Genomic DNA, 57,671 nt, shown 5'->3' with positions numbered 1-57,671 from the left:
TCAAACACTAGAACAGCAGGTATCTGAAAAAACTGCGTCGCTAAAAGCGCAGGCGAACGATTTAAAACAAGCGCTTGAACGTGCCGAAGAAGCCACGAAGTTGAAGTCTGAATTTCTTGCCAATATGAGCCACGAAATTAGGACGCCGATGAATGGTGTTATAGGTATGCTTGGCCTGTTGAAAAAAAGTGACCTGACAGCAGAACAAAGCCAGCGCGTGAGTATTGCTAAAACGAGTGCTAACTCGTTGCTTGTGCTTATCAATGACATTCTAGACTTTTCAAAGATAGAGGCAGGCAAGCTTGAGCTAGAGTCGGTGGATTTTGACTTAAGGGAGTTAGTGGAAAGTGTTGCACTATCAGTAGCGCACTCAGCACAAGAAAAAGACCTAGAACTAATCGTTGATCTCTCTGAAATCAGCGAAACAAAGATATATTCAGATCCAAACCGAATTCAACAAATTCTGACTAACCTCTTAAGCAATGCCGTTAAATTCACTGAACAGGGTGAAATTTACATTGCAGCAAGGTTACTTCCAAGTGATGTTGAAAATGAAGGTATGCTGCACTTAACTGTAAAAGATACGGGGATAGGCATCCCGGAATCCAAACTTCCTCATTTGTTCGACGCCTTCACCCAAGTAGACGCGTCTACAACGAGGCGCTTTGGCGGCACTGGACTTGGTTTAAGTATAACTAAGAATTTGTGTCATTTATTGGGTGGTGACATAAGCGTTACTTCAGAGCTTGGCAAAGGAAGCTGCTTCAACGTTGTATGCAAAGTTACGGGCTCGAAGGAAAGCACGACACTGCAACCTGAACTTGTTAAAGAAAACACGCGTTGCTTAATAGTGGATGACAATGCCTCAACAAGACAATCTATGCAAAACCAGCTTGGGCTTTGGGGTGTGAATGCATTAACTGCATCTTCATTAGAAGAGGCTGCAGCGCTTTACTTAGCTGATGAGATTAGTGAACAAAATCCTTTAAGTATTGACATTTTGTTTTTGGAAAAAGTGGTTGATGAAAACGAGCAAAACAATCACTTACTGAACCTTAAGGGTATGGCTAACTTGAAACACTGTCGTACTATTCTTATGACCAAATTAAGCGATGTCGATAGCTACAGCGAGTTTAGAGGGGTGCCCATTGATGAGTGTCTGCCTAAGCCGATAACGACCTCAGATTTACTAAGAATACTTGAAACCACGGTAGGTAAACCCGGTACACAAAACGATGTGCATTCACAGCAGTTGGGTATGGATACTGCAGATTTTGTAGAGCAACATCCAGATGAAGACCTAGCAGAGCAGGAACCTAAGAGACGCTTACTTGATATCGAAGCAACACGGATTTTGTTAGTTGAAGACAATGCGATAAATCAACTGGTTGCTACTAATGCACTCGAAAGCGAAGGGTATCAGGTGGATGTAGCTAATAATGGACTAGAAGCGTTAGATATGTTGAAGAACAGCAAGCCTGAAGCACAATACAGCGTAATAATTATGGATTGCCAAATGCCCGAAATGGATGGGTTCGAAGCGACTAAATGTATTCGTGAAGGCGCGGCGGGAGATATCTATAAAAGTACGCCTATTATAGCGATGACGGCCAATGCCATGCAGAGCGATAAAGATATGTGTATGGCAGCAGGTATGGATGACTTTCTAACAAAGCCTATCGATCATCAAAAAGTAACGTCGACCTTACAGAAGTGGCTTAGCAAAATTAACTAGCCTCTCGCCAACGAAGAAGTAAACGCGTTAATATGCAACAAGTTTTTAACAAGTTGTGAGAGCGTTAATGCTAAATCGTGCATCAAAACCCTTTGTAAAACTCGTCGAAAGATATCTTCCCGACCCTTATATTTTCGTTTTATTGTTAACGCTCATAACGCTTTTCTTTGCGGTGGTCATTCAAGACCAATCACCACTTACCACAGTTCAACAGTGGGGCGACGGATTCTGGGGACTGTTAACCTTTTCAATGCAAATGCTCTTGGTTTTAGTAAGCGGGTTTATGCTGGCATGCACGCCGCTAGTCAAAACGCTGCTGGAAAGTCTCGCCCGTCTAGCTAAAAGCCCAGGAAGCGCTATTGTACTGGTTACTTTAGTGTCGCTTACAGCCAGTTGGATAAACTGGGGCTTCGGGCTAGTGGTAGGTGCGTTATTTGCCAAAGCACTTGCAAGAAAAGTGTCGGTAGATTATCGGCTATTGGTGGCCAGCGCATACTCAGGTTTTGTCGTATGGCATGGCGGCTTGGCGGGCTCTGTACCGTTAACTATTGCAACACCGGGCCATTTTTCAGAGGCACAAATAGGTGTAATTGGTACCAGCGAGACGATTTTTAGCAGCTTCAACTTACTGTTGTTGGCAATTATGTTTGTAGTTATCCCCCTTGTGAATCGCTTAATGCTCCCTCCTAAATCTGAAAGCGTGATTGTGGATAGCACGAAGCTACAAGACGATGCTTTACCTTCAGCAGAAAACGAAAGACCCGCCGATAAACTTGAAAACAGCAAAGCGCTTGGTTTACTTGTCGGGTTCGCTGGGCTTGCTTATCTTACAAATTATTTCATTTCTGGCGGCGGGCTAAACCTAAACATCGTTAATACGCTATTTCTTTTCCTTGCTATTGTCCTTCACGGTACGCCACGTAATGTTTTACATAGTTTGCAGCAAGCCGTTCAAGGCGGCAGCGGAATTGTAATACAGTTTCCGTTTTATGCTGGCATCATGGCGGTTATGGTGCAATCTGGATTGGCGCAGACAATGTCAGAATGGCTAATTAGTTTTGCATCTGCAGAGTCGTTGCCCGTATGGAGTTTTATTAGTGCAGGTATTGTTAATATTTTCGTACCTTCGGGTGGCGGGCAGTGGGCGGTGCAAGCACCTGTAATCCTCCCCGCGGCCGCTGAGCTGGGTGCGGAAGTTAATAGGGTAGCAATGGCAGTGGCGTGGGGCGACGCTTGGACGAACTTAATTCAGCCGTTTTGGGCGCTCCCCGTACTTGCCATAGCCGGCCTGAAAGCCAAAGACATTATGGGCTTTTGCTTGGTTCAGCTTATTGTAACCGGTGTCATTATTTCCTTGGTATTGCGGTTTGTGTGAGGATTTCGAGAGCAATTTAACGCCGTAAAACAAAGCGAAAAGAGCCGAATGTGAAGCCATAACTTAAATACAAGCGGTGTGAATGATGCCTTTAGACGAAGAAAAGGTAGGGTTGTTGGTCGTAGATATTCAGGGCACTTTAGCTCGAAGAGTCAGCGATAGCGAAGCAATGATATGCAAAACCGCAAAGCTAATACAGTGTTGTAAATTGCTCAATATTCCCGTAGTCGTGCTTGAGCAAAATCCTGATGGCTTAGGTGGAACGGTCCCTGAAATTGAAACTCATGTTGCAAGTGACCCTCACTTTAAGAAGTTTACTTTTAACGCTGTAGCGGGTACTGACCAGTGCTCGTCCGAAATACTGGCGTACATTGGTAATATGGAATTAAATCGATGGCTGGTTGTGGGAATTGAAGCCCACGTATGCGTCTATCAAACGGTAACGGGTTTATTGGAAAATAATCACACTGTGGAAGTAATACAGGACTGCATTTCTTCCAGAGAATCTTCTAACGCTTTGCTAGCCATTGACAATATGCGTGAGCGAGGCGCGCAAATCAGCAGTTTTGAGATGACAGTTTTTGAACTTTTAAAATCATGCCAACATCCAAAATTCCGAGAAGTGTTAGCGCTCATCAAGTAGTCGAACAACGTGATGAGCGAAACAAGTCGGAGCTAAGCGAATGCGGTTTCTATCGATACAATGTCAATACCGCGCACTTGCATAGAATCCAGCGCCAATAGGTGACCAATGGCGTCACGTGTGCAGGTGCACGGTTCAATTACTTTAGGGGAATACTTGGCAGCAGCTGGTGACAATGCTGTGTGAGTTACGCAATTGTGCGTCATCATTCCTGCCAGAAGAATTTCATCCACGCCCAATGACTGTAAGGTTTCTTCTAAATTGGTTTTTTCAAAACAATCGGCGTGTTGCTTCGTGATAACGGGTGCATTCGGTGCTGCGGCAATCACCTCTTTGTGAATGTCAGCACCATGAGTGCCTTCATAGAAAAATAACCCTTCTCCGGCGGCAACAGGTACGAGATGCTGTATATGAATAATCGGAATGCTCTTTTCCTTTGCAATAGCCATCGCTTTAAGTGTTTCTTGCATCGCAAGCTCTGGTTTGTGTAAAGGATACTTCCCTTCAGGAAAGTAGTCGTTTTGAATATCAATAACAATAAGTGCTTGTTTAACCACGGTCTTACCCCTTTTTCCAAGAAACAATCTCTAGCACGGTTTAAGTTGTGCTTACTCGATATTGACTATTCTGCAGATTTTCACGTGTAATAGAGAGTGACGATAATGACAAAAAGCACGCCAAATGCGACAGCGTTCACAAAGCGACAATGAAATGATGAAAGAAATAAAAATAGCAGTAATAAACTATCCAACCGCAAGCCAATCTGCGCTTTACGGCATAGTTGAAATGTTAGAGTTAGCGAATACGATGTGTGAGCAAGTCAACGCTGACGTGGCGTTTAGCGCGAGTATTTGCAAAGCGGAACAGTTAAATTCAAATGCGCTGGTTGATGTCGTCATCTTGCCGCCAAGCATGAGTGAGACATTTTTTGAGCATGACTTCACATCACTCATCAACTATATGGAAGTCATGCAGTCCCAAGGTGCATTGCTCGCATCTGCTTGCGTAGGTGCATTTATTCTTGGCAAAGGGGGCTTTTTAGATAACAAAGTGTGTACTACACACTGGCGAATTGCCGATCACTTCATGGCAGCCTTTCCCACAGCAAAACTAGACGCCAAGTCTATCGTGGTAAACGGGGAGGGCGTAATAACAGCTGGCGGGAGAATGGCGTGGATTGATCTTGTGTTTGAAATCATATCGACCTTAAGCTCACCGACCATTGCATTGAATCTTTCTAAAGAGATGGTGGTGGATACAGGTTACAGGGAGCAAGGCTTTTATCACCAGTTTTCACCTAAAAAAGATCATGGCGATGCTCTCGTTGTTAAAGCGCAAAATTACTTGGCAAATCATTACAGTCAGCCAATTTCTCTTAGCGATTTAGCCAGCCACGCTTTCGTCAGCCAGCGAACCTTACAGCGAAGATTTACGCAAGCGTTAGGTATGTCAGTCATCGACTATCTGCAAAAGCTGAGACTTCATCATGCTTGTCAGCAAATTGAAGTATCAACGCGCAGCATTGCTGATATCGCATTCAACGTGGGCTATCAAAACGTCAATGCGTTTAGGAAGATATTCCGTAAAGAGTACGGGCTTAGTCCGGTGGAATACCGCAAGCGTTTTGCAATAAATTAATCATATCGTTATTTTCATTTTAAGTGTTATGTTATAACATTTATTAAGTTCGAGATTTAAAATGAAACTTAGAGAGTCGTTATGTCTATTCAAACTCAGCTTCCCGTTACCGTACTATCGGGCTTTCTAGGCGCCGGTAAGACCACGGTTCTAAACCATATTCTGAATAATCGTGATGGATTGAAAGTGGCGGTTATAGTCAACGATATGAGTGAAATCAACATTGATGCCGCTACCGTGAAAAACGAGGTTAGTTTTAATCGAGCTGAAGAAAAGCTGGTTGAAATGAGCAACGGTTGCATTTGTTGTACGTTGCGAGAAGATTTACTTGAAGAGATAGAGCGTTTAGCGCACGAAGGGAAGTACGATTATTTGGTCATTGAGTCTACGGGCATATCGGAGCCGCTACCAGTGGCCGAGACTTTTACTTTTGCCGATGAAGACGGCAAAAGCTTATCGGAAATCTCTCGTCTCGATACCATGGTCACGGTTGTTGATGCATTGAATTTTCTTAAAGACTATGACGAAGCTAAGTTTCTCAACGAAGTGGGTGAGAGCTTGGGTGAGGAAGACGAGCGAAGCGTGGCAGATTTATTGGTAGAGCAAGTGGAATTTGCTGACATTTTGCTAATAAGCAAAACTGACTTGGTTTCTGAAGAAGATTTGGCCCGCCTTAAAAGTATCCTTCAAACTTTAAATACCGAGGCTATTCAAGTTCCTATTGAGCATGGGAAAGTACCGTTAGATAAGGTATTAAACACAGGTCGGTTTAGCTTTGAGCGCGCTCAGCAATCGCCGGGTTGGTTGAAAGAAATGCGTGGCGAACATGTGCCAGAAACCGAAGAGTTTGGTATCAGCAGCTTTTCGTACGAAGCGCGACGTCCGTTTGATCCGCAGAAGTTTTATGATTTTATTCATAGTAAAGACATTGCAGGTAAGTTAATTCGTTCAAAAGGCTTCTTCTGGCTGGCAACACGCCCACAGCTTGCAGGCAGTTGGAGCCAGGCTGGCGGTATGGCGAGATACGGAGCCGCTGGATTGTTTTGGAAAGCCGTACCCAAAGAGCAGTTGCCTGAAGACCCTGACTATCTTAAAGCGATTGAAGAGCAATGGATGGAGCCTTTCGGTGATATGCGTCAAGAGCTAGTATTTATTGGGCAAGGGCTTAATAAAGAGGACATAATCAGGCGCTTAGACAGTTGCTTGTTAACAGACGAACAGCTTATTCAAGGTCATCATGTTTGGGCTGAAATGCCTGACCCATTTCCTGCGTGGGAGCACTAGTATGCAGGCGTTACAAGACCACAATACTGTCTTCGAACATAGCATCTCTTGGCGTTCAAGCGCCGACGCTATGGTTCTGGGCGATATTTTTGAAGAAGGGGTTAGCGTTACGGTATGGAACAGACCCGAGGCGCCGCTCATCTCCCAATATTATGACGAGGTTTTTAAATCATTAGGAATGGGTATTCGTGGTGTGTTTTCTGTTGCTTCTCTAAGGAAGGAAATTGCCACGCTTCTACCAGGCGAAGAAACCAGCATTGGAAAACAAGCCGCCATTGATGATATTTATCTGCTTTCTGACATGCTTACCACACTATTTGATTGTGACAGTGTAGGGGTAAGACTCGTGCCCTTATCTTCGGCAATGTGCCCCAGCTTTCACGTAGACAATATTCCTGTTCGATTGGTAAATACTTATTTAGGCGAAGGTACTGAGTGGTTACCTAAAGAAAGTGTGGTAACTAGCCCGATGATTGGCCTTAACGACGCGAATACGCAAGGGCTTACGAAGAATAGGCTAGGGCAGCGCTACCAAGAAAGCAGCATTAAACAAATGAGTGCTTTTGATGTGGGGTTACTCAAAGGAAAGTCTTGGCAAGGTCATGAAGAGTTTGCCGCCGTACATCGGTCTTGCAAAGTGCAACCAAATACTCAACGTGTGCTGCTTACTCTAGACCCAATGTAGTTTCAAAAAGAGCACTGCATTAAATATGAGCCAGATGCAGATTTTAGGCGCTTATAATGCCTTTCTACCATTTCTTTGGCGCTATCACTCTTTTTCATGAGTTTTTCCTTGTGATAGCGCCTTTTTCTTCTCAGATTTTAGTTTGCTACATTGTAGTCTTTCATATTCAGGGTGTTGCGAATGCTGGGAATGCATTCCTCTGGGTTGTGATTAACATACAGCAGCGTGCTGGTGCCCGCCTTTGCCAATATATCAATAAGCTTAAGTGCTTTTTGGCGGTTGAAGTCGTCTAAACCGTTACAGGGTTCATCTAATATAAGCAGTGCAGGGTGTTTTACCATAGACCTCGCTATAAGCACTAATCGCTGATCGCCAAACGATAGTGACTGAAACGGTGTATTCTTCTTCTGTTGTAAGCCCAGTACAGCAAGCCATTGTTCTGCTACGTTTCGCTCAGCCAACGTTGGGCGGCTGTATAGACCAATGCTGTCGTGAAAGCCAGAAATGATTACATGTTCAACACTTGCGTTTACTTTGTATTGCATGTGCAGCGCATTCGACATAATTCCAATGTGCTTCTTAATATCCCATATGCTCTCGCCAGTCCCTCGTTTTATTCCAAACATTGTTAAGTCGTTGGTATAACAATGGGAATTATCACCAGTAAACATTTGAAGCAAACAAGTTTTACCTGACCCGTTCGGGCCAGTTATCTGCCAATGCTCATTTTTATTAAGCGTAAAGTTAAGCTTTTCAAATACAGTACGTTCATCGAAACGCATAAAGCCGTCATTTAGCTGGATCAAGGTATGGGGTAGTGAATCAAGTTCACTGGTTGACTCCTTGCGATTTGGGTCGCTGCGGTTTGGATCATTAGCGTTTAGCGCTGCGGGTACATCGATATCATCAGACTCCAGCGCAAACCAAGTACTCAACTCTGAGCGCAAGTCATCATAGTTAAGTGTGCCGTCAGATTTCCACGTAATAGCTAGATCATCCATAACAATGAGTTGTGCATGAAGGCCCTCAGGAATGTCTGCAAGCTTGTTGGCGGTCAACGCCAGTGCTGCTTGTTGTTGAGAAACAAGAAAGCGACTAAATGCATTAATCGCTTCAACATCTAAGCCTTCGAAAGGTTCATCAAGCAAAATAATTGCAGCGTCGCTCAACCACGCCAGCATGATAATTACCTTGCGGGTTTCTCCCGTAGACAGCGAAAGAAACGCACTATCCAGCAAATGCTCAACTCTAAGCGCAGAAGTAAGTTCGCTGTAATAAGGGTGATGTTGATAATCCTCATTGGTGCGTAAGAATAACTCGCGTACCTGTGTTGGCTCAGCGATTACATCTGAAATATCCGCACTGTCTTTTTGCTTTTCTTGTTCAATTAATGCCTGTTGTTTAAATACTGATACTTCCGCTACAAGAGAACTACTCTCGCGAATACCGCTTTCTACTTTACCGTTACCCGCTAGTGATGAAATTAAGAGCGACTTCCCGCTACTATTTCTACCTGCAATAATGTAGTGCGAGGGTGGTTTTTCATTATTCAGTGTTAACGAAAATGCAGGGGTAATATATTGATTAGAAAGCTTTGTTTGAAATTCGGAAAGATACAACATTATGATTGCGAGTGGATAAGAAGTAGAACTATTGTGAAGTTTTCTGTTTACCTGTCAATGGTGTTATTCCTCAGTAGAGCTAATTAGCCTGCTGTGCCTTTCGAAAATGGTGCTCTATGTTTAATCACGATTATCGTGGGAACCTTGATGTAATTTACACCTCTTAGTATTTGTATTAAAAACCAACAGCTTCAACTTTAATACTTAGTGCCCAAATAGATTAGCTAAGAGAACAAGGAATGATTACGTTTAAAAAAGGATTTACACTAATCTGTGTAGCACTCATTTATTTTATTATTTCGGTTTTAATACACGAGGTAGGGCACGGAATAGCAGGGAAAATATTAGGGATGGGGCAGTTAGTCATTGCTGTTTGGCCTGGCTTCGAAATTTTTCCGGAAATGGGGGCGCTGAGTCATATAAAGCATTGGCCCGGCAGTGCGGTAGCAGTTGTTAGTTTCATTCCAGAGGTAAAATCTTTAAGTGTTGATATTCACCGCGAATTTAACTCTTATATTATCAAGCCTATCCTAAACATACAGCATAGCAGCGTTGTATACGACCAAAACCGTGTAGCTGTCGTTCTTTTGATGGGAAGTGGGACAACTTACTTAATCTCTTTGCTATGTACTATTTTCCTTTGGCTATGCAGCCCTGTGGGTATCTTGAGAAAAGTGTGTGTATTCGGCGCTTTTATGTTTTATGACCTGCTATGCTACTCAATTTTCCCAGTCTTTTTTGACCTTCGCCACTTAATATTTATCGGTGGGAAGCTACCTGAGCCTGTTATCGCTCTTGAACAATTGGGAATGCCCTTAGAAATTTCAGTAACGTTAATTGTGATTGTGTGTTGTACTCAAGCTTATTTTATAAAGCGATTGCTGAGTAAAGAGTAACCAAATTTTTTAGATAGGGATATCAAGTGGAAGAAGTAGTCCTTGTTACAGGAGCAAGCCGTGGTATTGGTGCCGCAACCGCTAAACTGCTAGGAAGTAAAGATTATAAGGTTTGCGTTAATTACCTATCAGATAAAAATGCTGCGGATAGGGTGTGCGCGTCGATAGCTGAAAGTGGTGGCGTTGCATTTACCCATAAAGCCGATGTTTCAGATGAAGCACAAGTGCTGAACATGTTTGAGACTGTGAACAGCCAATGGGGTGAAATAACGCATTTGGTAAACAATGTGGGCATTTTATTTACCAAAACTGAGCTTATCAACGTTAGTGCTGAGCGTTTTACCAAAACACTTAATACCAATGTGCTTAGTGCATTTTTGTGCTCAAAAGCTTTTGTCAGACAAAACGTTACGGGTGGCGCAATAGTCAACGTTTCATCCATAGCCTCTCGTACAGGTGCGCCCTTTGAATACGTAGATTATGCCGCATCGAAAGGAGCTATGGATTCATTCACCAAAGGGCTTTCCTTAGAACTTGCCGCAAAAAAATATTCGTGTGAACAGCGTTAGGCCTGGGTTTATCAAAACCGACATTCACGCGGATGGCGGTGAACCTGGCAGAGTAGAGCGGTTGCGCTCACAAATACCTATGCAGCGGGGCGGTACAGCTGACGAAGTCGCCCAAGCTATAGCTTGGCTTCTATCATCTCAGTCTTCGTATGTTACTGGGTCGTTTATTGATTTAGCAGGTGGGAAGTAAAGCGCATGGTAACACTCAGAGATTTTAAAATGAGCGATGTAGGTAGGCTGGTAGATATTTTAAATCAACGGTCGGTCACTCAATATTTTTCGACAAAAATTCCCAGCCCTTATACAAGAGAAGATGCTATGTGGTGGGTTCAAGAGGGTAGTACCCAAGGCTTTATAAGAGCTGTTGAGTATGAGGGCGAGTTAGTAGGGTGTATTGGTGTTAACCGCGGTCATTTTGAATATGAAAGGTCTGGAGAGGTTGGTTACTGGCTTTGTTCATCACACTGGCGAAAAGGCATTATGCGCGATGCACTGCGCCAAATTATTGCCCTTACTTTTTCAGACACAAATATAGAACGCATTTTCGCCTGCGTATTTTCATCCAATTTTGCTTCGCAAAAGTTGCTGCTAAATGCAGGGTTCAAGCTGGAAGCGATATTGCAACGCGCCATTTTCAAAGATGGACAGTTTTACGATAGCCATATTTTTACCACCTTGAGATAGCTAGAAGGTAATTCCCCGAATAAAGTGTTTATCTGAGTCTGAGAAAACAACCTTCGAAAGGTGCGACCTATAAAAAGGAACTTTTGTGAAAAAAACGATCATATCAATTTTACTAATTTTTCTGGTATTCATTTGCGCGGGGCTAGTAATTCCAGAAAAACTTGTAATTCCAGTAGAGGGGGCATCCTCTAACGACTGGAATCACAACACGTTTTGGTATGAGCCATGGGGCAGCTCTGGTGTGCACAAAGGTGTAGACATCTTTGGTGCAAAAGGTACGCCTGTTCAATCCACTACCTCTGGCTACGTTATCTACACAGGCGAATTGGGAAAAGGAGGGAACGTTGTCGCGGTTCTTGGCCCCAAGTGGCGTGTGCATTATTACGCTCACATGCAAGAAGTTACAGTTGAGAAGGGGACTTGGTTATCGCAAAAAGATAAAGTGGGAACCCTTGGCGATACTGGCAATGCCAAAGGTAAGCAGCCACACCTTCACTACTCGATTGTTTCTCTTATTCCTTTGCCATGGAAAGCAACGTCTGAAACTCAAGGTTGGAAAAAAATGTTTTTTCTTAATCCTCACGAGAAGTTGATTTAGGCGCAAATGCAAGAATAAGATCTTTTTTAGGTAAATACATACAGCTAAATCTCGCCGTTTTTTACAAAACGCCCGATGAAGTGATAAACCGCGCGTCTTATAAAATATAGACGTTAACTTCTTTTAGAAATCACTCATAAGAAATTGCCAGTAATAGCGTATGAATTGGTCAGTGGGTATGTCAGAGCATGCATTTGCTTTATCTTGACAACTACGGCCCTTGATTCTTGTACCTGTGGTGTTTTTTGTGATGGAGATTGGTGCGCTCTGATAGTATTCAATACCAGTATCAATGAGCTCGCCAAGTTTTGGTGTTTTAACGGTAACGACTTCAATCTCGTCCCCGTTTGGCGCTAATGCTCCTGCTTTGTGGGCAAGTGGGGCTTGTTCATCAGAATTCTTCGCGGATAGTGCTTCTAGTGTTGATAGCGTTTGTGGGAAGTTTTGTTCATTAAGCCTTTGCTCCGACTTCAATCTAGCTACTGTGTTAGGCACCAGCTCATGGCGCTGCTCAGCCGCTTTAGCCAACCAAAAGTCAGCTTGCTCTAAATTTTGTACGCTTTAGCTTGGGTTCGACAAAATCTCAGCCATAAAATAAACCGCGTTTTTGTGACCACTCTTGGCTGAATCTCTAAGAAAGCGTAAGCCTGTCTCTTTATCAGCAAGGTTATCGTCAGAGATAATTAATAGTCCTGCTTTATAATTTCCCTCAGTAGAACCCCAGCTCCCCGCTTTTTTAAAAGCTTTTAATGCTTTGCTTTTATTTTTATCGGTTCCATAACCATTAAGGTACATATCCCCCAATATAATATTTGCGTTTATGTGCTTGCGAGCGCTTACTTTAATATCTTTGAAGCGTTGAACACATTCCCGTTCTGCGCAAGGGAAATAAGAAATTGATGCAGCGTTAGCCTGTGAAATTGCAATAACCGAAAGTAAGAAAAGATAGTATTTGAGCATTGTTGATATCCTTATTCTGCTTGATTTGTAAACACCGTCACCATCCTAGACGTATTGTTATATTTGTTCAATAATACTTTTACTGTTGTAAAAACGATGCTAGTTCAACTAGTTAAATAGTTTAGTTAAGTGTTTAGCCTTTTAGTTGCTTACCTAACTAAATCTTCTTGGCTACTACCAGATATGTCTTCGCCAAACATCGAGTGTTCCACTGAAGCGTTTAGCGCTATTGCGGCTCTATTTATATTTCTAAACCTATCTAGTTTGTAAAATTTACGGCGATTTTCTAACCTTTTCCCGTAAAATTCTTACTGAAAAGCTGAATTACCTACACATAATAATTCTGTTATCTAAATCCTTTCACTTCCTGCTTATGCAAATAAATTATATTTTTCAGTAGGTTGTGTCTTTTGTTATTCCCTGGCACTTGTTTTGCGACCTTGACTATGTGTGTATTTTCAAGGAAAGGAACAATGGAAACCGAACATCGAGCCGTTAAGCATACTGTTCAATTGCGCAATAGTAATCAACTGGGAACGAATTCTTCTGTTCGCTATTCAGCGCCCAAAAAGCGAACTTTTAGGGTAGCGAAAAAGCTCATTATCGCTGCTGCTTCTTTCTGGTTACCCTTGGTAGGTGTTGCCTCGACCGTTTCTACTTCCACTCCGAAAGCATTAGAACAGACTAATAATGACTCTGTTTTGCAGACACAGTTAAAGCAAATGAAAAGTGCCTATGCTTTTTATTCTTCTATAGCTCAGCAAGGTGGCTGGGAATCTTTAAACAAAGACTTGCTTCTTAAACATGGCGCATTGAGAAAGGCTTCAGCAGATGCAACACCTATCTACAGTGAAGAGGAAGTTCAAGCAGTGACTGCATTAGTCTCTCGTTTAGGTAGAGAATACACCTCGATTAATACAAATTGTACTCACGCATTTACAGCGGCTCACTCCGAGCCATGCGTTTTCGATAAAGATGTCGAAAATGCAGTAAAAGATTTTCAACGCCGTCACGGCCTTGTAGTAGATGGAGTAGTGGGCAGAAAGACGCTTGCTGCACTAAATGTGTCGGCTGATAAAAAAGCCCAGCAGTTAGCACTGAATATCACGCGCTTGGAAATGTTCGAAGAAAAAGACAGCGATGCTTATGTGTTAGTTAACATTCCAGAATTCCGCCTTCGTTATATTAGTAAAGGTAGAGTAAAAGCCACTAAAGACGTGGTAGTAGGCAAGCCAAGTTGGGCTACACCTTCTTTTAGCGATCATATCGAAAAATTTGTAGTTAACCCAGAATGGCGTATACCACTTTCGATCGCGACTAAAGAGATCGCCCCAAAAGTAGCAGACAACCCTAATTATTCAGAAGAAAACAACATCGTTATTCGTAAAAATAGTTTTGTTGATGATGAGTTGGTTGACCCCAATACAATCGATTGGGAAAACATAAAGCCCTATCAGTTTAATCATTTTCTAGTAAAGCTTCCCAACGAAAAAAATCCGTTAGGCAAGGTTAAATATCTATTCCCAAATCGACACGCTGTGTACGTGCACGATACGCCTTATCAACAGTGGTTCAGTGAGACAAACCGCGCAGCGTCTCACGGCTGTATTAGATTGGAAGACCCTTTTTCACTAGCAAAGTTAATTGCAGAAGAGCAGGGCGTAGAGAGTCTAATGGACAATGTCATAACAGCTCGTGAATTAAGCCAGTCAAAAACGTTTCACCTTGAAGAGCCTCTGCCTATTCATTTGGTGTATTGGACCGCATGGGCTGACCAAGACGGTACCGTGAACTTTAGAAATGATATTTATCAGCGCGATAGACGCGATGCTAAGGCGCTTACTCAGGTAGCGTCTCTGTAAAAGAATATATACGAATAATATTGGTAACAAGGCAAATGAAGATGATAGTGAACAACCTAATTGTTTCGGTAGTGGCATTCGCATTACTTTTGAACGCACATTATGCACATGCTCTTGCGCAGGGCGCAGATGCAAAAAGTGCCGAGGTGGTTCAGAAAAAAGTTTCTCAGAGAAGCACTCAAAGAGCGCCGCATGAGCCAGTTGTCGTTGAGAATAAAGCTCACTTAGAAGACGCGGAGTTTAGTTTAAAGATCAACAATATAGTAATGCCTTATAACGTTTTTTCTTTATTCGTGTTGCCTGAAGAGATTACAGAGCTAGAAATTATTTATCCGCAGCCGGACAAAACCTACCAATTGTTTGAAAACGGCGTGATGGTTGAAAAATCCGAGTCTATGACATGGCACTGGAAGGCGAAAAATACCCCTGGTGAGCAGCGTCTAGAAATAAGAAGTGAAGACGGACAGGTCAATATGTCGTTAAATGTATTTGTTATGGTTCCTGCCGAAAAAGTCCAGGGCGGACGCCTAAAATATTATCATATAGGGCCTTATCCAGATGAAAGCGAAGTCAAAAATAAAGACGTTTACGTTGAACCTGAAGGCTTTATTGAAGTTACTAAAAATAACCAAGACTTATTGTTGTCTCCCCATTTCAAGTTAAAAGAATTCACCAGTAAACAGCGCTCTGGCTACCCGAAGTTCGTATACCTTCGTCCGTCTCTACTTTTAAAGCTCGAAATGCTTAGAAGAGAAATGAATATGAACAATATTCATGTTTCAAACATGGTGATCATGAGCGGCTATAGAACACCTCAGTACAACAAGTCAATCGGTAACGTGAAATTTAGTCGACATGTATATGGCGATGCTGCCGACATTTTTGTAGATAATGACGGTAACTATCGAATGGACGATTTGAACAGCGACGGTGTAGTAAATATTAAAGATGCTGACGTTATGGCCAACATGATTGCAGAGCTGAATAAGCGCAGTGAATATAAAGGTTTAATTGGTGGTTTGGGAGTTTACGGACCTAAACCTCACCGAGGTCCATTTATTCATATTGACACCCGTGGAATTAAAGCGCGTTGGCGAAAGCCCTAACTTCGGTAAACTTTAAACACTATGCAACCGTTTAAATACTAACCGTAAGAACGTAGCTGCTTTGCATGAGCGTCAGGCATACGTTATTTTGGGCGTATTAATTGTTATTAATCCTAAACGTAAGAGAGATTATGAGTATTACTAGCTTGCTTGGCGATAAGCAAAGGTTCGATGTAAAACCTGACGATACGACTATGAAGGCTGTGGTGACCATGGCGAACGGTGGTTATGAGCAGTTAAATTACACCGATGTTCCCATGCCAAAACCGCTTGCTGGCGAGGTGCTAGTTCAGGTTTTAGCAGCGGGAGTTAATAATACGGAAATTAATACTCGATTAGGTTGGTATTCTTCTAAAGTCACGCAAGGCACTGACGCGCTGGATGAGAATGACGATGAGAAATCAAGCGCAGCAGAAGAGTTAGACGGTGGATGGAATGAACAAACCCCTTTTCCGTTTATTCAAGGGACTGACTGTTGTGGTCGAATCGTAGCCGTTGGAGAAGGCGTAGACCCTACACGTATCGGAGAGCGAATTTTGATACGTTCTTGCATCCGAAAAGACTCTTGGGACTCATTAGAGAATATTTGGATGGCGTCAGACTTCGATGGCGCTTTCGCCCAGTACGTAAAGATAACCGCGAGTGAAGCCTTCGCTGTCGAGTGTGATTGGTCGGATTCCGAACTCGGAACCATACCATGCGCTTATGGCACTGCTGAAAATATGGTCCATCGAGCTGGTGTTTCTAAAGGCGAGCATGTTTTGGTGACAGGGGCTTCAGGTGGTGTAGGTTCTGCAGTTGTTCAGTTAGCTAAACGCCGTGGTGCGACAGTTACCGCCGTTGTTGGTAAAAATAAAATGGACGTGCTTAAGGAAATAGGTGCAGACCGCGTTATCGAACGCAACAGCGATTTAGTTGAAGTGTTAGGAGAAAAGTCGGTAGATGTAGTTGTCGATAACGTTGCAGGTGACGGATTCACACAAATGTCCGTGGTTATGAAACGCGGTGGTCGCTACGCTTCTTCCGGCGCCATCGCGGGGCCAATAGTCACCCTTGATATGCGCAACTTTTACTTAAAAGATCTTACCTTTATTGGTTGTACTGCGTGGGACGAGCCGGTTTTTCCAAATCTTGTTTCATATATTGAGCGAGGTGAAATAAAACCTATGCTAGCTAAAACCTACCCGCTGGAAGATATCGTAACAGCACAAAAAGATTTCTCTGAGAAAAAGCACGTGGGCAAAATCGTGTTGCTGCCACCCGAGCAGACGACACCGCAACAGGATTATATCGATAGTTTGAAACAATGAGTGCTATGTTTCGACTACGGTTAAATTGATTTAGATGACAATGAAAAGCCCGCTCAATGCGGGCATTTTACTTTTTACTCGATGCTAAGCCTTTTATTGCCCCTGTACCTGCAAGGTTCATCAAGCGACGAAATCTTGGGCATTCTAAGTGGCTTGGTGCTGTGCAGGCTGCCGCATGTTTCAGACCATCACGCATGGCTGTGAGCTTCTTTATTGTTCCGTCTAATTCATTAGCTTTTCTCAGTAGTAGCTCACGATCAATTTCAGGCTTTGCCTCGTTCCCCAAAATGCCCGAAATCTCTTCTAAAGAAAAACCTGCAGCGCGACCTAATGCTATTAACTCAAGACGCTCTAGTACATTCGGGCTAAACACGCGACGTATACCTTGCCTACCAATAGAACTGATAAGACCTTTCTCTTCATAAAACCGAAGTGTTGATGCTGACACTCCTGACTTTTTGGCTACTTGAGATATTTCCATACATTTTTCCAAAGGATTGCTTGACTTAAAGTTAACTTGAAGTTGTAGGCTATCATCTCTAATTAAATGTAACTAGCTGTTGAGTGTGAATATGCAGAATATTGTTTTTATCTTACTGATTGGCATTGGAGCTACTCTAGTGATGGATTTATGGGCGCTGCTAAGGCAACAATTATTTGGTATTGCTCCAACAAATTGGGCCATGGTGGGGCGCTGGATAGGGCACATGAGAAAAGGACAGTTTCGTCATACTTCTATTGCAAACGCCGATGCTGTGAGTGGTGAGAAGGTAATTGGGTGGACAGCGCACTACGTGATCGGTATTGGCTATGCGGTATTACTTTATCTTTTATTTGGAGAGGCTTGGTTGCTAGAACCATCGGCAGGGCCAGCTTTAGCACTAGGTATAGCCACAGTCGTTGCACCATTTTTCGTATTGCAGCCTGGAATGGGCGCAGGAATTGCTGCGTCGAAAATGCCTAATCCTAACGCTGTTCGCCTACACAGCGTTTTAAACCATGCAGTATTTGGCTTAGGGTTGTACCTTTCGGCGTTGGTTCTTAGGCCCGTCCTTTAGACTTGGCTATAATCGCTTGTTGATTAATTGAATAAAGTTCGGCTTATAATGCGTATCGAAATAAAACGAGCGTAAAAGAAAACAGGATGAAAATTTCACTGGAAGAAATAAACAAATCTAACTATGAGCAGGTTTGTGACTTGGACGTGGCGGAAGATCAACAAGCGTTTGTTGCGTGCAATATGTGGTCGCTGGTTGAGTCTTTTTATAATGATAACCATACCTGTAAAGCCATTTATTGCAACGACCAGCCCGTAGGGTTCTTTATGTGGGTTCAGGAAACGCCAACTAAGGTGTCCATTTGGCGCTTTATGATTGATGAGAGCCATCAAAATAAAGGAATTGGCAGAGTTGCTTTGTCTCAAGCTATCGCGCTTATAAAGCAAACTTCTGAGCTTAAATTTATTGAGATATGCTATAACCCTAAGAATCCTGTCGCCAAAACCTTCTATTCAAGTTTCGGTTTCGAAGAGGTGGGATTAGATGAAGATGGCGAAGACATGCTTGCTGTTATTGCCATTTAGCCACGATTTAAATTTAAAGCAGCGAAATGCGAGAAATCTCAAGATATGGACGTCATAGATATTAAGACTTTTATTCCAAGCAAAAACTACGACATTTCTAAAGCATTTTATTCTGAGATTGGATTTAATGCAGAATATGTAAATGAAGACCTAACACTGTTTGAAAATGGTGATTGTCTCTTCTTTCTTCAGCGCTTCTATAATCCTGAATTGGCGAATAACTTTATGCTTCAAATATGTGTAGCAGACATTCAGGACGCTTTTGATTTGTGCTCGCGCTCGTTACATAAAACGAAAATATCTTCAATTGAGAAGCAAAGTTGGGGAAGTGTTTTCTATCTATGGGGCCCGTCGGGCGAACTACTTCATATTACCGAATTAGGTAGCTAGCTTTTGCGAGAACGGCGGGCGGAATGACGAATGATGCATACGAATTACACCGTTGAAGAAAGTCCTCCGTCAGCTGAAGACTTTGCCAGTTTAAGAAAATTGATTGGATGGAATAACCCGTGTTTATCGGTTGTTCAAAAGAGTATTGATGCCCCGTTGTTTTGGGCAACAATTTACCTCGACAACAACCTTGTAGGCTCTGGTCGGGTGATTGGCGATGGCGCAATGTATTTTTACATTCAAGACGTCATTATTCATCCAGGACATCAGAATAAAGGTTTGGGATCGGAAATAATGAACACCTTGATTGCACATTTAGAGTCTTGCTGCGCACCTGGCGCAACGATTGGCTTATTGGCTGCGCATGGTAAGGAAAGTTTTTATCTTAAGTTCGGTTTTGAACCTCGTGATGGTGAAAGTTTAGGTCTGGGCATGTGCAGGTTTATTTAGCTACCTGGTCATTAACGTGGCATGAGAGTCCCGGGAGTTCTTAAGTTTTTTAATCACATGGCATTGTGATCATTGCCTATTTAATATCGGCAGCTTTCTGTCCTAAGGCGGCAAGTCATCTCCGCTTTTTAAGAACGCTCTGGCTATAAACATCAAACTCTTTTAGCGCTGAAGAAGGTACATCTACTGAAACTAGGCGCTTTATATCACTTGGTTATCAGCAATTTTTTTCAATGTATCCCTCAATGTATCGTTCAATGCTACTAGCAGCCTCTCTTTGGTGTGAATTTTGCAAAAGCCTGCTTAAAGACACTGAAAATGTCGGTTTGCGAAGTAGCTGATCACCGTTTTTTGATGAGTTTTCGCTTCTTTCCGATAATAATTTGACGTTTTTCACTGGACACGTGTAATGAAAAGTATCACAAAACCTGTCTCTCACGCTTTGCTGACAGAAAATGGTCGCTTAGTCGCGAAAGCCTTGGCATATACCGCGCTTATCTTGGGCTTACTCTCTGGTTGCTCTTCATCTGACGAGCCTAAGAGTCAATTTGCGCAAACCGATGCCAGCGACGTATCGGCATTGGGGAATGTGGAATACCATACCTATATGTTGGCGAACGAACTTTTTGCTGATGTGGGTCCAGCACGTCAGTCTCGCTATGCGGTAGTTGGCTTTGTACCTGCCGATACTATGAAATACAGTGCTGATCATCAACATCCGCTAATGTTGTTGGGCCATCAACTTGAACAGGGAATGATTACTGAGGCCACGAAAAGAGGCTTTTCTACTCAAGAATTTAAGCTTTCGAACGATATAATTGTTAGTAACGAAAGCGACAGAGTGTTAACGCGCAATATCGACCAGCTTTCCAACATTGAGCGCGTCGATTTTTATATTACCGGCACTATGTTGTATCAAGAGTCTGGTGCGGTGGTTAACGCTCGAATTATCAACGCAAGAAATAAAAACATTGTCGCTGCAGCAACACGCTTTTTCCCTGCCGAACTGTTTTGGCGCGAAGAACAAGTAACCACCAGAAACGGCAAGTTATACAGAACTGAAGGTACGAGGTAACCCCATGAAAAGACGAAATCAATACGCAGCGCTTTCGCTTTGTGCTTCACTGCTGAGCGTTAGCGGGTGCTCTATGATGATGGGGGAAGAAGAGGTAGCAGAACAAGCGCCTCAGCGCCCAGCCATGAACGTGATTGATATTACTGCCGCCGACCGCGCTCCTACGAAGCCAGTTGAAAATACCAGTGATACCCAGTCTCAGGCTATGGACGCGTATGGCGCTATCGGTCAACCTCCTTTGTATTCGAGCGTACAGGGCGCGTATAAAGGTCGACCTCTAACCAAGCATATTGGCGACTATGTGAAGAACATGGCGCAAGACTTAATTGCCAATATGGAATACGTGAATAACAAGACACCTATTGGTGTAACCCATTTCGCACTGCTAGATACTGACTTGCAGAAAACAGATTTGCTTGGCCGTCAGATGGCGGAATCTTTTGTTCACGAACTGCATAAATTCCGCGTGCCGGTTATCGACTTCAAAGCCACCGAGTATATTCGCATTACTGACGATGGCGATTTTGTATTAAGCCGAGACTATTTGGAATTGAGCAGCAGCCTGCCTATTGAATACGTGTTAACCGGAACCATGACCAAGCACCAAGGTGGCGTGTTAGTTAACGCCCGTATTTTAGGCATGGAGTCGCGTGCAGTGGTGGCAACTGCGCAAATGCTAGTGCCGTTCTACGTTGTAGATGCACTTATTCCAAGTGACGGTAGCCAGCAAAACGGTATGCGCGATGGCGTTAAGCTAAGTCGCGGCTAGGAGTTTCAGTATGGTGTTTACTAAGAAGCTTGTTCAAAATAGCTGGGTAGCGGTTGGCCTTATGCTAAGTGTATGTATGACAGGGTGCACTAGCACAGAGTCTATTGGCTCATTTTGGTTAGGTGAAGACGGTGAAATTACGCATCACGCTGAGCCAGTTCCTGTACCAAGCCGCTCAGGGTTAGAGTACACACCAGATTCTCGCGATAGACAATATCAACAGCACGTGGAAGTAGAGCCCGGCTACAAGGACCCGCTACACCATGGCTATTCACCTTCACAAACGCACAAACGTTTAAACGATTACGCTTCGCAGCTTGCGATGGAGTTGATGGACAATGCAACCCGTCTTACGCAGCAAGATATGGTGGGTGTGGCGAGTTTTGTAAGGCTTAATCAGACGTTGAGCGACAGCACCGTGTTAGGCAATCAGCTTTCAGAGTATCTAATTGCTGAGCTGCAAGACTTTGGGTTAGCGGTTGTCGACTTTAAACTTGCAGGTGGCATTACTGTAACGCCAGTGGGCGATTTCGTACTCACGCGAGATGGTACTGCACTCGCTAAACAGGTTGAAATGGACCATGTTGTAACCGGCACCATTATTGAAGATGACAGAGGCGTACGCGTAAACGCCCGTATTGTGTCGCTGGAAAATAAACAAGTGGTGGCAAGCGCCAACGTATACATTCCTGCGTTTATCGTGATGGATTTAAATAAAATGGCTAGCGTAAACTAGCCATTTAGTTCCATTGCGCTCTGTTTTTTCAAAGCGAACTCATTTCATGTTCGCTTTAAAACCTCTAAATATCCGATCTATTGTGTTTAAGGACAGGAGAATTTTCGCAAAAACCTCTCGGTTTATTATCCCTGACTTCTAATCGCTTCTCGCGTCATAAAGCGGCTGGTGTTAACGGCATTAAGCAGATCATTGCTTAAAGGTAGCGGCTCCCTACATAGACTGCTTACCAAAACCTCTGCCATTAATGGCGCTGTGGTTAACCCTCGTGACCCTAAGCAAGTAAGGGTGGACACTACACTTTCAGGCAACACAGGCGCGCTGGTTAACGGCTTGCCCACGCCTAGCATATCGTAGTGTTTTTTCAACGCATTAAAATCATGCAGTACACCGACTACAGGCTGGTGGTCGGGCGAACCTAAGCGCGTTGCCGCTCTTGCTTGGCCGTCGTGTTGTAATGCCTGCACGATGTCGGTATTTGCCAGCGCCTGTTCATGTGTGGCAAGGTTCGTTTCAGTTTCGTCGCTTCGCACATCGGTACTTAAGTCGTTTTTCACGTAGGTTGAGCCAAGTGCGTGTCTGTCGTCGAGCGCAGGCGTCATATAGCCTTTATGACACAATACCGTTTTGAGCTGTTCAATTGGCATTTGGGTGGGGATGGCTTCAACCTGGCCGCGAACAGGGCGAAGGGACAGGCTGTCAAAATCGCTAGCGTTTACCGCACCTGCGCCAAGGGCAAGAATAAGATGATCGGCAATAACGTTTTCTTGCGATAAGTCGCTATCGAAAGTGTTGCTATCAAGATCACCCTTAGCACATTTCTCAGGCTCACCAAGGTTAAAACAAATTTGCACTTTATGTGTTGCTGACCCGTTTACGCTGCCATCTTTAGTTATAACCACATCACCCGTATCAAGAGCGCCGGTTGAAGCACCGCCGTCAACATTACGTAGCGTTCCCTCAATCGCTTTATGGGATACATAGGTATGATTGGGTTTCAGCGTGAGCTTGCCACTTTGAAGAGCTTCTTCAATCATGGCACTAACTAGCTGTGGAGGAGAAAGCCATCCGCCCAAGCCAATGTATAAGCCAGAGTAGGGAAGAGCTAGGTTAGCGATATCGCTCACTTCTTTGTTGTCCACGGGTTTAATTAAAGCTTCAGGCCATACGTCGGCTGCTGCCAGTTTATTTTGGCGTTCCGCTACCTTGTCGTTAAAGCTTAATTGAATAACGCCACAAAAATCATGGGCAACGTCGGCTAGGCCACAGGCTTTTGCATGTTCAATAGTGTGATCGTAGGCTTGTCTAGCATACAAAAAACTGTGCGCCTGAATGCGGCTGGCAATACTTGCTTCGCTATGAAGCTGCGGGTAAAAGCCGCCTTGCGGGTTTCCGGACGCGCCGCTTGCAAGAGTGTCCCCATCGAAATACAAGGTGGTGTTAATACCGCGCTTCACTAACGCAAGGCACGCAGTGGCTGCAGCAAGGCCGGATCCTACTACTGCTACTTTACTTGTTTTATCTAAACTGCCGTTAGCGTACCTGTAATAGGGGCCAGCAGGCAGGCGAAGTTTATGCTGCACATTTTCGTTGTCTTGGTTAAAAACGCCGGTCAGCATGTCACGCTTACGGCCAAAGCCGTTGCGTTTTTTAATGCTAAAACCCACACCAGCTAGCCCACGCTTTACTATGCCTGCGGCGGTAAATGTGCCAAAGGTTGTACCGGTTTTTGATAAGCGAGCCATTTGGCTAAACAGAGCGTCGGTCCACATGTCGGGGTTTTTGCTTGGTGCGAAACCATCTAAAAACCAGGCATCGATTAGTCCATTTGCAGGGGAATGCCATTGAGGTAAAAGCTCGTGAACATCACCAATCCACAGGTCGAGCGTGGTTGAGTGCTTATTGAAATGTAAGCGATGACAACCTTCAAGTCCCATAGGGTAAAGTGCAGCGAGTGCTTGCGCTTCGTCTTTAAGGGCAGGGAAAGCTTCTAGTGCACGCTGCATATCCTGTTGAGGCAGTGGAAACTTTTCCGTGGTAATAAAGTACAGGTGCTTAAGTGGATGATTCGGGTTCGCTGCTTTAAATTCGTTAAAAGCACGCATAGCAACTAAGAAATTAAGCCCAGTCCCGAAACCTGTTTCGGCAATGACAAAAGTTGGGTTGCGCCACTGTTGCCAGCGTTCAGCAAGGTCGTTGCCAGCAACAAAAACGTGTTGGGTTTCATCAATTCCGCTGTCGTTAGAAAAATAAACGTCGTCAAAATGGTCGGCGACAGGTGTACCGCTCTCATTAAAATGAACCTGTGCATGCTTAGATTTCACTGTTTATTTTTCTCCGCTTATATTGTTTTGGTGCTGGCACTCTAGTTTGGGGGCTGTTTTTACTCGTTCATCAGCTTGCCCATCCGATGATTGGCTTGAAACGTTAAAGCTAGTTTGTCGCGTTGGTGAACAAGACGCCTCTGCGAGTGCTGAAAAATGCGTGGTGACTTTACTGGTCACGCGCTGCGCGCCAAGCATACCGCCAATAGTGACCCAAGAACCGTTAACGTTAATTAATCCGCGATGATCCATGGTGGGCGCTTCAGCTTCTGTTTTCGATATACCCCACGTTTCTTTTGCAATATCAAAGGCCCAAATGGCGTCATCTGCAGTTGAAGGCTCGCCGTTATAGCCAATGCCATCGTAGTTGTACGGGTTAGCCGAGCCGCCTAAAAAATAGATTTTATTGGTGGCCTCATCGCCCGCTGCGGCCATGCGATAGCGCGCAGTACCTGTTGGATGGTCAAGTTTACGCCAATCAACCTTTAAAGGGTTTTTCTTATCAATTACGCCTTTGAAACAGGCGGTTTCTGCAGCAAAGCTACGGCGTTTATCACTGTGCGGTGTTACTGATACGCCGTCACAAATTACCATGGTGTTATTAACGATGCCTCCAGCTTGACCAAATACCGGTTGGCCAAGAAAAGGGCTTGCCTGTTGCCATTGCTCGGTTTGCGTATCGTAGATTTGTACAAGATTTACGTTGCCATCGTTGTGCCAGCCTGAAACTAAGTAAACGTAGCGGTCTTGGTAAACCAGTGCAGTTGCATCATCAACAGGTACAGGCATAGGCGCCAATAGCGTATATTCCTCTGTCGTGGGCGAGTATTTATAAACATCTGGCGTACTAATTTCATTATGATCTTCATCCACCGTGTAGCCACCAAAAATGTAAACGGCATCGTTAACACCTACCGCCACGGAAGCCAAGCGACCTTTTAGTGCAAGGCTGGATGGAACTGGGGGAAGAGCTTGCCACTGCAAAGGTTTATCTTTGTTGTTAATAACGAGCTGCCAAGCTCGGTTGTGCACGTCTTTATGGGTTTTGCCTTTGCCGAGCCCCATAAAACTAAATACATATTGTGTGTTGTTTATGGTGACAGAAGCTACGGCATTGTTTGACACAGGCTCTGGTAGCGCGGGGAGCCTAATAGTCGAAGCTGCTGCTGAGACAGTCGCTGCAGAAGCAATGATAAAGGCTGCCACCACGAAAGAAAGTCGGGGTATCGCACTTTGAAAAATGTGTAGAGCAATGGTTCTTGGCTTTTTTAATAACACAGCAATCTTCAGTTTTATCTAAATTTTGAACGTTTGGCCGCGTATTCTACCTGTCACCTTTTTGTTTTTCCGCAAAAGTTTGTACCTGCTTAAAACTCTTCTTTTTTTATTGCTTCTGCAAATAACAATCTATCAGTAAAAACAATACGTTTATTTAATTGCCATTGTAAATAATTTGTTAAATTTAGCTGTACATCTATTGAAGATAGTTCAGGGAGAAGATATGGCGGGCGTGTTTCACCAATGTGGCAAGAGCATTTGCAAACGCACAAGAGACGAAATGGATGAGCGTGCACGTATCATCGCGTATGCACTTGCTGAGCAAGATGTAAAAGAAAACGATGTGGTAGCTATTTTTATGCGAAACCACGTCGATATATTCGAAATAGTAGAGGCATGCCGATATGTGGGTTCGCGTTATGTTTTGCTTAATTGGCACAGCCCAGTTGCAGAACTTTTGCCTATTTTAGACGACTGCAGCGCTAAAGTGCTGTTCGCTCATCGCGATTTATTAAAGTGGGAGAATGACCGCCAAACCTTATTACAAGTTCCTACCTTGTCAGTGATATACACGATTAAAACGCCAAAAAGCATTTTAGAGCGCTATCATCTTACAGGTGAGTCTGAATTGGCTAAAGAACCGAAAGCTGGGGGGCAGTATCAGTGCCTTGATACGCTATTAGCTGCCCCAAACGCAAAGCGCCACAATGAACCGCCGAAACGCTTCAAGGGCATGTTTCCGTACACGTCAGGCAGTACAGGAAAACCCAAGGGCATTATGCGCGATGAAGACCTAACGCGGCCGGACCCTTATTTGATATTCAAAGGCCTCTCTGAAGCGTTAATGCAATTGTCGGAAGGTGACCGCTTTTTTGTCTCTGCACCACTTTATCATAGCGCACCTCATGCGCTTACGCTCTGCTGTTTAGCAGCGGGTAATGTTGATGTATACATTGAGCCTCAATTCGACCCGGAACGATTTTTACAAGACATAGAGCGGTTTAAACTGACTCATGCTTACATTGTTCCCACCATGATGGTGAGGCTACTTAAACTGCCCGAGTCGATAAGAAGCAAATACGACACTTCAAGTTTGCGATTTGCCTTATCAACAGGGTCGGCACTGCCAAGCGATGTGAAAGAAGCAATGATTAACTGGTTTGGGCCAATATTTTATGAGTCTTATGGCGCTAGCGAATTGGGCTTCATGACCTTAATTTCATCTAAAGAGGCATTAGCTAAGCCTAATTCTGTGGGCAAGCCCATTCCCGGTGCAGCAATTAAAATACTGAGCGACAATAAAGAGGCGTGTGAAGTAGGGGACGTTGGCGTTATATACGCGCATCTCTCTATGTTCGCGCCATTCAAGTATACCAATACTACGGGCGCGCCGAGTGACTTGCATGTTGGTGAATTCACAACATTAGGCGATATGGGTTATGTGGACGAAGATGGTTACTTATACATTTGCGATAGAAAAAAAGACATGATCATCTCAGGTGGCGCCAATATATTTCCTGCTGAAATAGAAAGCGTCATCATAGAAATGCCTGAGGTTGCAGACTGCGCGGTATTCGGTGTGCCTGATGCTGAGTATGGCGAGAAAGTCGTGGTGGCTATTCAATGCCTACCCGGCAATACGCTTTCGATTGATGCGCTACACGGGTATTTAGATGGCAAACTAGCGCGGTTCAAGTGGCCTAAAACGTTGCAAATACTCGAAGCTCTGCCCAGAGAAGATACGGGTAAAATATTTAAGAACAAACTTAGAGCCCAATTTAGTGAATAAAAGAAACCGCAAAAGTTTATGTTCAAGCTATTTTGAAGGTTTTGTGAAGGTATAAATTAACGCTAGTCATGACCCTGTGCATTCGTGCTACATTGGACTTATTAAAATAAAAAACTACGTAGCCGCAGACGGTAACAACGAAAGAGAAGGGAAGTGGTCAAGTAACCTGTTTGTACCAATATGCACAGCATTGAAACAGGTACTGTAACGCTTAAGTATAGCTAGTTCGAGTATGGCAATTGGCAGAGCAGACCACTTTACCATTCAAAATCGTTACCATAAGCCGCAACAACGCAAAGGGTAAACTATGAGAAGAGCAGTTATCACCGGTCTTGGTATCGTATCAAGCATCGGCGTAAATAAAGAAGACGTACTTGCTTCACTAAAAGCGGGTAAGTCTGGAATTACATTTTCAGAACAGTTCGCCGAAATGGGCCTTCGCAGCCAAGTTTGGGGCGACATCGACATCGATTTGAAAGAGCACATCGACCGCAAAGCTATGCGCTTTATGGGCGATGCGGCAGGCTACGCGTACGTAGCGATGCAACAAGCCATTGCAGACTCTGGTTTAGAAGAAAGCGACATTTCAAACGAGCGCACAGGTATTATCGCAGGCTCAGGTGGCGCGTCTTCTGAAAACCAAGTGCTTTCTGCCGATATTCTTCGCGAAAAGGGCGTTAAGCGTGTTGGGCCCTACATGGTTCCTCGCTGTATGGCATCTACGGTATCAGCTTGCTTAGCGACACCGTTTAAAATTCGCGGCGTGAACTATTCAATTGCCTCTGCCTGTGCAACCAGTGCCCACTGTATAGGTAACGCGCTAGAGCTTATTCAGCTTGGTAAGCAAGACGTAGTATTCGCCGGTGGCGGTGAAGAGCTACATTGGTCACTATCAAGCCAGTTCGACGCTATGGGCGCACTAAGTTCTAAATATAACGACAATCCTGCTGTGGCATCACGAACTTATGATGCAGCACGCGACGGCTTTGTAAGTTCTGGTGGCGGCGGTATGGTTGTTGTTGAAGAACTTGAACACGCACTAGCACGCGGCGCAAAAATCTACGGTGAAGTAGTAGGTTACGGTGCTACATCAGATGGCTTCGACATGGTTGCACCATCGGGTGAAGGCGCAATTCGCTGTATGAAGATGGCGATGCAAAATATCGATGCGCCTATCGATTACTTGAACACCCACGGCACGTCTACGCCTGTAGGCGATGTGAAAGAACTTGCGGCGATTCAAGAAGTGTTTGGCCAAGCGGGCGTACCTATTAGTGCAACAAAGTCACTGACAGGTCACGCATTAGGTGCAGCGGGTGTAAACGAAGCTATCTATAGCTTGTTGATGATGGAAAATAACTTTATCGCGCCATCAATTAACATCGACACGCTAGACGACGCAGCACAAGGCTTAGATATTGTTACCGAAGCACGTGAAGCAACGCTAAACACAGTGATGTCAAATAGCTTTGGCTTTGGCGGCACTAACGCAACGCTGGTTATGCAGCGTTATAATGGCTAGTCAAAGCAGCTAGGAACAGAAAATTTTTAGCTTCATTTTAAGAAGCTTGAAAATAAAAAGGGCGTAAACCTGAACACCTTGAGTGTTTGTGTTTACGCCCTTTTTTATTGTAGACACTTATCGCTTTCTAAAATAAAGATTGCGCACACGGCCGTTAGATATTTTGAAGCCATTCACCTCACCGTGAACATCGCGTTCAAATAGGATATCGCCAACTTGTGAGCTAAAAAAGTCACCTTTGACTGGCGCAATATAATGGTCGCTCAAACGGTGATGAGAAATTTTCAGCTGTTTATTTTCTGGTGAAAAGTGATAAGTGGAAGAAAGTTCAGGGCTGAAGTAACTGCCGGCGAATTGCGATAACCAGGTTTTGGTTATTTTGACTGGTGTATAGGCAACCGACACATACGTATCGACATTGTCTACTTGCACGGTCATTAATCTTTTCTCATCGCTTTCAGTAAAGCTAACATAAACCTCTCCCTCTACATTCAGCATTTTGAAGGTGTTTTCGCTGATAGGAGCGAGTTCGCTTACGTTGTCTTCCCCTCTTGAATACATTAGTTTCCCATTTCCTAAATATATTTCTCTTGAGTACGTTTCTGGTTCATACCAATAGTGACCCACATAGGCTTTGAGTGTGTCTTCATCTAACACAAGAAAATGAGATTTTTCTTTAGGTGAGATTGACTCTAGAAATGCGTCAGCAATCGCGTTCTGAGGGGGAGGAGTATTTGTCTCTAGAAGCCTGTCAGCAATTTGTAGAGCCAATTCCCATGGCCTTGCATCTGCGCCATTGTTCAATATTGCTATTGCTAAATTTTGTTTAGGGAATCGAGCTAAATACGAACGAAATCCTGCGTCTCCGCCGCTATGCTGAATATATTTCGTACCTTTGTAGTTGCTAATAAATTGCCCATAGGCACCACCAAATGTTTCTCCATTGTTTAAGGACGCAAGGGTATTCATTTGCTCGATTATAGCAGGGCTACCCACCGTCGGTTCGGTGAAATTAGCTGACCATTTCAGCAGATCTTCTGCGGTCGTAAATAAACTGGTTGCACCTACATTTGAAAAGTTCAACACGCTTTTTTTGTAACCATTGCCGTTACGCTCGTATGAGTAGGCCCTATTGCTAACGATCTTTTGATGGTCGTCGTAAAACAAGCTGTTACTCATATTCAATGGCGTGAACAGCCTTTCTTGCGTGAATTGAGCAAAAGATTTACCGCTAACACGTGCAACAACCTCTGCTAATAGTGTGAACCCGGTATTTGAGTACAGAAACTCTTCTCCCGGTTTGAAGTTTAGCTCTTTTTGTCGCGCTACTATTTTCAGTACGTGTTCGGTAGTGATTACGTCATCTAATCGCCAACCAGCCATACGCAACAAATTCCATTGATCTCGCATGCCGCTTGTATGTGATGCTAAGTGTCGTAAAGTTATTGCGTGACCAAAATCCGGCACTTCTGGAATGTATTGTCGTATGTCGTCATCGAAATTTAACTTACCTTCTTCAGCAAGTAGAAGAATGGCGAATACGGTAAATTGCTTAGATACGGATGCAACGTGAAACATAGTTTCTGGCGTAACAGGTATATCGTACTCTAAGTTCGCACTGCCATAACCTTTTGAAAATATAATCTCTCCATCCTGCAGAACTGCAACTGAGGCTCCTGGTTTATTAATATCATCGAATTGGGTAAATAGTCGGTCAAACTCGATAGTTTGTTGTGACGGGCTATTAAGAGGCTTTTCTAGTTTTGGGGGAGGTTGGCAGGCGAATAAACCAATCAATAGTAGAAAACTAATGACTAGACGGGCTGCGAATTTAGACATTTTAACGATTCCTTGTTATCACTTATTTCCAATTTTTTCCGACGAAGGGCAAACGTCAATACACTGCACAAAAACGCAAAAGCTAGTCACAGAAAAAGGTTAGAGTAAAGTTGTTTTAATTTGCAGGCAAACATATTTTCTATTAACTACACACTGACGAAAATGCTATTACACTTGTTCTTTTCACTTTGACTTGGTTGCTATTTCCTATCATTTGCTAAATATACTAAGTTTATTACGGAGTAATTTAGTATCAGTTGGCCTAAAAAGTAGTTTCCTTTTTTAGAGTTTGATTAGTTTAATATTTGAGCCCTAATTATTTGGTAGAACCTTCATTCTTCGAAAGGACTTTAAATGGATTTTGTTCTTTTTTTAATTACAGCATTGGCACTAATAATTAGCCTTATAAGAGAAATTAGGAAACGAGGCAGCGACAGCATAGGCGTTGTAGTCTGGAAATATTTTAGCTATTACACAACACTTTCGAACCTTCTTGTCCTGATTTGGTTCGCTGCTTTGACTTTCTGGCCTGAGCAATCAGTTGCTCAGTTTGCTAAAAGCCCGAATGTAGCCACTGCAGTTACTTTTTATATAGTTACAGTTGGTATTGCTAACTACCTTATCTATGGATGGCTTAAACTTTCATTGTTTGAACGTATTTCAGATTTATTAGTCCATGCCGTTACACCCGTAATCACACTTGTGTACTGGATTTTCTTTGTAGAAAAAACGCTGCTTCAATACGCTGACTTAGGCTATTGGCTCATTTTTCCGCTGACTTATGCCGCGTATACAATGTCTCATGGGAAATGGACAGAATTTTACCCTTACGAATTTACAAATGTTCAAGCGTTAGGCCTTAATAGAGTTTTATTAAATGGATTAGTATTATCTATTAGCCTCCTTGTTGGCGGCGCTCTATTTATATTTTTGGGAAAACTCTTGGCAAGTTATAATAGTGCACTTTAGCCGCTTGTTCTGAGCGTTGGGGATCTTATACATGGGCTACGATACTTCGTTTCTAATTTTAGCTCACGCGTTATCGACCATTTGTTTGGGGGGGAAGGTTTGCTGCTTGACTTAAAAGGCTTGTGAGGCCCCTGTGTACGTGAAGCAACCCTCCAACTAAAAGCAGGTGAAATTCCTGCAATTCGCTTTAAGCAGTCTACAAGACGACCAACCCTACAGGCGAAATACTCAGATTAGATCTGAGCTTATACAAATTAAGGTGTTCTTTTCAGCCCAACCCGTTTTCCAATAAATTAGCCTCTTATGTCGTCTGCTGAATCAAAGCTGCAGCATGTTTAATGGCTTTTCGAATCCTATGATAGGTACCACAGCGACAGATATTGTCGCTCATAGCTTCATCAATGTCATCATCGTTGGGATTGGGATTAGACTCCAAGAGTTTGACGGCGGTTAAAATTTGTCCTGCCTGACAAAAACCACACTGAGCGACATCTTCGTTTATCCATGCTTCTTGCACCGGATGCAGAATGTCATCGACCGCAAGCCCTTCAATAGTGGTTAGCGATGCACCTTCCACGTCTTCCATCGGAACAATGCATGGGCGGACTAGCTCACCGTCTTTAAAGATAGTGCAAGCGCCACACACGCCAACACCGCAACCATATTTTGGGCCAGTAATACCAAGTCGATCACGCAGGAGATACAGGAGCTCATCGTCGTTTTCAGCATCAATAGAAACCGGGTTATTGTTAACATTAAATGTAATTTGTGGCATGAATTATCCCTCTGGATAGAAGTCACGAAGTGGAAAACGACGTGGTGCAATGCCCGTCGCCCTGGCAAATGCGTTGGCTATCGCCGCTGCCGCTGCAGGAACTACCAACTCGCCTGCACCTCCCGGTGTTTCTCCGTTAGGCGGCATAAAATGCACTTCAATATCCGGTGGCGTGTTGCGCATTCGAGCAATTTCAAAATCGCCGTAACTGCTTTCGCGTATGGCGCCATTGTCGAGGTGTAAACTGGTGCGGATCATGTAGGTAATGGCATCGGTTGCCGCACCGATAACTTGCGCCTCAAGGCCGGTTGGATTCAATACTCGGTTCACATCCAGCGCGACAACAATCTTGGTGACTTTACATTCTTTCTCCGGATCTTTGAACGTTTGTAATTCAACAAGCACTGCGGCTCGAGACTTATACTCTTTATGCAACCCGAGGCCCTGGGCACGTCCTTTTTTCATACTCCTTCCCCAATTGCCCTCTTGAGAAACTTTTCGCAGAACAGCTTTAGAGCGTTCATCATCCAGCATTTGTAACCTGAACTGGTATTCATCCTTGTTCATTGCGCGAGCCAACTCGTCAACAACTATCTCGTTTGCGACGGCAGCAGTGCCAGAGTAGATGCCGCGCCAAGAGGAGGTTGGCACAACGAATTTTTTTTCGTTTAGCAGCAAGGAAGTTACACCAAACTTATATTGCACCAGTTGCGTTGAGTGCCAGATTGTCTGGCTGAAAGCAGCGGGCGCTAATTCTCCTCCCAATGCAGTAATACCGTCGCCAAAGCCATGTTCGAGATCCAATTCAGCGGTCGCAGCGCGATGGTCAAACGACAACACTTTTTTGCCAATTAAAAAACCTCTAGTGTAAGTCGCTTTTACGTTATGCAAGCTGAGCGGTCTTGCGCGTCCAAACTTTGTGTCGTCCTGTCGAGTAAACATAAGTTTGATGGGTCGGTTTACAATTCGTGAAATACGCGCGCCTTCAACTGCTGCATCAAAAAATAAGCGACGGCCAAATGAGCCGCCGCTCTGAATTACATTCACCTCGACTTCAGTGGGTAAAACTCCAAGCTCGCGCGCAATTTTGGCTTGTGCTGCAAGTGGCGTCTTGGCGCCAGTCCAAACCCTTACCTTTGAGCCGGTTGCATCGGCAAGTGCTGTCATGGTTTCCATGGGGGCATGTGCCAAATAAGGAAAGATGAACTCGCCGCCAACCGAATCGGTAGCCAGAGGAATATTAGGTAAGGTTGGCAGGTTTATCGCACGTAACTGCTCAATGACCTCGGCGTCAGATAGATTTTCGGCAGCACCCACACTCCATGAAATATTAAGAGCATCACGCGCACGAAATGCTTCGCCAAAGGAACGCGCAACAACTGCCACGCCAGAGGAATTTGCATCAACATCCAGCGGAACTTCTCTGATGGCAAGGACACCGGGCAGGCCTATTGCCTCAGAATCGTCAAACGTGATCACGCGACCACCTAAGCTGGGTGGCCTAGCGACCACAGTGGGCATCGCATCTGGTACTACGTCGAGATCCATCGCGAAATCTAGTTTGCCGGTAACGATATCGCGCGCGTCAACCCGCTTTTGCTGCGTACCGATAATTTTGTATTGTGACGGATCTTTAGGCTGTGCCAATCGAGCGGCATCGTTGCGTCCTTCAACACCTGCGGTAAGCGCAGAATAAGCAATACGGCTGCCATCGTTACCAATCGCATAGCCATTTTCTGTACTAATGTCGTTCACAGAAAGCCCGAAATGCACTGCGGCTGATAATTTTATCTTATGTAACAGGGCTGCTGCGACTTTGCGCAGCGGATCCCAAAGAGAGGTTATGGCGTGAGAGCCCCCTGTAATTTGACCAGTCGCTCGTCTGATTTCTGCCGGAGATAAAGTCGCATCAATGGAGGACATTTCAACGTCCAGCTCTTCGGCAAGAATCATCATTGCAGCGGTTAATATACCTTGCCCCACTTCCATTCGTGGAAGCTCAAAACGGACGCGGTTATCACTCGTTATCTTAATTAAATAATCGTAGTAGAAAGGGTCACCGGAGATGAGCAGCAGGTCTGTTAAATCCAGTTCATCTGCAAGCTCCGGTATTCCTAACAACTGGGCGTTGGCACCCTGAGGACGAAGAGCACCGCCGGTTATATGTAACGCAACGGCAAAACTTGAGCCCTTGAGCATGTAACCAATAAACTTTCTTCGTCCGACGTTTTCTGCCTCGACAATGTGTTCTTCATCACTATCGGATTGATCATGTATCTGTGAGGAGGTAATCGTGTCTACTTGTTCTGCATGGTTGCTTTTTGTCATAAATTCTCCGTTACAGTTCAAGACCTTCGATAGCTAACTTAACCTTAAGAAAAGTCGTTTATTTAATTCAGGTAATTGCAGCTTGCTAAACACCTGTTAACGAGATGTTATCATAAAGTATAATTTATTAAACATTAATAATAAGTAATACTAAGTAGGGGTTTTCCTTTATATACGGAGCATGTTTTCTGTGAGTTGGATAGTTGAAGAGAATTCGTTTGAGGTATTTCATCTATCTGATCTTCATGGGCGGAGTCTACCAACACCAAAGCGGCTATAAATTTCGGTCAAATAAACTGGTAACGACTAAACAAAGTATCTGGCTCGGGAATAGTGATCTTTCCATAATGCCGTTTCAGCAAACCTTCACTTTCAAGCTCGCCTAAAAGCTGATTAACCGTTTGCCTACTACTATTTATCATTTGCGCCAAAGACTCCTGCGATAGGGTAAGTGTAATCGCGTTGTTTTTAGGTAAATGCTGACCATAGCTGGTGGTAAGCATCAATAGCCTTTTTACCAGCTGATGCTTAAGGCTAAGCCCCGCACTTGAGTCGATAAACTGAAACGCACTGCGCACACGCGTGCATAGAAGGCGAGTAAAATGAGGATACAATTCTGGATACTGTTCAAGTAACGCCTTAAACGCGTTTTTTTGAATTATAGCAACGACGGAGTTTGTCTCACAGAAGTTGTCGTGAGTACGGGGGAGGTCGTCAAACATGGATATTTCACCAAACCAGGTGCCGGGCCCAAGTAACGCAAATAGCATTTCGCGGCCGTCTACACCTACCGTAACAACTCTTAAACGGCCTTCGCACACACCATAAAAACCTACACCGTCTTCACCTTTGGCATGCAGTTGTTGCCCTGCTTTTAAATGCTTAAGGCGCATCTTTTCGAACATGGCTTCCTGTAAATAGGGCGGCATCTCGCTAAACCACGTAGAGCTAGTCAGAACAGGTTTAAATTTTTCCATTTAACAAATTTCTTACAATGTCGTATATCCGACAGTGTATAGCAATTACTGCGCGTAATGTAGGCGGTAAGAGAAAGTAAATGGAAGTTTCATTGAATCGCTTAAGGTGAGGAGTCTTCAGAAAAGGGCTGACAAGCCTAAATCGACAAATCTCAATGGAATCATTTTAGATATAAAAAGAGTAAAGCTATGACAGATTCAGTAAAGTCGAAAGTTAGCAGTGAAGAATGGCAAACCCGTGTTGACCTTGCCGCGTGTTACCGCGCAGTTGCTATGTATGGTTGGGACGACCTTATTTTCACTCACATTTCTGCCCGTGTTCCTGGGCCTGAACATCATTTTTTAATTAACCCATACGGTTTAATGTTTGATGAAGTTACGGCATCCAGCCTAGTAAAAGTTGACCTTAACGGCAATAAGGTGATGGAAAGCGAGTACGATATTAACCCTGCGGGTTTTACTATTCACAGCGCTGTTCATGAAGCACGTGATGATGCCAAATGCGTGTTGCATTTGCATACAGCAGAAGGCGTGGCGGTATCTATTTTAGAAGAAGGGTTGCAGCCTTACTCGCAGCAGTCCCTTTTTCCACTAGCGTCCCTTTCTTATCATGCCTATGAAGGGGTGGCGTTAAATCCAGAAGAAAAAGCGCGGCTGGTTCGCGACCTAGGCGATACCCAATTTATGATTTTGCGCAATCACGGGCTCTTAACCTGTGCAGACAATATTCCCGATGCATTTTTGTTTATGTTTATCATGCAGCGCGCCTGTGAAATTCAGCTTAAAGCGCAGGCCACAGGTAAGCCGTTGATTCCAATTCACTCGGCAATTCTAGAGGGAATTCGTGCTCAAGCCGAGCAAGTTACTAGGCAAGCGGGTGGTTCACTTGCATGGCCAGGTATTAAACGTCGCGTTGAGCGTCGCTTCCCTGGATACGATAAGTAACTATTAAAAGTTAACGTTATCCAATACCACGATCGCAAAGGGTGAGATGGACAAAAAGCGCGAGCTAAAGCGCTTTGCTTTAAGAGTTTCCGTTTTAAAAGGTTGTATAAACTTCGGCCGTCTCTTTGATATGGCGGCCAAATGTGCATCAAAATGACGTAAATTAAGCCAACCACCGACAAGATAAATAAGGGCGCTAGGTTACTAAAAGCCTAACTTAGGGTACACTTAGCGCCATGAAAATACTTCTTGAAGATACCATTCCGTTTGGCACCGATTACCTTAATAGCGTAGGTCAAGTTGAAACCTATGCATGGCAATCTCTTGTGCCTGAAATGTTGCGCGATGTAGATATTCTTGCGCTGCGTTCTACCACTAAGGTTACTCCTGAACTGCTTACCAGCGCTAATAAGCTTAAGTTTGTGACTACCGCAACGGCAGGAACCAATCATCTAGATAAAATACATTTGGACAAGGTCGGTATTGCGCATAGCAGCGCTGCAGGCTGTAATGCCGTTGCGGTTGCCGAGTACGTATTGAGTGTTTTATTGCATGCACAAAAAGCCCAAAAGCTCGACTTGTACAATGCGAAAGTAGGTATAGTAGGGGCCGGTAACGTGGGAAGCGCGCTATCACGTATTCTAACGGCAATTGGTGTTAAACACTGTCTGTACGACCCACCGCTACAGCAAGCGTTAGCGCGAGCTGACAAAACGCAGCATAACGGGCAGTCGTTTGTAGATTTAGCACAAATTGCAACGTGCGACGTTATCTCGCTTCATGTGCCTTTCATTAAAGGCGGCGACTATCCCACTTATCAGATGATCGATAAAACTTTTCTGGAAGCGTTAACACCTGATCAGCTGCTTATCAATGCATGCCGGGGCGAGGTTATAGATGAAGAAGCGTTACTAAACCTGCTTCAACAAGAACAGACGCCAACAGTAGTGCTTGATGTATTTGATAATGAGCCTGCCATAAACACAGCACTATTTGACCACGTTTGGTTCGTAACACCACATATTGCGGGTCATTCTGTAGAAGGCAAAGTGCGCGGTACACAAATGATTTACGAGCAAATTTGTGATGTAGTGGGCACAGCCCCAGACAAAGCGCTTAGCGACTTTTTAGAGAAAACTAACCCGATCAAAGCTGCGTTAAATTCGCCAGAGGCGTCGCGGTTGTCGGTTGAAGATCTTACTGCAGTATTTCACAAGGTGTACGATGTCGCTATTGATGACGAAATAACGCGAAACGCTTTTTCATCAACATCAAAAAATAACGAAAAGACGAAATCTGAAGAGGCGAGTACGTTTTCTACACTGCGCAAGCAATACAGAGTACGTCGCGAGTGCAGCGCCTATGCGTTACAATTGCCAAAGAACACCAGTAAACAAATTCAAAACACTTTCACCAAACTAGGCTTTTCCGTTAGTCTGGTTTAGATATTTTCTTATTAGGAGCATAAAGCATTATGTCGCAAGCGTTTGACGTAGCGGTACTTGGCGCCACTGGTTTAGTGGGCCAAACTATGATTGAACTATTAGAAGAGCGAGACTTTCCGGTAAACCGTTTGTATCCTCTTGCCAGTAAACGTTCAGCTGGTAGTACTGTATCGTTTAAAGGCGAAGACATTGAAGTATTAGATGCTGATGACTTCGACTGGTCATTAGTGCAATTAGGTTTTTTCTCAGCCGGTGGAAGCATTTCAGCAAAATTTGCTCCGCTAGCCGCAGAAGAAGGCTGTATTGTAATCGACAATACTTCAGAGTTTCGTTACGAGCCTGATATCCCTCTTGTAGTGCCTGAAGTTAACGCCCATGCACTGGCAGAGTTTCGCAATAGAAACATAATTGCGAACCCAAACTGCTCAACCATTCAAATGTTAGTAGCACTTCAACCAATACAAGAAGCTGTTGGCATTGACCGTATTAACGTGTGTACCTACCAATCAGTGTCTGGTGCAGGTAAAGAAGCCATGGAAGAGCTGGCTAAACAAACTGCGGGTTTGCTAAATGCGCGTGAAGTGAAGTCAGAGTCGTTTAGTCGACAAATTGCCTTTAACGTTATCCCTCAAATCGACGTTTTCCAAGATAACGACTACACCAAAGAAGAAATGAAAATGCTGTGGGAAACCCAAAAAATCATGGGCGACCAAAGTATTTTGGTAAACGCTACTGCGGTGCGTGTGCCTGTATTTTACGGTCATGCGGAAGCCATTCACTTAGAAACACGTTCTCCGATAGATGCACAGCATGTTAAAGAGCTTCTAGCCAATGCACCAGGTATTACCGTGTACGACGGAAATGAGCAGTTCCCAACTCAGGTGAGCAGTGCTAGCGGTAACGACATTGTGCACGTGGGCAGAATTAGAAACGACATTACACACCCTTGTGGCTTAAATTTGTGGGTGGTTTCTGACAATATCCGTAAAGGTGCAGCAACAAACAGCATTCAAATTGCTGAAACGCTAATTCGCGATTACCTGTAAATACTTCAGCAGAGGTTCTGCCTTTGATTAATCGGGTAAGCACAGGAAAAGGTAAACATTTTTCTGTGCTTGCCGATACGCAAAATAAGCAGGATGTTTAGTGCGATGTAAAAAATGCGTCTGTTGCACTGTAAAAGAGATAACGTGTGTAGCGAATTTAGTGTTCTCGACGCGATGGTAAGATAAATCTCGGGACATTAAACAAGCAGCATTTAGCAAAACTTTAAGCATTAGATTAGACCAATACTACTGTCTAACTAGATCACCCTTAATAACTGGTTTATAGTTTGTAGGGTTAGGAACAGAACAACGTTAAAAACAATAGTCAGTCAGACACTTAGGCGAAGAGTAAGAACTCTAAAAAGCGCAAACAAATCTTACTGCCAGGGTCATATTAGACTGAAAAACGCTAGCTTGACGATTAATGGTTTCAAGGTGGCTTCAGAATAAAAATAAAAGCCAATATATTTTTCTGTAGTGATTGGCTAAAAAATCCGCCCATACTACCGGGTGGTAAAGACGCTTGAGGGCATATAGGACTGCTATGAAATTGCATTTGACGGGCTTACTTTTACTCACATTATGTTTGTCTGGCCCTATAATCACTGTTGATGCACAAGAACGCGCTACCTTCTTAAAAGGTCCTAAAGACGCAACTGATCAATATTCGGGTCTAGAGTACGGACCTATTGATGCTAACGATACCCTTTGGCGTATTGCCGAGCGCTATCGCCAAAATAATAACCTGAGTGTTTATCAGGTTATGACCGCTATTTATGAACTCAACCCCAACGCATTTGAAAATGGCAACTTAAACTTGTTAGTAGATGGCGCGATTTTGAAGCTGCCGTCTGAGCGTTATATTGCCAGAATCGACAAACAAAAAGCACAAATGCGAGCTGAGCAAGACGATAGGGCATTCGCTGAAACGCTTAACAAGCCTGGTAGCAGCGTAAGGAATATTAAGCCAGCATCCCCGTTAGTCAACCAACAAGACCTCACTCAAACGCAAACTGACATTGAGCAAAAGATCACCCGTTTAGATCAGGAACAAACCCGTCAGTTTGACGAACTGCGTATGCAGTTTGCCGCCTCACTAGAAAATGTTGAAGCAATTCTCAACGAAAACAGACGCTTGTACGAGCGTGTTGAGGCCGTTAATGGCGAACTAGAAACCTTACGTGGTCAAGTGGAAGGCGATGTTAAGAGCCAACTAGATATGCAAGTGGCGCTTCAGCAAGAATTGCTCGACATGATTAAAGCCGAGCAAGCGCAGCGTGAAGCCGAGAAACAGTCTTCGTTTTTAAGCGCGCTTACCAGCCCATTAAGCTTGATCATCGGTTCTGCAATTCTGTCACTCTTGTTAGTAGGTGGCCTAATCATGTGGCTGCTGAAACGCAACAGCAAGCCGGAAGAGGCGCCTGCACCTGGCCCTACTATTACGGCAGATAACGACGAAGTACCCGTACCTGATGCTGACATTGATGACCTTTCAAGTGCGTTAGCACCTGACTTCGATGACAAAGCGGAGTTGTCAGATGATGATTTGTTCAATGATGACGACCTACTTGATGACGTTCTGACTTCAGATTTAGAAGAAAGCCTTGATGACGAGCTAGAAACCTTTGCTGACCTTGAAGATGATATGTTGGTGCCAGACGATGGTGGAGACGATCTGTTCGAGGCTGGTGATGATGAGCTTGACCAGAGCGAGTTAGACAGCTTGTTTGATGATGATGACCTGTCAGACAAGGTGTTAAATGACAAAGACGCAGATGACCTAGAAGGCTTTGACCTTTCAGGTGATGACGACATCTTTGATGAAGATACCCCAGATGATAGCGAGTCTGAAGCATCGGCTACTGAAGAAGCTGTATCAGTAGATGACGACGATTTTGATATTGATGACTTGCTTGACGATGTACAAAGTCAAGGCACCGAAGAACCTGAAAGTGATGAACTCAATGAGTCAGGTGATATTGACCCTGATGATATCCTTGCTGAGGTTAACGGAACAGCCGATTCTGAAAACGTCGACGAAGACGATATAGACGCCTTGCTTGCAAGTTCTGTTGAGTCGGTATCAGAGGCTGAAGAGGGCGAAGAAAGTAATGCATCTTTACCGAATGTAGAAGATGAAGACGATAAGCCAGAGATAAGCATTGATGATTTGCTTGAAGAGCATGGCGTTGATGCAGGCCTTACCGATGAGCTAGATAGTAACGATGACCTTATCAATGAGGACATGCTGAGTAAGCTCGACGATGAGATAAATCAGCAAAACAACGAAATAGATAAGATCACCGACGATTTGCTTAACGAAATAGAGCAAATTGAAATGATGGGTGGTTTAGGCGAAGAAGATGACGAAGACGATATTGAAGATGAAATAATTACATCGGCACCGTCACCTCAATCTATCCAAAGCCTAGATGCTATCACTGATGATTTAGATGAAATAGTCACCGACGAAATAGAAACAGACGCTGATTTCAGTGATCCACTATCCGACGACCTTATCGCGGAACTTCAGGCAGAAGACGAACTTGCGGAAGAGCCTTCAGCGGATGGAATGCCTGAAGATGTAAACAATTCAGCATTAGATGAACTTGATGAGCGTGATGAAAACACTTCAAGTGAGTTACCTTCTCAAGCCGAGGATGATGGGGATTTTGAGGACCCGTTTACTGACGAGTTGCTCGCTGAACTTGAGGCCGAGCTGGAAGGTGAACCAGAAGTTAGCCCAGATGCTAATCCGGACGCTCACGATGAAGATACCGATTTAACTCTTTCTGAAAGTGAAGAAAACGAAGATGACTTTAGCGACCCTTTAACCGATGAGCTTCTCGCTGAACTAGAAGCTGAGGAATCTAAAACCAGCGAAGACGTAGATCAGCTAACTGACGAACTGCTTTCCGAACTTGAATCTGAAATAGAGTCTGAAAATGACACTGATGCAGATTTTAATGTTGAAGACGAAACCGTTACACAACCTGAAGAAATAGAACCAGCGCTAGAAGAGCAACCTGAATTAGGCACTGAACTAGAGCCCGAGCAAGATGCCGATATAGAGTCAGAACAAGAGCCTGAATTAGAAGCAGAACTTGAATCTCAGCCCGAGCCCGAAGCAGAACTCGAATTCGATACTGAATCAGAAGAGGGCGAGTTAGCACCAGAAGATAAGGTAGAGGCCGAGGCGCAGCAAGAGCTGGGCGCTGAAGCAGAGCCTGACCAAGATGCCGATATAGAGTCAGAACCAGAGCCTGACCAAGATGCCGATATAGAGTCAGAACCAGAGCCTGAATTAGAAGCAGAGCTAGAGTCTCAGCCTGATCCAGAAGTAGAACTAGAGTTTGATACTGAATCAGAAGAAGGTGAATTAGCACCTGAAGAGAAGGTTGAGGCGGAAGCTGACGCTGATAGCGAGCTTAATGATAATGTAGAGCCACAGCCAGAGCTAGAGCCAGAAGCGCTGCAAGAGTTAGGCACTGAACTAGAGCCCGAACAAAATGCCGATATTGAGTCAGAATTAGAGCCGGAGCTAGAATCAGAGCTAGAGTCTCAGCCTGAGCCTGAAGCAGAGCTCGAATTCGATACTGAATCAGAAGAAGGCGAATTAGCACCAGAAGACAAGGTTGAGGCGGAAACTGACGCTGTTACCGAGCTTGAAGAAAACGCCGAGCCAGAACTAGAGCCAGAAGCGCAGCAAGAGTTGGGCACTGAAGTAGAGCCTGAACAAGATGCCGATATAGAGTCAGAATCAGAGCCTGAGTTAGAAGCAGAGCTAGAGTCTCAGCCTGAGCCCGAAGCAGAGTTGGAATTCGAGGAAGAAGCAGAGGCTGAAATAGAGCCGGAATCTGAACTCGAAAGTGTCAATGAAAGCGCCGAGAACAATACGGGAAGTGATGCAGACGATCCGTTAGATGACGCCATCGAAGCGTTTGAAAAGCAAATGTTGGACGACATCCCTTCTTTCGGTGAGATAGAGCCTTCAGCTGAAGAAAAGCCCTCAGCGGACGAAAAGTCTTCAGCTGACGAAAAACCTTCAGCTGACGAAGAGCCTTCCGCTGAACAAGAGCCTTCATCGGATGATTTTGCCCAAGATGAATCACCGGCAGAAAAAGACAGTGATGATTACGACGACAGTCTGTTAAATGAAGCATTTGATGAAATCGACAGCTTTGAACTTGAGCAAGAGGTCGACGGCGTTGATAAAAGTGAGCAGCAACTCGAAGACTCTGGTAGCGCTGAAAAAGTGGGTTCAGCCGAAGAGCCAGGCTCAAGCGAGATTGGCTCAGAAGACAGTAAAGAAAAAGAATTCAACAAACTTGATGACGTGCCTGGTCTTGACGATTGGTTGTCAGGGGCTGACGAAGACGATGCTGTTGACGACAACGAGATACTTGATGACTTAGACAGTGCTGAGTTTGATGAACTTCTTCAGAGCCTTGAGTCTGATGATGCCGTAGATGCAAGCGACATTGAAAGCGAAGATACACAAGAGTCAGTCGCCGAAAATGATGAAGATACGTTCGAACTTGAACAGGAAGCTGATGACGAGGCCACGTTTGAGTTGGAAGAGGATGTCGCTGACAACCTTGAACCAAATGAAGGCGATGATACCCTCGAGCTAGATGAAAACGACGAAACTTTTGAGTTAGATGATGGCGACGACATAGAATCAGCGAAGGATGATAACGAAGAAGAAACTTTCACCCTTGAAGACGATGACTCGGAACCAGCGTTAGACGACCTCGACATTCCAGATGATGTAGACTTAGATATCGCCACGCCTACGGAAATTGAAGAAGACCAGCAGGGTGCAGAACTACCTGAGCCCGAAAAGGAGCAAGAGGAAGAGCTGAAGCTTGATAATCCTGATTTGGATTTAGCAGCTTTACTGAGTGATGTCGATGGTGAAAGTGAGTCTCAAACGCCATCCGAAGATTTTCTTGATGTAGAAGCGCTGATGGACGATGGCGACGACTCTGATGAAGTTGATCCAGATAGCCAAGCGCTCGACCTCGATGTGAGTTTATCTGACTTTACTGGCGTTTCTGACGAAGACACGGTAATAGATATAGATAAAGATGCGGGGCAAAACGCCAATTTAGATTTGGCTCGTGCATACATTGAAATGGAAGATGCAGATGCTGCGAAAGAGTTGCTTGAAGAAGTAATGAAAGAAGGTAGCGAAGAACAGAGACAGGAAGCGGCCTCAATCCTACAAAAAATCACCTAATTCACTTGTAGGAGTGGGCGAAAGCCTGCATTGATAGTCGTATTGAGCGGCCTGTATATTGATAAGATATACAGGCCGCTTTTGATTTCACTAACTTGCATTTATTTGCCATGCAGTAGCTGGGCTTTGATTATAAGCAGCATTGCATGTTGTAAGCGAGATGACTACACTTAGCGCCTTTTAAGAAACGGGGTAAAACTGATATGGGGCGAATTGCCTTAGGGATTGAATACGACGGTGCTGCAGTTTACGGTTGGCAACGCCAGCGCGAAGTACCGAGTGTTCAAGAGCATCTTGAAAAGGCACTATCGACAGTAGCCAACCAACCTATTGAAGTGCAATGCGCTGGACGCACTGATGCAGGTGTGCACGCAACTGGACAAGTGGTTCACTTCAGTTGTGATGCTCCACGTTCAGAACGAGCTTGGACGCTTGGGGTTAACGCTAACCTTCCAAACTCTGTTGCTGTTACTTGGGCGAAGAACGTAAGTGATGATTTTCATGCTCGTTTTTCAGCTACCCACCGCCGCTATCGCTACGTCATCCATAATGCAAAAATGCGCCCAGCAATTTTGAACTCGGGCGTTACCCACATTCATCGTGAATTAGACGAGAAGAAAATGCACCTTGCCGCCCAAGCGCTATTGGGTGAACAGGACTTCACGTCGTTTCGTGCAGCGTTGTGCCAAAGTAAAACGCCGTTTCGCAATGTGACGGATGTAAGTGTGTATCGCCAAAATCGCTATGTGATTATAGATATCCGTGCCAATGCCTTCTTGCACCACATGGTTCGCAATATCACTGGCGCGCTTGTTGAAATTGGGGCAGGAGAGCAAGATGTAAATTGGATTGCTCACTTATTAAGCCTAAAAGATAGAAGTAAATCTGCAGCCACGGCAAAGCCAAATGGTTTGTATCTGGTAGATGTCACTTACCCTGAAGAGCATAACTTGCCTAAAGGGCCCTTGGGACCACTGTTTCTGCCAGATTGCACATAGCACTGTCGATGTATACAAGGAAGTATTGTGACCACGTTTCAATTTTTATCAAAAACTTTTGGTTTGTTATTGTGTTTAACGGCATTAGAGTGCAGTGCCGATATAAAAGATAAAACCCCTAGCATACGTTTCGCGGTTAACACACCAGGTGCTGCCCCATATTTATATTATGATGAGAACTCAAAACGCTATGAAGGCATAGTCGTCGATTTTTTTAACTCGGATGAGCTATCGAATCAGTTTCGTATCGTTTATTTGGACTCGAATCGTGCTAGAAGCGAAGATTTATTAAAATCGTCATCGATAGATTTGTTTTTATCTTCTGAAAGTTGGATAAGTAAACCGAACGACTTTCTGTTTAGCGAAGAGTTGATAAAGCATGACAGCTATATCTACTCAACTTCAAATTTTGAAGGGCCATTTGCGCCCGAGGAAAACTTATCTTCTAGTATTTGTACTAGATACGGCTTTACTTATCCCGTTTTACAGCAGTTCTTTGGGACAAAAGAAGACAGCATTCAGAGGGTTGACTCTAGTAGCCAATTTACAATGACTATGATGATGTCGAAAGGACGCTGTGACTTTGCGATAATGAATGAACACAACGCGCGTGCTGTTATGTTTAACAAGGTGTTTTGCTCTTCAGAATTCTATCAGTCTCCTAACATTGTTAGCCGGGTTCGTTTAGTGTTTGTTATTCGTTCTGATTTAAACTCTCTCAAAAATAAAATAGATAGTGCGCTGAAGCACTTTGTCGAAAGTGGACAACGGCAACTTTCGCTAGAACGTCACTCAGGTGTTAATCGGTTTCCAAAACTTACATGTCACGGTGCTCCTTGAAACCAACATTCTATGAATCTCGTCAATGATAATTTAAGTAAAAGCCAACAGCGGTTAGCATTACTGATATCGACTGCCAACTTCTAAGACCAGTTTTGTTTTTTCCATTTCGTTGTATTGTGGTCTAATAGCGCGCTATATTAGGTAGCTGTTCTATTGTGTTACGTATTTTCTCTTTGTAATACAGTATGAAACTTAAAAATTTAATGCGTTGTTGACCACAAGTATGAATAAACATTAATCGTCATGGTCGGCAAACAAAAACAAAGGATTCAATTTCCATGAGCTGGATTCAAAAAATTCTTCCTCGCACGCAAACTTCACACAAAGGTAATGTGCCAGAAGGTATCTGGACAAAGTGTGGTTCATGCCAAGCCGTGCTGTATAAGAGCGAACTGGAAAAACTTCAGGAAGTTTGCCCTAAATGCGACCACCACATGCGAATTACTGCACGCCGTCGCATCGATGCGTTTTTAGACGATGGCGATCGCGTTGAGTTAGGTGCAGAGCACGAGCCGCAAGACGTACTTAAGTTTAAAGATTCAAAACGCTACAAAGATCGTATTGTTGCTGCGCAAAAGTCGACTAACGAAAAAGATGCGCTAGTGGTAATGCAGGGCAAGCTAAAAGGTATGCCTGTAGTGGTTGCATGCTTTGAGTTTGCGTTTATGGGCGGCTCAATGGCATCAGTAGTAGGTGCTCGTTTCGTTGCCGCTGTTAATGCATGTTTAGAAAATGATATGCCGCTTATTTGCTTTAGTGCAAGTGGTGGTGCGCGTATGCAAGAAGCGCTTATGTCACTAATGCAAATGGCTAAAACATCGGCTGCCCTAGCTAAGATGAGCAAAAAAGGCCTGCCTTATATTAGTGTACTGACCGACCCAACAATGGGTGGTGTATCTGCAAGCTTGGCAATGCTTGGTGACGTAAACGTAGCAGAGCCAAAGGCGCTTATTGGCTTCGCGGGCCCTCGCGTAATCGAGCAAACAGTAAGAGAAAAGCTGCCGGAAGGTTTCCAGCGTAGTGAATTCCTTGTTGAGAAAGGTGCAATTGATATGATTGTTGACCGCAGAGATATGCGTGATAGATTACACAGCCTGTTGGTTAAGTTGCATTACAAGAATTAGTGAATAACGAAAACAATCTAAAACCTGGCTCAGTGCCAAATACAGAAGGCGCAAAGGCGCCTTCTGCTTCGCAAAAAAGCCTGAGCCAGTGGTTATCCTACCTAGAATCTATTCATCCTAGCGCCATCGATATGGGGCTAGACAGAGTGAAAGAAGTGGCTAACGCCATGGCATTATCGCTCAGTCAGTCGTTGGTTATTACCGTCGCAGGAACAAATGGGAAAGGCACAACTTGCCGCTTGCTTGAACAAGCCATGTTATCGCAAGGCAAAAGTGTTGCGGTATACAGCTCACCTCATCTAACCGATTACCGTGAACGGGTGCGTTACAATGGCGAATTACCGCCTGCCAGTGAATTTGTCGATGCTTTTGAGTTTGTAGAAAGTGCGCGAAAGAGCAATGCTGACGAACCTATTACCTTAACTTACTTTGAGTTTGGTACGCTGGCTGCAATGAAAATGATGCAGTCATGGGCTGTTGATGTGGTCATTCTTGAAGTAGGCCTAGGTGGACGATTGGATGCCACCAACATTATTGATCCCGACCTTGCTGTTATAACCACTACCGATCTTGACCATCAAGATTGGCTTGGCAATACTCGCGAAAAAATCGCTCGAGAAAAAGCGGGGATAATGCGCAAAAACGGTAATGCAGTGGTTGGAGAGCTGTTTCCACCATCATCACTTTACGATGTAGCAAGCGAACTACAAGCTAACGTACGATGGGCTACACAAGATTTCGAAACAGTAGTAGCAAGTGATTACAGCGAGTGGAGCTGGAAAGGGAAGAGCAATAGTTACACGTCGCTACCTTATCCTAAAATCCCTGTACAAAATGCGAGCACGGCATTAGCAGCACTTGAGCTGCTAGATTTGCTGCCCGAAGAAAGCGTGGTTAGAGACATTATCGAAAACACCACCATGCCAGGTCGTCAACAGACAATTAGCGAATCGCCTCTTGTCGTTGTAGATGTTGCCCATAATCCACAAGCTACGACAGCTATGCAAGATTGGCTAAATCGTTACGACGTTAGCCAGATGCGCGTTGTTGTGGGTATGCTTAAAGATAAGTCAATTGCTGAAACCTTGGCGCCTCTTTCAGGGCTTAACGCCAAGTGGTACTTAGCGTCAACAAGTGGGCCGCGAGGTTGCAGTGCAGAAGTACTTGAAAATGCACTTGTTAATGCCGGCACAACCATAGAGAATATAGATACGTTTCAAGACGTGACCTCAGCATATCAACGTGCGCTTGCAGATTATCAAACTGGTGAACTTATTCTCGTTTTTGGTTCTTTTGTTACCGTTGCAGACGTACTCGCTGAGCAAAACTAACACGCGCATTGTAAGAAAAAACGTGTATTCAAGCAGGAGAGCACAGTGACATCGGCATTAAAGAATAGACTGGTGGGGACAATTATTGTTGTCGCCCTAGCGGTTATCTTTTTACCAGACTTTCTTGATGGCAAAAAGCAAACGAACAGAGAGCCCTTTGTCTCTGTTCCAGCTAATCCGCCTAAAAAGCCCATCGTAGAGCCTGAATCTTTCCCATCAGAGCGGGTAGCGAAAGCTGCGGTTCCGGCTGTGGAGATTGAAGATGAAACAGCGTTAGATGAAGAGCAGCTTGCTTCAAGTTCTGGTGATAGCAAAAGTACTGATCAAGCTACTGCTGCTAAGGCGCCAGTGCCAAAAGCATTTGAAGAAGTAGACGAGTTAGCGAGCCAAACGGTTGTTGATACGAAAAGTGCCACTGCCGATGATGACGCAGGCTGGGTTATTCAGCTTGGCAGTTTTCGTCATGAAAAAAACGTAAAGGCATTGTTGGCAAAGCTAGAAAAGGCTGGGTATCGCGCGTTCAGTCGCAAAATTCAAACCAGCTCTGGTCCGCTCAATAAAGTTTTTGTAGGCCCTGATTTAGACAAAAAGAAACTGGAATCGGCACTTCCCCATTTGAAAGAGCTAACGAAACTTAAAGGGAAAGTCACCACGTTCAAAGTTGAGTAGGGCGTATTCTTTCTTTGTTGAACCACGCTTACTGAAAGGAAGTGTCACGGATTGCATTACAGACTAGTAATATTTCTATCTTCTGTTAGAATGCGCGCCATCTCGCCAAAGGCTCGTTGCTTCATCATAAAAAGCAACATCAACGCAATAAAGAGACGATGAACTGGGTAGACTTTTCCATACTGGGTATCATTGCGGTATCTACCTTAATAAGCCTTATTAGAGGGTTTGTTAAAGAAGCCATCTCGTTAGTGGTGTGGTTTGCTGCACTCTTTATTTCAAGTAATTTCTACGCTGACCTTGCCGTTTACTTCACAGCCATTGACGACCCTTATCTGAAAAACGGCGCTGCAATCGCTGCGCTATTTATTACAACGCTCATTCTGGGCGGCATGATCAATTACGTCATAAGCCAATTGGTACAAGCAACGGGGTTGTCTGGCACAGACAGGGCCCTTGGTATAGTTTTTGGTGCTCTGCGTGGCGTGCTGATAGTTAGCGCATTGCTCTTTTTTATGGATACCTTCACCGGCGCCGCTTCCTCTAATTGGTGGCAAGCATCGGTGCTCATTCCAGAGTTTGGTGTCATCATTGAGTGGTTTTTCAGTTATGTGAAAGACTCCTCCAGTTTCTTAAATCCCGCTTGAAATAGGTAACGCACATGTGTGGTATAGTCGGAATAGTTGGTAAAACGCCCGTAGCTCAGTCACTGTACGACGGTCTAACGGTCATTCAACACCGTGGACAGGATGCCGCAGGCATTATGACTATCGACCAAAATATGTTTAATTTGCGTAAGGCAAATGGCTTGGTTCGAGATGTTTTCCATACGCGTCATATGAAAAGGTTATCAGGCAACATGGGTATTGGTCATGTTCGCTATCCAACCGCGGGTACGTCAAGCTCTGCAGAAGCACAGCCTTTTTATGTAAACTCGCCATTTGGTATTGCCTTTGCTCACAACGGTAACTTAACCAACGCCCATGAGTTACAAGAAGAAGTGTTCCGCATAGCACGCCGTCACATTAATACCACTTCAGATTCCGAGCTATTGCTTAACATTCTTGCTCACGAACTACAGCAGGTAGCGGGCTTAAGCGTAAGCGCTGAACACATTTTTGAAGTGGTAACTAAAGTTCATAAGAAAATACGCGGTGCTTATGCTGTAGTTGCAGCCATTATCGGTCAGGGTATTGTGGCTTTTCGTGACCCTCACGGTATTCGTCCGCTTGCGCTTGGTAAGCGTATGAGCGAACTGGGTGAAGAGTGGATGGTAGCCTCTGAAAGCGTTGCACTTGATGCAGTTGGCTTCCAATTTGTTCGCGATGTAATGCCAGGTGAAGCGGTATTCATTACCGAAGAAGGGCAATTGCATACCCGTCAGTGTGCAGAGAACCCGGTAACGTCACCATGTATCTTCGAGTTTGTTTACTTCGCACGCCCCGATAGCTTTATTGATGGCATTTCAGTTTATGCATCACGTGTAAACATGGGCCGTAAGCTAGGCGAAAAAATTAAGCGTGAATGGGCAGATCTTGATATTGACGTAGTTATTCCTATTCCTGAAACGTCGATGGATGTAGCGCTGCAAATTGCGAACACACTTGAACTGCCTTATCGCCAAGGCTTCGTTAAAAACCGCTATATTGGCCGTACTTTTATTATGCCTGGCCAAACCATGCGTAAGAAATCAGTACGTCGTAAGCTAAATGCAATCTCATCTGAGTTCAAAGGTAAGAGTGTATTACTTGTCGATGACTCTATCGTACGCGGGACTACATCAGGCCAAATCATTGAAATGGCCCGTGAGTCGGGTGCGAAGAAAGTGTACTTTGCATCAGCAGCACCAGAAATTCGCTTCCCGAATGTATACGGTATTGATATGCCATCGGCGAATGAACTGATTGCATATGGTCGTGAAATCGATCAGATTGCAGAGCTTATTCAAGCAGACGGTCTTATCTTCCAAGACATTTCTGACTTGGTTGAAGCCGTACGCGAAGAGAATGAAACGATTCAGCGCTTTGAAACATCAGTATTTGACGGTAACTATATCACTGCTGATATTAATCAAGAGTATCTTGAGCGCATTGATATGTCACGGGGTGAGGCAGCAAGAAAAGCACCTGTGGTGCAAGCTGAATTGAGTAACCTTGATGTACATAACATTGATGCCGCTGATTAGCATCTTTGAAATATGCTGATAGTTAACGAGAAAAGCCGCTTTTAAAGCGGCTTTTCATTATCCTATTTTGTGTTGAGTTAGGGCGTTAGTGCACGAACACTGGCCCGCCAGTTAATCCCCACACTAATACCGAGCCTGTCATTAGAATAACCAGTAAAACCAGCCCGCATGTGACTACCGAGCTTGAGTAAATAAAGCCTTTGTCTTCTGGCATATGCATCAAAATAGGTACGCCGGAATAGAGTAGGTAAACTGAGTAGCTAATACCCACTAGCAGTGCCGTCATCACTACCCAAAGTTCAGGATAAAGACCGGCAAAGCCAACCATGAACAATGGTGTTGCCGTATAGGCCGCAAGTTCTAGTGACTGGGTATACGTAGGTTTTGCATCGAACGCTTTAGCCAACTCATGAATTAACACCGCCAGCGCTACAACACCGGCAATTAAGCCAAAATACATGCCGATACCCATCATAATGGCGGTATTTTCACTTAGTCGTATTACGTCTCCTGCGCCAATACTCCACCCAGTATGCGCACTAGAATAGTAGGCTACGAGGGAAGGGATAAGTGCAATAAAAGCAATGTGGGTAAGCGCGTAAAAATAGGTTTCGTGTTTGGTATCAATGGTTTGCCATTCTTCTCTTGGATGAGTGTAAATACCAATTAGATGATTCAAAATCATAAAGTCCTGCCTTATTCACCAACGTTATTATTTTAAAAAATATTGTTGTGGGGCAGGGTAAACACACGGACAAACCGTAAAACCAGGAAAACACGAACACGACGCAAGGCGTCAAACACTGCCATTAACAATATGTTTACAATCTGAGTGTGCAGCAGAAAAGCAAAGCCGTCAATATAAATTGATTAATTTATAAACGGGTGCGTAGCGTTAACTGAAGCGAGGTGCGCCTGAGTGGAAACGCAGTTCCTTGTCGTCATTTTCAATAAGTGATTTTTCAACGCTTCCGAAGTGAGCAACGCGCTCTGAAATATCGGTTTTGGCGATTTGCCCTGCGAGGGTAAGGTAATCTTCAAAGTGTCTGGCCTCAGAGCGCAACAGCGACACATAGAACTTGCCTAAATCTTCGGAAACATACGGCGCAAGTTTGGCAAAACGCTCGCATGAGCGGGCTTCAATATAAGCACCACAAATAAGCTTATCAACCAGCTTTTCAGGCTCGTAGGTGCGCACGTGACGTAACAACCCATTCGCATAACGGCTTGATGTCACTGACTTATATTCAAAGCCTAACTCGTGCATAATTTCGAGTACTTGATAGAAATGATGAAGCTCTTCTTTAATCAGCATCACCATCTTATCTAGCATGTCTTTTTTGAACGGATCTAAACCTTCAACATTAAACACGCTTTTAGACAGGTGCTTAGTATTTAGTGATTGCCAATCGCCCTCATGGCGGTAGGTGAAATCTTCATAGGGCTTCAGCCAGCCAAGCAATACTTTACTAGTTTCCTCATCAGCCACATAGCGACGAAGCAGGTACATAGCCGATTGTGCTGCTTTAAGCTCGCAAATTAAGTGATCGGTAAGGATAACCCGAAGGTTTTCTTCTTTCTGCGCTTCATCAATCCACGCCTGTGGCGTCTCGCAATGTAAAAAATCATTGACGGGTGACAGGAGAGACGTGACTTCAGAGGAAGATATTACAGACATGTTGAAACTCGGTTTTAAGTGCTACGAATTTTCAGTTACATTTGAATTTGTCATACTTTCAACGGTAGTGTCGGCAAGGCAGCTGTCTGCGCTGTAGACTGAGGCTATCCAAATTCGATGCTTCTGAACTGAGCGTCAATTTTACTTGATACCCGCAAGCCGTTACAACTTAAAATCGAGGCCATTAAATTACAAAATGAATTACCTTGCCCATCTTTTTTTAGCACGCCCTACTGCAGACTCCCACTTTGGTAATTTACTTGGCGATTTCAGGCGTGGCGTTGATATAAGCACATATGGAAAAGCAGTACAGCTAGGTCTTAAAAACCACTACGAAGTAGATAAGTTTACGGATAGTCACGACAGTGTTTTGGCTGCAAAAAAACTGTTTGATAAAAAACGCAGGCGTTTTGCGCCCGTGGCACTAGATATCTACTTCGATCATTTGCTGATAAAGCACTGGTCGACGTTCACGTCGCAAAGCTTTAGCGAATTTCGAGAGCAAAGCTTTTCCTTGCTAGAGCAGAGGCTGCCCAGTATGCCAAGAGCAATGCAGCATAGCGTAGGGCACATGATAACCCACGATTGGTTTGAAGATTATGCTAAAGAAGAGGGCATTGCTAAGGCCATTTCTGTTGTTGCAAAACGAATTCGGTTTGCGAACACTTTTCATCACACGGTAGATGACATAAGTGCGAATAAAAAGGAAATAGAAGCGAGATTTTTAACATTTTTCCCGGACCTCATCGCTCATATAAAGGACAGGGGGCCTGAAAATATAAATGACGGTTAGCCACGTTAACAGAAACGTATCGAAGAAATTGGTAGTTCTATCGTTGATTGCTAAGCTCACTTATTAACAGCGATATAGTCTCAATATGGTGCAATGAAGGTCTGTTTGGAAAACAGGTTGGCTTGCGCTCAACTAATTAAAAAACCAAAAACTAACGACACACAAAAGAAGAAAAATGAAAAATAATCTTACATCAAATAGAAATACAAGAAGCCTGCTATTTAGTCAGGTTAATTCAAAAAACAAATCACAGGTAGACCATGTACTAGTGTCTAAGAGATGCCACCGTCTATCAGCATGGCTAACGGCGGTGATGATTGCTTTTGTTAGTTTGACAGTCAGTGCTTCTGCCCAAGAGGAAAGCTCGGCCTCTCACGCTCGTGCGATTAAAATTGATAGTAGTGTAGTAACAGAGCATGAAACCAAAATTCTTGGCAAGCGCGTAAAGTACAGCGCGACAACAGGTACTCAGCCGGTTTGGAACAGTAAAGACGAAGCGGTCGCCACTTTGTTTTATACGTATTATCAGCGCACTGACGTAAAAGAGAATGTCGAGCGCCCGCTTATTATTTCTTTTAACGGAGGCCCGGGCTCTGCATCAGTGTGGATGCATGTAGCTTACACAGGCCCTCGCATTCTTAATATTGACGATGAGGGCTACCCGGTTCAGCCCTATGGTGTTCAAACGAATCCTTACTCCATTTTGGATGTGGCTGATATTGTATTTGTTAACCCTGTGAATACGGGGTACAGCCGTGTGCTGCCTAAAGCTGACGGCAGCATGCCATCGCAGGATGAACAGCAGAAAATGTTCTTTGGCGTTAACGCGGATATTAGCTATTTGGCCGACTGGGTGAATACCTTTGTAACACGCAATAATCGCTGGCGTTCGCCTAAGTATCTTATTGGTGAAAGTTACGGTACAACACGGGTTTCGGGCCTAGCATTAGAACTTCAAAATCGCCAGTGGATGTATTTAAACGGCGTCGTTTTGGTGTCACCAACGGATATTGGCATTGAGCGCAACGGGCCAGTAAAGGCCGCCAATCGCCTGCCTTATTTTGCCGCTGCAGCCTGGTATCACAATAAACTTGAACCAGAACTGCAAAATAAAGACCTTACTGAACTATTACCCGAAGTCGAAAACTTCACTATCAACACATTGATTCCAGCACTCGCTAAAGGTGGCTTTATTAGTGATACAGAAAAGCGTGATGTACTAAAACAAATGGCACGCTATTCGGGTTTAAGCGAGGCGTCTATTGCGCAAAACAACCTAGATGTAAGCACCGCTTTCTTTTGGAAAGACTTATTGCGAGATGAAGGGAAAACCTTAGGCCGTTTAGATAGTCGCTATTTGGGTATAGACGCTAAGCAAAGTGGCGATCGCCCTGACTATTGGGCTGAACTGACCTCATGGCTTCACTCATTCACGCCTGCTATTAATTACTATTTGCGTGAAGAGTTAAATTACAAAACCGATATTAAATACAACATGTTTGGAAACGTGCACCCCTGGGATAGAAGTAACAACAAAACGGGGGAGAACTTGCGATTAGCCATGGCGCAAAATCCATATCTAAACGTGATGATTCAAGCTGGCTATTACGACGGTGCCACGAACTACTTCGATGCTAAATATACTATGTGGCAGCTAGATCAAAGTGGCACGCTAAAAGACCGTTTAAGCTTCAAAGGATATCGCAGCGGACACATGATGTACCTGCGTCGCGATGACTTGAAACAGTCTAACCAAGACTTACGTGAATTCATTAACGCAAGCACACCGAGCAAAGGTGCACCTGCCATGTATCACCGAAAGTAAACAGCTAATCGCAGTGTGTAATCAGCGCACCTGCTTTTTTGAGCTGCGTTAAATATTCAGCGCAGCGCTCTTTTAGCATATCTCTTAATAGCCTAACCGCTGGTGTAATAGACTGGCGGCTTGGGCATATTAGCCAAAGTTGCGTGGGTTTGGGTTGGTAGTCTGGCAACAAAGTCACAAGCCGACCATTTATGATGTCGTCGCAGATATCTAAACTTGATTTAACGGCGACTCCTTTCCCTGCTACAGCCCATCTTCTGACCATTTCACCGTCATTAGCTGTCCTGATGCCCTGCATTTTTACCTTTATCGGTTTATCGTCGTGTACGAATTCCCATTCGTTATAAACTTTATCGTGCAGCTGATAAAAAAGCCCGCTGTGTGCTTGTAAGTCATCAAACTCTTCAGGCGCACCGTAGGTGTTGATATAAGATGGAGAAGCAACAAGTAAGCGTGGAACGTCACAGATTTTAAAGCCATAGACGCTGGCATCGTCAGGCGAACCATAACGTAAAGCTAAGTCGATTGGGTCGCGATAGAAGTCGATATTACTGTCATTCAAATTGAGCTTAACGCTTATTTTCTCATGCTCTTCCATAAAATCATCAAGCCAAGGCGCAATCACATTGCGCCCCAAATCAGACGATAAACCTAACCTTAGTTCACCTTCAATAACGCCGGTATCACCTTTCAAGTTCTGCTTGGCGGTTGTCAGCATTGACATTGCTTGCTCACAAGTGGGAAGGAAACGTTCACCTGCAGAAGAAAGCCTAAGCGATCGTGTTGTGCGAACAAACAATTCAGCGCCAAGTGCTTGCTCAACGCGTTTAACCGCAGCACTTGCCGTTGCTGTTCGCATATTCAAATGGGTTGCTGCTGCAGTAATGTTTCTAAATTCAGCAACTTTTATTACTACATTCAAGTCATCGAGAAGCATAATATTCAAAAACTATTTGATAATGTTTCTTGTATTGTGATGTTTATCTAAATTTAATCAAGAGTATGATGAACATATTGTCTAAAGGAGAAACGAATTATGAAAGCTATTGGCTATACCCACTCACTTGATATTAATGAGCCTAATGCGTTAATAGACTTGGAAATTGATAAGCCAAGTGCATCGGGTCGTGATCTACTAGTTAAGATAAGCGCCATAGCGGTTAACCCTGTCGACTACAAAATTCGTCAGCGAGTCAATCCAGAGGGTGGCGAACCTAAAATACTTGGCTGGGATGCAGTAGGCGAGGTGGTTGATATTGGCTCTGATGTCACCGAATTTGCAGTTGGTGATAGAGTTTACTATGCCGGCGATTTAACGCGAGCTGGTTCAAACGCAGAGTTTCAGTTGGTAGACGAACGTATTGCCGGTAAAGCGCCTAAGTCATTATCTGACAGCGACGCAGCAGCGCTTCCGCTTACAACGATTACTGCTTATGAGTTGTTGTTCGATCACCTCGAACTGAAACAGCAAAGTGAAAAAAGCGAAGAAGTGGTACTCGTTGTAGGCGCTGCAGGAGGTGTAGGCTCCATAATGTTACAGCTTCTCAAAACGCTAACGGGGGCCACGGTTATTGCTACCGCATCGCGTGAAAGCTCTAAACAATGGGTGCAGGAATTAGGTGCCGATTACGTGGTCGACCACAGTAAACCCATGGCTGAGCAAATTAAAGGGCTAAACATTGGTGAAGTGACACATGTGGCCAGTTTAAATAATACTCACCAATACATCGATACTTATGTAGAGGTGATGAAACCGAAAGGTAAGCTTGCATTAATT

General features: G+C 44.2%; 49 protein-coding genes and 2 pseudogenes (2 of these 51 running past the window's edge). 37 read left to right on the top strand and 14 right to left on the bottom strand.

Annotated features, from left to right (window positions below):
• The 3 genes from ACXAGK_RS16705 to ACXAGK_RS16695 form a co-directional block, all read left to right on the top strand.
• Window positions 1-1,735, top strand: the 3' end of a protein-coding gene (locus tag ACXAGK_RS16705; protein ID WP_474857097.1) for a hybrid sensor histidine kinase/response regulator. 2,516 nt of this gene lie to the left of the window's left edge; the window shows 1,735 of its 4,251 coding nt (coding positions 2,517-4,251); the start codon falls outside the window, past its left edge; it ends in the stop codon at window positions 1,733-1,735.
• Window positions 1,736-1,802: 67 nt separating this feature from the next.
• The gene (locus ACXAGK_RS16700; RefSeq protein ID WP_474857096.1) at window positions 1,803-3,110 is read left to right on the top strand and encodes a short-chain fatty acid transporter; all 1,308 of its coding nucleotides are present in this window, start codon (window positions 1,803-1,805) and stop codon (window positions 3,108-3,110) included.
• Window positions 3,111-3,192: 82 nt separating this feature from the next.
• On the top strand, window positions 3,193-3,753 hold the full coding sequence (locus ACXAGK_RS16695; RefSeq protein WP_474857095.1) for an isochorismatase family protein: 561 nt from the start codon (window positions 3,193-3,195) through the stop codon (window positions 3,751-3,753).
• Between the two features lie 32 nt (window positions 3,754-3,785).
• Here the strand turns inward: ACXAGK_RS16695 and ACXAGK_RS16690 are convergent, their stop codons facing one another.
• Complete coding sequence (locus ACXAGK_RS16690) at window positions 3,786-4,310, bottom strand: cysteine hydrolase family protein (protein ID WP_474857094.1); 525 nt, start codon at window positions 4,308-4,310, stop codon at window positions 3,786-3,788.
• 124 nt (window positions 4,311-4,434) lie between these two features.
• Between ACXAGK_RS16690 and ACXAGK_RS16685 the strand changes: the two genes are divergently transcribed.
• The 3 genes from ACXAGK_RS16685 (at window position 4,435) to ACXAGK_RS16675 (ending at window position 7,360) form a co-directional block, all read left to right on the top strand.
• Complete coding sequence (locus ACXAGK_RS16685; RefSeq protein ID WP_474857093.1) at window positions 4,435-5,391, top strand: GlxA family transcriptional regulator; 957 nt, start codon at window positions 4,435-4,437, stop codon at window positions 5,389-5,391.
• Between the two features lie 81 nt (window positions 5,392-5,472).
• A complete protein-coding gene (zigA, locus tag ACXAGK_RS16680) occupies window positions 5,473-6,675 on the top strand; it encodes a zinc metallochaperone GTPase ZigA (RefSeq protein WP_474857092.1) in 1,203 nt (400 codons plus the stop codon).
• Window position 6,676: 1 nt separating this feature from the next.
• Window positions 6,677-7,360 (top strand): DUF1826 domain-containing protein, encoded by a 684-nt coding sequence (locus tag ACXAGK_RS16675; protein WP_474806003.1) that lies wholly within the window; start codon window positions 6,677-6,679, stop codon window positions 7,358-7,360.
• A 137-nt stretch (window positions 7,361-7,497) separates the two neighbouring features.
• Here the strand turns inward: ACXAGK_RS16675 and ACXAGK_RS16670 are convergent, their stop codons facing one another.
• Window positions 7,498-8,982, bottom strand: coding sequence for an ATP-binding cassette domain-containing protein (locus ACXAGK_RS16670; protein WP_474857091.1), 1,485 nt, complete (start codon window positions 8,980-8,982; stop codon window positions 7,498-7,500).
• A gap of 239 nt (window positions 8,983-9,221) precedes the next feature.
• Between ACXAGK_RS16670 and ACXAGK_RS16665 the strand changes: the two genes are divergently transcribed.
• The 4 genes and pseudogenes from ACXAGK_RS16665 to ACXAGK_RS16650 all read left to right on the top strand — a co-directional run bounded on the left by ACXAGK_RS16665 (window position 9,222) and on the right by ACXAGK_RS16650 (window position 11,729).
• The gene (locus ACXAGK_RS16665) at window positions 9,222-9,878 is read left to right on the top strand and encodes a hypothetical protein (protein WP_474857090.1); all 657 of its coding nucleotides are present in this window, start codon (window positions 9,222-9,224) and stop codon (window positions 9,876-9,878) included.
• 26 nt (window positions 9,879-9,904) lie between these two features.
• Window positions 9,905-10,637 (top strand): annotated as a pseudogene (locus ACXAGK_RS16660) (SDR family oxidoreductase).
• 5 nt (window positions 10,638-10,642) lie between these two features.
• A complete protein-coding gene (locus tag ACXAGK_RS16655) occupies window positions 10,643-11,131 on the top strand; it encodes a GNAT family N-acetyltransferase (RefSeq protein ID WP_474857089.1) in 489 nt (162 codons plus the stop codon).
• 85 nt (window positions 11,132-11,216) lie between these two features.
• On the top strand, window positions 11,217-11,729 hold the full coding sequence (locus tag ACXAGK_RS16650; protein ID WP_474857088.1) for a M23 family metallopeptidase: 513 nt from the start codon (window positions 11,217-11,219) through the stop codon (window positions 11,727-11,729).
• Window positions 11,730-11,852: 123 nt separating this feature from the next.
• Here the strand turns inward: ACXAGK_RS16650 and ACXAGK_RS16645 are convergent, their stop codons facing one another.
• Both ACXAGK_RS16645 and ACXAGK_RS16640 read right to left on the bottom strand, forming a co-directional pair.
• Window positions 11,853-12,257 (bottom strand): hypothetical protein, encoded by a 405-nt coding sequence (locus ACXAGK_RS16645; protein WP_474857087.1) that lies wholly within the window; start codon window positions 12,255-12,257, stop codon window positions 11,853-11,855.
• Window positions 12,258-12,290: 33 nt separating this feature from the next.
• A complete protein-coding gene (locus ACXAGK_RS16640; protein WP_474857086.1) occupies window positions 12,291-12,689 on the bottom strand; it encodes an SEL1-like repeat protein in 399 nt (132 codons plus the stop codon).
• A gap of 473 nt (window positions 12,690-13,162) precedes the next feature.
• Between ACXAGK_RS16640 and ACXAGK_RS16635 the strand changes: the two genes are divergently transcribed.
• The 3 genes from ACXAGK_RS16635 to ACXAGK_RS16625 all read left to right on the top strand — a co-directional run bounded on the left by ACXAGK_RS16635 (window position 13,163) and on the right by ACXAGK_RS16625 (window position 16,967).
• On the top strand, window positions 13,163-14,551 hold the full coding sequence (locus ACXAGK_RS16635) for a L,D-transpeptidase family protein (RefSeq protein WP_474857085.1): 1,389 nt from the start codon (window positions 13,163-13,165) through the stop codon (window positions 14,549-14,551).
• A 41-nt stretch (window positions 14,552-14,592) separates the two neighbouring features.
• Window positions 14,593-15,657: a YcbK family protein gene (locus tag ACXAGK_RS16630; protein ID WP_474857084.1), complete on the top strand. Its 1,065-nt coding sequence runs from the start codon at window positions 14,593-14,595 to the stop codon at window positions 15,655-15,657.
• 131 nt (window positions 15,658-15,788) lie between these two features.
• Entirely contained in the window at window positions 15,789-16,967 is a 1,179-nt protein-coding gene (locus tag ACXAGK_RS16625; RefSeq protein ID WP_474857083.1) for an alcohol dehydrogenase family protein, read from the top strand.
• Between the two features lie 67 nt (window positions 16,968-17,034).
• Here the strand turns inward: ACXAGK_RS16625 and ACXAGK_RS16620 are convergent, their stop codons facing one another.
• Window positions 17,035-17,448, bottom strand: coding sequence for a helix-turn-helix domain-containing protein (locus tag ACXAGK_RS16620; RefSeq protein ID WP_474857082.1), 414 nt, complete (start codon window positions 17,446-17,448; stop codon window positions 17,035-17,037).
• Between the two features lie 91 nt (window positions 17,449-17,539).
• Here ACXAGK_RS16620 and ACXAGK_RS16615 point away from each other — a divergent pair, with 91 nt between their 5' ends.
• From ACXAGK_RS16615 to ACXAGK_RS16585, 7 genes and pseudogenes are all read left to right on the top strand, one after another.
• A complete protein-coding gene (locus ACXAGK_RS16615; RefSeq protein WP_474857081.1) occupies window positions 17,540-18,025 on the top strand; it encodes a DUF2938 domain-containing protein in 486 nt (161 codons plus the stop codon).
• Window positions 18,026-18,111: 86 nt separating this feature from the next.
• Window positions 18,112-18,549 (top strand): GNAT family N-acetyltransferase, encoded by a 438-nt coding sequence (locus tag ACXAGK_RS16610; RefSeq protein ID WP_474857080.1) that lies wholly within the window; start codon window positions 18,112-18,114, stop codon window positions 18,547-18,549.
• A gap of 45 nt (window positions 18,550-18,594) precedes the next feature.
• Window positions 18,595-18,973, top strand: a pseudogene (locus tag ACXAGK_RS16605) (VOC family protein).
• The gene (locus ACXAGK_RS16600; RefSeq protein ID WP_474857079.1) at window positions 18,970-19,389 is read left to right on the top strand and encodes a GNAT family N-acetyltransferase; all 420 of its coding nucleotides are present in this window, start codon (window positions 18,970-18,972) and stop codon (window positions 19,387-19,389) included. The pseudogene ACXAGK_RS16605 and the gene ACXAGK_RS16600 overlap by 4 nt, the downstream one beginning before the upstream one ends.
• Window positions 19,390-19,798: 409 nt before the next feature.
• The gene (locus ACXAGK_RS16595; protein WP_474857078.1) at window positions 19,799-20,464 is read left to right on the top strand and encodes a FlgO family outer membrane protein; all 666 of its coding nucleotides are present in this window, start codon (window positions 19,799-19,801) and stop codon (window positions 20,462-20,464) included.
• A gap of 4 nt (window positions 20,465-20,468) precedes the next feature.
• Window positions 20,469-21,233 (top strand): FlgO family outer membrane protein, encoded by a 765-nt coding sequence (locus ACXAGK_RS16590; protein ID WP_474857077.1) that lies wholly within the window; start codon window positions 20,469-20,471, stop codon window positions 21,231-21,233.
• Window positions 21,234-21,243: 10 nt separating this feature from the next.
• Complete coding sequence (locus tag ACXAGK_RS16585; RefSeq protein ID WP_474857076.1) at window positions 21,244-21,969, top strand: FlgO family outer membrane protein; 726 nt, start codon at window positions 21,244-21,246, stop codon at window positions 21,967-21,969.
• Between the two features lie 125 nt (window positions 21,970-22,094).
• Here ACXAGK_RS16585 and mnmC2 read toward each other — a convergent pair whose 3' ends face one another.
• The gene (gene mnmC2 / locus ACXAGK_RS16580; RefSeq protein WP_474857075.1) at window positions 22,095-24,293 is read right to left on the bottom strand and encodes a tRNA (5-methylaminomethyl-2-thiouridine)(34)-methyltransferase MnmC2; all 2,199 of its coding nucleotides are present in this window, start codon (window positions 24,291-24,293) and stop codon (window positions 22,095-22,097) included.
• Window positions 24,294-24,296: 3 nt separating this feature from the next.
• Complete coding sequence (locus ACXAGK_RS16575) at window positions 24,297-25,571, bottom strand: Kelch repeat-containing protein (protein ID WP_474857074.1); 1,275 nt, start codon at window positions 25,569-25,571, stop codon at window positions 24,297-24,299.
• A 223-nt stretch (window positions 25,572-25,794) separates the two neighbouring features.
• On the opposite strand from ACXAGK_RS16575, the gene ACXAGK_RS16570 reads away from it, so the two are divergent.
• Window positions 25,795-27,360, top strand: a complete 1,566-nt coding sequence (locus ACXAGK_RS16570; RefSeq protein WP_474857073.1) for an AMP-binding protein — start codon at window positions 25,795-25,797, stop codon at window positions 27,358-27,360.
• A gap of 307 nt (window positions 27,361-27,667) precedes the next feature.
• Window positions 27,668-28,882 carry a beta-ketoacyl-ACP synthase I gene (gene fabB / locus ACXAGK_RS16565; RefSeq protein WP_118493712.1) on the top strand — a complete coding sequence of 405 codons (1,215 nt, stop codon included), beginning with the start codon at window positions 27,668-27,670 and terminating at the stop codon, window positions 28,880-28,882.
• A 117-nt stretch (window positions 28,883-28,999) separates the two neighbouring features.
• Here fabB and ACXAGK_RS16560 read toward each other — a convergent pair whose 3' ends face one another.
• Window positions 29,000-30,721: a serine hydrolase domain-containing protein gene (locus ACXAGK_RS16560; RefSeq protein WP_474857072.1), complete on the bottom strand. Its 1,722-nt coding sequence runs from the start codon at window positions 30,719-30,721 to the stop codon at window positions 29,000-29,002.
• 354 nt (window positions 30,722-31,075) lie between these two features.
• On the opposite strand from ACXAGK_RS16560, the gene ACXAGK_RS16555 reads away from it, so the two are divergent.
• A complete protein-coding gene (locus ACXAGK_RS16555; protein ID WP_474857071.1) occupies window positions 31,076-31,690 on the top strand; it encodes a Pr6Pr family membrane protein in 615 nt (204 codons plus the stop codon).
• A 301-nt stretch (window positions 31,691-31,991) separates the two neighbouring features.
• Here the strand turns inward: ACXAGK_RS16555 and ACXAGK_RS16550 are convergent, their stop codons facing one another.
• From ACXAGK_RS16550 to ACXAGK_RS16540, 3 genes are all read right to left on the bottom strand, one after another.
• Window positions 31,992-32,465, bottom strand: coding sequence for a (2Fe-2S)-binding protein (locus tag ACXAGK_RS16550; RefSeq protein WP_071951887.1), 474 nt, complete (start codon window positions 32,463-32,465; stop codon window positions 31,992-31,994).
• 3 nt (window positions 32,466-32,468) lie between these two features.
• Window positions 32,469-34,793 (bottom strand): molybdopterin cofactor-binding domain-containing protein, encoded by a 2,325-nt coding sequence (locus ACXAGK_RS16545; protein WP_474857070.1) that lies wholly within the window; start codon window positions 34,791-34,793, stop codon window positions 32,469-32,471.
• A gap of 287 nt (window positions 34,794-35,080) precedes the next feature.
• Complete coding sequence (locus ACXAGK_RS16540) at window positions 35,081-35,770, bottom strand: Crp/Fnr family transcriptional regulator (protein WP_474806045.1); 690 nt, start codon at window positions 35,768-35,770, stop codon at window positions 35,081-35,083.
• A gap of 189 nt (window positions 35,771-35,959) precedes the next feature.
• Here ACXAGK_RS16540 and ACXAGK_RS16535 point away from each other — a divergent pair, with 189 nt between their 5' ends.
• The 11 genes from ACXAGK_RS16535 (at window position 35,960) to purF (ending at window position 51,598) form a co-directional block, all read left to right on the top strand.
• The gene (locus ACXAGK_RS16535; RefSeq protein WP_474806047.1) at window positions 35,960-36,715 is read left to right on the top strand and encodes a class II aldolase/adducin family protein; all 756 of its coding nucleotides are present in this window, start codon (window positions 35,960-35,962) and stop codon (window positions 36,713-36,715) included.
• Between the two features lie 236 nt (window positions 36,716-36,951).
• A complete protein-coding gene (locus ACXAGK_RS16530; RefSeq protein ID WP_474857069.1) occupies window positions 36,952-38,160 on the top strand; it encodes a 4-phosphoerythronate dehydrogenase in 1,209 nt (402 codons plus the stop codon).
• A gap of 29 nt (window positions 38,161-38,189) precedes the next feature.
• Window positions 38,190-39,206, top strand: a complete 1,017-nt coding sequence (locus ACXAGK_RS16525; protein WP_474857068.1) for an aspartate-semialdehyde dehydrogenase — start codon at window positions 38,190-38,192, stop codon at window positions 39,204-39,206.
• A gap of 544 nt (window positions 39,207-39,750) precedes the next feature.
• Entirely contained in the window at window positions 39,751-44,448 is a 4,698-nt protein-coding gene (locus ACXAGK_RS16520; RefSeq protein WP_474857067.1) for a FimV/HubP family polar landmark protein, read from the top strand.
• Between the two features lie 203 nt (window positions 44,449-44,651).
• Entirely contained in the window at window positions 44,652-45,446 is a 795-nt protein-coding gene (truA, locus tag ACXAGK_RS16515; RefSeq protein ID WP_474857066.1) for a tRNA pseudouridine(38-40) synthase TruA, read from the top strand.
• Window positions 45,447-45,473: 27 nt separating this feature from the next.
• Complete coding sequence (locus ACXAGK_RS16510; protein ID WP_474857065.1) at window positions 45,474-46,286, top strand: substrate-binding periplasmic protein; 813 nt, start codon at window positions 45,474-45,476, stop codon at window positions 46,284-46,286.
• Between the two features lie 281 nt (window positions 46,287-46,567).
• Window positions 46,568-47,413 carry an acetyl-CoA carboxylase, carboxyltransferase subunit beta gene (gene accD, locus ACXAGK_RS16505; RefSeq protein ID WP_118493756.1) on the top strand — a complete coding sequence of 282 codons (846 nt, stop codon included), beginning with the start codon at window positions 46,568-46,570 and terminating at the stop codon, window positions 47,411-47,413.
• Window positions 47,413-48,744, top strand: a complete 1,332-nt coding sequence (folC, locus tag ACXAGK_RS16500; protein ID WP_474857064.1) for a bifunctional tetrahydrofolate synthase/dihydrofolate synthase — start codon at window positions 47,413-47,415, stop codon at window positions 48,742-48,744. Before accD ends, folC begins: the two co-directional genes overlap by 1 nt.
• A gap of 45 nt (window positions 48,745-48,789) precedes the next feature.
• The gene (locus tag ACXAGK_RS16495) at window positions 48,790-49,413 is read left to right on the top strand and encodes an SPOR domain-containing protein (protein WP_474857063.1); all 624 of its coding nucleotides are present in this window, start codon (window positions 48,790-48,792) and stop codon (window positions 49,411-49,413) included.
• 158 nt (window positions 49,414-49,571) lie between these two features.
• Window positions 49,572-50,060 (top strand): CvpA family protein, encoded by a 489-nt coding sequence (locus ACXAGK_RS16490; RefSeq protein ID WP_179983818.1) that lies wholly within the window; start codon window positions 49,572-49,574, stop codon window positions 50,058-50,060.
• Between the two features lie 14 nt (window positions 50,061-50,074).
• A complete protein-coding gene (purF, locus tag ACXAGK_RS16485) occupies window positions 50,075-51,598 on the top strand; it encodes an amidophosphoribosyltransferase (protein WP_474857062.1) in 1,524 nt (507 codons plus the stop codon).
• An 85-nt stretch (window positions 51,599-51,683) separates the two neighbouring features.
• On the opposite strand, the gene ACXAGK_RS16480 is transcribed toward purF, so the two are convergent.
• Entirely contained in the window at window positions 51,684-52,283 is a 600-nt protein-coding gene (locus ACXAGK_RS16480; RefSeq protein WP_474857061.1) for a Yip1 family protein, read from the bottom strand.
• A 210-nt stretch (window positions 52,284-52,493) separates the two neighbouring features.
• Window positions 52,494-53,276: a tRNA isopentenyl-2-thiomethyl-A-37 hydroxylase MiaE gene (miaE, locus tag ACXAGK_RS16475; RefSeq protein WP_474857060.1), complete on the bottom strand. Its 783-nt coding sequence runs from the start codon at window positions 53,274-53,276 to the stop codon at window positions 52,494-52,496.
• Window positions 53,277-53,472: 196 nt separating this feature from the next.
• Here miaE and ACXAGK_RS16470 point away from each other — a divergent pair, with 196 nt between their 5' ends.
• Both ACXAGK_RS16470 and ACXAGK_RS16465 read left to right on the top strand, forming a co-directional pair.
• Window positions 53,473-54,069 carry an acyl carrier protein phosphodiesterase gene (locus ACXAGK_RS16470; protein WP_474857059.1) on the top strand — a complete coding sequence of 199 codons (597 nt, stop codon included), beginning with the start codon at window positions 53,473-53,475 and terminating at the stop codon, window positions 54,067-54,069.
• 313 nt (window positions 54,070-54,382) lie between these two features.
• The gene (locus tag ACXAGK_RS16465; protein WP_474857175.1) at window positions 54,383-55,894 is read left to right on the top strand and encodes a S10 family peptidase; all 1,512 of its coding nucleotides are present in this window, start codon (window positions 54,383-54,385) and stop codon (window positions 55,892-55,894) included.
• 4 nt (window positions 55,895-55,898) lie between these two features.
• On the opposite strand, the gene ACXAGK_RS16460 is transcribed toward ACXAGK_RS16465, so the two are convergent.
• Window positions 55,899-56,831 carry a LysR family transcriptional regulator gene (locus ACXAGK_RS16460; protein WP_474857174.1) on the bottom strand — a complete coding sequence of 311 codons (933 nt, stop codon included), beginning with the start codon at window positions 56,829-56,831 and terminating at the stop codon, window positions 55,899-55,901.
• 99 nt (window positions 56,832-56,930) lie between these two features.
• On the opposite strand from ACXAGK_RS16460, the gene ACXAGK_RS16455 reads away from it, so the two are divergent.
• Window positions 56,931-57,671 carry the 5' portion of a zinc-binding alcohol dehydrogenase family protein gene (locus tag ACXAGK_RS16455; protein WP_474857058.1) on the top strand. 273 nt of this gene lie beyond the right edge of the window, so 741 of the gene's 1,014 nt are visible here — the first part of the coding sequence; the start codon lies at window positions 56,931-56,933; the stop codon falls past the right edge of the window.

The sequence above is a fragment of the Alteromonas sp. ABM1_013 genome (genome assembly GCF_056160505.1).
This window is presented reverse-complemented; position numbering and strand designations above follow the sequence as displayed.

What these genes read in the sequence shown, in the direction of transcription:
- ACXAGK_RS16700 (WP_474857096.1), top strand. Translation starts at nt 1,803, where the DNA reads ATGCTAAATCGTGCATCAAAACCCTTTGTAAAACTCGTCGAAAGATAT.
- ACXAGK_RS16695 (WP_474857095.1), top strand. Translation starts at nt 3,193, where the DNA reads ATGATGCCTTTAGACGAAGAAAAGGTAGGGTTGTTGGTCGTAGATATT.
- ACXAGK_RS16685 (WP_474857093.1), top strand. Translation starts at nt 4,435, where the DNA reads ATGCGACAGCGTTCACAAAGCGACAATGAAATGATGAAAGAAATAAAA.
- zigA (WP_474857092.1), top strand. Translation starts at nt 5,473, where the DNA reads ATGTCTATTCAAACTCAGCTTCCCGTTACCGTACTATCGGGCTTTCTA.
- ACXAGK_RS16675 (WP_474806003.1), top strand. Translation starts at nt 6,677, where the DNA reads ATGCAGGCGTTACAAGACCACAATACTGTCTTCGAACATAGCATCTCT.
- ACXAGK_RS16670 (WP_474857091.1), bottom strand. Translation starts at nt 8,982, where the DNA reads ATGTTGTATCTTTCCGAATTTCAAACAAAGCTTTCTAATCAATATATT.
- ACXAGK_RS16665 (WP_474857090.1), top strand. Translation starts at nt 9,222, where the DNA reads ATGATTACGTTTAAAAAAGGATTTACACTAATCTGTGTAGCACTCATT.
- ACXAGK_RS16655 (WP_474857089.1), top strand. Translation starts at nt 10,643, where the DNA reads ATGGTAACACTCAGAGATTTTAAAATGAGCGATGTAGGTAGGCTGGTA.
- ACXAGK_RS16640 (WP_474857086.1), bottom strand. Translation starts at nt 12,689, where the DNA reads ATGCTCAAATACTATCTTTTCTTACTTTCGGTTATTGCAATTTCACAG.
- ACXAGK_RS16635 (WP_474857085.1), top strand. Translation starts at nt 13,163, where the DNA reads ATGGAAACCGAACATCGAGCCGTTAAGCATACTGTTCAATTGCGCAAT.
- ACXAGK_RS16630 (WP_474857084.1), top strand. Translation starts at nt 14,593, where the DNA reads ATGATAGTGAACAACCTAATTGTTTCGGTAGTGGCATTCGCATTACTT.
- ACXAGK_RS16625 (WP_474857083.1), top strand. Translation starts at nt 15,789, where the DNA reads ATGAGTATTACTAGCTTGCTTGGCGATAAGCAAAGGTTCGATGTAAAA.
- ACXAGK_RS16620 (WP_474857082.1), bottom strand. Translation starts at nt 17,448, where the DNA reads ATGGAAATATCTCAAGTAGCCAAAAAGTCAGGAGTGTCAGCATCAACA.
- ACXAGK_RS16615 (WP_474857081.1), top strand. Translation starts at nt 17,540, where the DNA reads ATGCAGAATATTGTTTTTATCTTACTGATTGGCATTGGAGCTACTCTA.
- ACXAGK_RS16610 (WP_474857080.1), top strand. Translation starts at nt 18,112, where the DNA reads ATGAAAATTTCACTGGAAGAAATAAACAAATCTAACTATGAGCAGGTT.
- ACXAGK_RS16600 (WP_474857079.1), top strand. Translation starts at nt 18,970, where the DNA reads ATGATGCATACGAATTACACCGTTGAAGAAAGTCCTCCGTCAGCTGAA.
- ACXAGK_RS16595 (WP_474857078.1), top strand. Translation starts at nt 19,799, where the DNA reads ATGAAAAGTATCACAAAACCTGTCTCTCACGCTTTGCTGACAGAAAAT.
- ACXAGK_RS16590 (WP_474857077.1), top strand. Translation starts at nt 20,469, where the DNA reads ATGAAAAGACGAAATCAATACGCAGCGCTTTCGCTTTGTGCTTCACTG.
- ACXAGK_RS16585 (WP_474857076.1), top strand. Translation starts at nt 21,244, where the DNA reads ATGGTGTTTACTAAGAAGCTTGTTCAAAATAGCTGGGTAGCGGTTGGC.
- ACXAGK_RS16570 (WP_474857073.1), top strand. Translation starts at nt 25,795, where the DNA reads ATGGCGGGCGTGTTTCACCAATGTGGCAAGAGCATTTGCAAACGCACA.
- fabB (WP_118493712.1), top strand. Translation starts at nt 27,668, where the DNA reads ATGAGAAGAGCAGTTATCACCGGTCTTGGTATCGTATCAAGCATCGGC.
- ACXAGK_RS16560 (WP_474857072.1), bottom strand. Translation starts at nt 30,721, where the DNA reads ATGTCTAAATTCGCAGCCCGTCTAGTCATTAGTTTTCTACTATTGATT.
- ACXAGK_RS16555 (WP_474857071.1), top strand. Translation starts at nt 31,076, where the DNA reads ATGGATTTTGTTCTTTTTTTAATTACAGCATTGGCACTAATAATTAGC.
- ACXAGK_RS16550 (WP_071951887.1), bottom strand. Translation starts at nt 32,465, where the DNA reads ATGCCACAAATTACATTTAATGTTAACAATAACCCGGTTTCTATTGAT.
- ACXAGK_RS16545 (WP_474857070.1), bottom strand. Translation starts at nt 34,793, where the DNA reads ATGACAAAAAGCAACCATGCAGAACAAGTAGACACGATTACCTCCTCA.
- ACXAGK_RS16540 (WP_474806045.1), bottom strand. Translation starts at nt 35,770, where the DNA reads ATGGAAAAATTTAAACCTGTTCTGACTAGCTCTACGTGGTTTAGCGAG.
- ACXAGK_RS16535 (WP_474806047.1), top strand. Translation starts at nt 35,960, where the DNA reads ATGACAGATTCAGTAAAGTCGAAAGTTAGCAGTGAAGAATGGCAAACC.
- ACXAGK_RS16530 (WP_474857069.1), top strand. Translation starts at nt 36,952, where the DNA reads ATGAAAATACTTCTTGAAGATACCATTCCGTTTGGCACCGATTACCTT.
- ACXAGK_RS16525 (WP_474857068.1), top strand. Translation starts at nt 38,190, where the DNA reads ATGTCGCAAGCGTTTGACGTAGCGGTACTTGGCGCCACTGGTTTAGTG.
- ACXAGK_RS16520 (WP_474857067.1), top strand. Translation starts at nt 39,751, where the DNA reads ATGAAATTGCATTTGACGGGCTTACTTTTACTCACATTATGTTTGTCT.
- truA (WP_474857066.1), top strand. Translation starts at nt 44,652, where the DNA reads ATGGGGCGAATTGCCTTAGGGATTGAATACGACGGTGCTGCAGTTTAC.
- accD (WP_118493756.1), top strand. Translation starts at nt 46,568, where the DNA reads ATGAGCTGGATTCAAAAAATTCTTCCTCGCACGCAAACTTCACACAAA.
- ACXAGK_RS16490 (WP_179983818.1), top strand. Translation starts at nt 49,572, where the DNA reads ATGAACTGGGTAGACTTTTCCATACTGGGTATCATTGCGGTATCTACC.
- purF (WP_474857062.1), top strand. Translation starts at nt 50,075, where the DNA reads ATGTGTGGTATAGTCGGAATAGTTGGTAAAACGCCCGTAGCTCAGTCA.
- ACXAGK_RS16480 (WP_474857061.1), bottom strand. Translation starts at nt 52,283, where the DNA reads ATGATTTTGAATCATCTAATTGGTATTTACACTCATCCAAGAGAAGAA.
- miaE (WP_474857060.1), bottom strand. Translation starts at nt 53,276, where the DNA reads ATGTCTGTAATATCTTCCTCTGAAGTCACGTCTCTCCTGTCACCCGTC.
- ACXAGK_RS16470 (WP_474857059.1), top strand. Translation starts at nt 53,473, where the DNA reads ATGAATTACCTTGCCCATCTTTTTTTAGCACGCCCTACTGCAGACTCC.
- ACXAGK_RS16465 (WP_474857175.1), top strand. Translation starts at nt 54,383, where the DNA reads ATGATTGCTTTTGTTAGTTTGACAGTCAGTGCTTCTGCCCAAGAGGAA.
- ACXAGK_RS16460 (WP_474857174.1), bottom strand. Translation starts at nt 56,831, where the DNA reads ATGCTTCTCGATGACTTGAATGTAGTAATAAAAGTTGCTGAATTTAGA.